Below are 56166 nucleotides of genomic sequence, written 5' to 3'. Positions count from 1 at the left end.
TGGCCGACCTTCAGCCCCAGATCCCACAGGATGTAGAGCATGTATTCGACCACCTGCTCCACCCGCGGCGTGCGCTTGTAGGGCAGCAGGAACAGCAGGTCGATGTCGGAGAAGGGCGCCAGCTCGCCGCGGCCATAGCCGCCGGTGGCCGCCACGTCGAACACCTCGCCGGAGGTCGGGTTGGCGGTGGGGAAGATGAAGCGGACGGTAAAGTCGGCCAGCGTGCCCACCACCCGGTCGGCGAGATAGCAGTTCTCCCGCACGCACTGCTCGCCCGACCCGCCGTCGTCGAAGCGCCGCCGCACCTCCGCCCGCCCCTCGGCCAGCGTCTTGCGCAGGCAGGCGATCAGCGCCGGGCGCAGCTTGTCGCCGGTGCCATGCTCGGCGACCAGATCCTCAAGCTCCCCCGACAGCTTGCGGCGGGAGATGATGGCGCGCTTGTTGGGGATGGCCGGCGCAGGCAGTTCGGGCGGAGTCGGCGTCTTGGAGCGGGCGGACAGCATCGGTCGGGGAAAACCTCGGCATTCTGGCGGCTTTCGGGCGATCCGGACTGGCCGCGGCAGTCGCACTATAGCGGTAAAGCCTTCAGGTAGCACGCCCGCACTGGAAAACCAGCCCCGCGGCCATGGGGGAGTGACGGCCGTCACAGCGATCCTCGGATTGCAGCGACAGACTGTCCCGCATGGATCGCAATGCAGGAGACGGACCATGACCGGCGGGAAGAGCACGGGTCGCACGGCGGGCGAAGCCTCGGCAAAGGCGCGGCGGGAGCTGGCGGCGCTGAACGATGCGCTGACGCTGGCCGAACGGGGCCTGGGCCGCCAGTCGACCGCGGCGCTGATGGCGCGGCTGCTGAGGGTGGCGGCGATGTATCCGCGGTCGGTGGACGACACGCTGATGTGGCAGGTCACCGACCTCGTCACCGGCGACGACGTGTCGGACACGGTGAAGCTGACGCTGATCCGCATGGGCTGGGCGTCCATCGTCCAGGCGCAGTTCCGGGTGCATGGGCTGCGGATGGTGGAACGGCGGGTGGCGGTGAGGGCGGCGGCGTGAGGTGACGACAGCCCTCTCCCGGGGCGGGAGAGGGAGTTTAGCGCCGTTGCCCACGGGCGACCGCCGCGCTTATGCTGGCCTCCCTTCCACGGCCATGGGCTTTGCGGTGCTGTCCTTCATCCTGTCGAAGCTGCTTTGGGGCGTGGTGGCGCCAGGCAACGCACTGGTTCTGACGGTGGCTATGGGGGCGCTGCTGCTGCGGACGCGGCGCTGGCAGCGGGCGGGCAAGCGGATGGTCACGCTGGCGGCGGTCCTGCTGCTGCTGGTCACCTACACCGGGCTGGGCGCGCTGGTGGCGCTGCCGCTGGAAAACCGCTTTCCGAAGGCCGAGCCGGAAGGGCGGATCGACGGCATCATCATGCTGGGCGGCGCCCTCAACCCGCCGATCACCGCCGACCGCGGCGATCCCTCCCTCAACGACGCGGCGGAGCGGATCCTGGGCTTCGCCGATCTCGTCCGCCGCCATCCGCAAGCCAAGGCGGTCTTCACCGGCGGGTCCGGCCGGCTGCTGGGGCAGGAATACAAGGAGGACGTGACCGCCCGCGCCGCATTGGCGCAGGCCGGCATCCCCGACGACCGCGTGATCTACGAGGCGCAATCCCGCAACACCTGGGAAAACGCCGTGTTCAGCAAGGACATGGTGAAGCCGGCGCCGGGAGAACGCTGGGTGCTCGTCACCTCCGCCATGCACATGCCGCGGTCGGTCGGCATCTTCCGTGCCGTCGGCTGGGAGGTGATCCCCTACCCCGTCGATTACCGCACCCGCACCGGCGCCAAACCCTATCTGCGCTTCGAGTTCGGCCAGAATCTGGTGATCCTGGACGACGCGGTGCGGGAATGGATCGGCCTGACCGCCTATTGGCTGATGGGCCGCACCGAGTCGCTGTTCCCGGCTCCCTGATCATCAGGATCATACTCCGCCTGTGTCATCGTGTTTCCCGGCCTTTCCGGGCATTGGCGCGGCCGTGCCACTCCGCTAGAGTGCCGCCGCCTTGGCGGTTCGAGGCGACCGGGAGATCGAGGGGTTTGGCGGATGCGTCGCTGGCGCGGGGTGGGCAGGATCGTCGTGCTGGTCGGCGTGGCAACGCTCGCCGCCTGTGCGCAGAAGCCGGCGGGCACCGGCTCGGGCCTGCCGACCAGCGGCATCTACAAGGTGGGCAAGCCCTATCAGATCGCCGGCGTCTGGTATTATCCCAAGGAAGACTACACCTATGACGAGACGGGCATCGCATCCTGGTACGGGCCCGGCTTCCATGAGAAGAATACGGCCAACGGCGAGATCTACGACCAGGACGAGCTGACCGCCGCGCACAGGACCCTGCCGATGCCGAGCCTGGTGCGCGTCACCAATCTGGACAACGGCCGGGCCATCGTGGTGCGGGTGAACGACCGCGGCCCCTACGCCAATGGCCGGATCATCGACATGTCGCGCCGCGGCGCCCAGCTGCTGGGCTTCGACGGTCCCGGCACGGCGAAGGTCCGCGTGCAGATTCTGGCGGAGGAAAGCCGGGCCATCGCCGCCGCCGCGCGCCAGGGAACCCCGGCGCCGCTGCTGGCGGAGATCGACGGCCCGCCGCCGAAGGCCGCCCCGCGCGGCAGGATCGAGGTAAGCGGGCCGTCCGGACCGGTCACGATGGTGTCGGCCTCGCTCCAGTCGGCCTCGACCCAGTCAGCTTCGACGGGCGCGCCGCGTCCGGCAGTGGTCGGCGCCCCGGTGCCGCCGCCCGCCACCGTCGCCGGCAGCATGTCGGAAGGCCGGTTCGTGCCGGCGCCGGTGGTGGCGCAGTTGCCGGTAAAGCCGCAGGAGGCGATCTATGTGCAGGTCGGCGCCTACGGCAGCGAAGAGAATGTGGCGAAGGCCCGCGCCCGGCTGTCCGCCATGGGCCAGCGCGCCAGCGTAAGCCTGACGCGGTCGGGCGGCATGTCCCTGCATCGCGTCAGGGTCGGGCCGCTGGACAGCGTCGATCGTGCCGACACCCTGCTCAACCAGATCATACAGGCCGGCCTTACGGAGGCCAAAATCGTGGTGGATTGAACCGGCCTGCCGATATCCACTGTGATCGCCCCCGACCGCTCTGCCGAGCGCCTGTGACCGAGTGCCCTTGGAGGATTGTTGCCATGAACGCTGTTGTCGTCCGCCTGTGCGCCGTTTTCGGCCGTTCCGTTGCCCTTTCGGTTGGAATGGCGGCCGGGATCGCGATGGCCGGGGCCACGATAGGCGCCGGCATGACCGCGGCCTCCGTCCAGGCCGCGACCATCGACACCATCGCCAAGCAGGCGATCCTGCTCGACCTGACTTCGAACACCGTGCTGTTCGAGAAGAACGCCGACGAGCGCATGGCGCCGTCGTCGATGAGCAAGATCATGACCGCCTATCTGACCTTCGAGGCGATCAAGGCCGGCCGCCTGACGCTGGAGAGCACGCTGCCGGTCAGCGAGCGGGCATGGCGGATGCAGGGCTCCAAGATGTTCGTGGAGCTTCACAACAACATCAAGGTCGACGACCTGATCAAGGGCATGATCGTCCAGTCCGGCAACGACGCCTGCATCGTGCTGGCCGAGGGTCTGGCCGGGTCGGAAGGCTCCTTCGCCGAGCAGGCCAACCGCAAGGCGCGCGAGCTGGGGCTGAAGAACACCAACCTCGTCAACTCCACCGGCTGGCCCGACCCCAACCACTACATGACCGCGCGCGATCTGGCGCTGCTGGCCGAGCATCTGATCAAGGACTATCCGGAATACTACCATTACTATTCGATCCGGGAGTTCAAGTACCACGGCATCAACCAGGGCAACCGCAACCCGCTGCTCTACCGCGGCATGGACGTGGACGGCATGAAGACCGGCCACACCGACGCCGGCGGATATGGCCTGACCGCGTCGGGCGAGCGCGAGGGGCGCCGACTGCTGCTGGTGGTCAACGGCCTGCCCAGCATGCAGGCGCGCGCCGACGAATCGGCCCGCCTGATCGAATGGGGCTTCCGTGAATTCGCCTCCTACACGCTCTACAAGGGCGGCGAGACGATCGACCAGGTGCCGGTCTGGCTCGGCGAGCAGGAGACCGTTCCCGTCACCGTGCCGCAGAACCTGAGCGTCACCATGGGCCGCGCCGATCGTCCCGGCATGAAGGTGTCGCTGGTCAGCAACGCCCCGGTCGCCGCACCGATCAAGAAGGGCGACACGGTGGGCAAGCTGGTGATCTCCGCCCCCGGCTTCCCGGGCAAGGAGGTGCCGGTGGTGGCCGCCCAGGACGTGCCGAAGGCCGGCATCTTCGGCCGCGCCTTCGCCGCCGCCAAGTATCTCGTCTTCGGCAACAGCCTGTGACCGTGACGACCATGCCGACCTCTCCACATCGCGGGCGCTTCATCACGCTGGAAGGCGGCGAAGGGGCCGGCAAGTCGACGCAACTGCGCCGGCTGGCCGAGACCCTGCGGGAGGCCCTGCGCGCCCGCGGCCTTGAGTTGGTGACGACGCGCGAGCCGGGCGGATCGCCGGGTGCCGAGGAGATCCGCGGCCTGCTGGTGACCGGCGAGACCGGCCGCTGGAGTCCGGTGACGGAGGCGCTGCTGCACACCGCCGCCCGCCGCGATCATCTGGAGCGCACGGTGTGGCCGGCGCTGGAGGCCGGCAACTGGGTGCTGTGCGACCGGTTCTTCGACAGCACCATGGCCTATCAGGGCTATGGGCTGGGGCTGGGGCGCGAGTTGGTGGAGACGCTGCAGACGGCGGCGCTGGGCGGCTTCCGCCCCGACCTGACGCTGATCCTCGACATCGAGGTGGAGACCGGCCTGCGCCGCGCGGTGGCGCGCCATGGCGGCGAGGACCGCTATGAGCGGATGGACATCGGCTTTCACCAGCGGCTGCGCGACGGCTTCCTCGACATCGCCCGGCGGGAGCCGGAGCGCTGCGCCGTGGTGGATGCCGACGCCGACCTCGACACCGTGCAGGCGCGCATTTGGGACGCGGTGTCCGGGCGTCTGGAGCTGGCGCCGTGAGCAAGGCCCGCACCCCGGCCCCGGCGGCTCCCGCCGCCGAAGAGGCTCTCGCCCCCCGGCGCAACCCGGATCTCGTCGGGCATGAGGAGGCGGAACGGCTGCTGCTGGAGGCCTGGAACTCCGGCCGGCTGCCGCATGCCTGGCTGATCGGCGGGACGCCGGGGATCGGCAAGGCGACGCTGGCCTTCCGCTTCGCCCGCTTCGTCCTGGCGCAGGAGCAGCAGGGCGACAGCCTGTTCGGCGGGGCCACGCCCGTTACCTCGCTGCATATCGGGCCGGACCATCCGGTGTTCCGGCGGGTGGCGTCGGGCGGGCATGCCGACCTGCTGACCATCGAGCGCCAGCGCGACGAGAAGAAGGGCCGGCTGAAGCGCGACATCGCGGTGGACGACGTGCGCAAGATCGGCCCCTTCCTGCGCCGCACCTCGGCGGAAGGCGGCTGGCGCGTCGCGGTGATCGACGGCGCCGACCGCATGAACCTGAGCGGCCTGAACGCCATCCTGAAAATCCTGGAGGAGCCGCCGCCCGGCGCCCTGCTGCTGCTGGTCAGCGACAATCCCGGCGGCATGCTGCCGACCATCCGCTCGCGCTGCCGCAAGCTGACGCTGAAGCCGCTGGACGAAGAGACGGTGATCGATCTGCTGGGGCAGCACCGGCCGGACATCGCCGCCGACGACCGTCCGGCACTGGCCCGTCTGTCGGAAGGCAGCGTCGGCCGCGCCATCGATCTGGCCGATGCGGGCGGGCTGGCGCTGTACCGCGAGATGATCGGGCTGCTGTCCGACCTGCCGCGCATCGACATCGTCGCGGCGCATGCCTTCGGCGACAAGCTGACCCGCAAGCAGGATGACGGGATGTTCGAGACGGCGACGGAGCTGCTGGTCTGGTGGCTAGCCCGCTTCGCCCGCTCGCTCGCCCGGGGGTCCTGGCCGGCGGAGGTGGTGCCGGGCGAAGCCGCCCTGATGACCCGGCTGGCCAACGCCCGCGGTCTTGAACGTTGGGTGGAGGTGTGGGAAAAGGTTCAGCGTCTTTTCGCGCGCGCGGAATCCGCAAACCTGGACCGCAAGCAGGTGGTCCTGAACGCCCTGTCGGCGCTGGAAACGGCAGCCGCCTAGGGTTGTTTCAGAACCTGCCGGTTGAACCTGACTTGAAAGAAAGTGCCGCAAATGGCCGGGCCGAAGACCTTCTACCTGACGACGCCGATCTATTACGTGAACGACGTGCCGCACATCGGCCACGCCTACACGACGCTTGCCTGCGACGTCCTCGCCCGGTTCATGCGGCTCGACGGCTATGACGTGAAGTTCCTGACCGGCACCGACGAGCATGGCCAGAAGGTGGAGAAGTCGGCGGAGAAGGCCGGCATCCCGCCGCAGGAGTTCACCGACCGGGTGTCGCAGAATTTCCGCGATCTCGTGTCGCTGATGAACTATTCCAACGACGATTTCATCCGCACCACCGAGCCGCGCCATGTCGCGTCGGTGCAGGCGCTGTGGACGGTGCTGAAGGAGAAGGGCGAGATTTACCTCGGCTCCTACGCCGGCTGGTATTCGGTTCGCGACGAGGCCTTCTATGGCGAGGACGAGCTGACCACCAATGCCGAGGGCAAGAAGATCGCCCCCACCGGCGCCGAGTGCGAGTGGGTGGAGGAGCCGTCATACTTCTTCAAGCTCTCGGCCTGGCAGGACCGGCTGATCGAGTTCTACGAGCAGAACCCGGACTTCATCGCGCCGGCCGGTAAGCGCAACGAGGTGATGTCCTTCGTCAAGTCGGGGCTGAAGGATCTGTCGGTCAGCCGCACCACCTTCAAGTGGGGCATCCCGGTGCCGGGCGACGACGCCCACATCATGTATGTCTGGCTCGACGCGCTGGCGAACTACATCACCGCCGTCGGCTATCCCGACACGACGGGCGAGTATGCCAAGTACTGGCCGGCCGACCTGCACATGGTCGGCAAGGACATCCTGCGCTTCCACGCCGTCTATTGGCCGGCCTTCCTGATGGCCGCCGGCCTGCAGCCGCCCAAGCGGGTTTTCGCCCATGGCTGGTGGACGATCGAAGGCCAGAAGATGTCGAAGTCGCTGGGCAACGTCATCGCGCCGGACGCGTTGGTCAACACCTACGGCCTCGACCAGACCCGTTACTTCCTGCTGCGCGAAGTGCCCTTCGGCAATGACGGCGACTTTTCGCACAAGCAGATGGTCAACCGGATCAACGGCAATCTCGCCAACGATTACGGCAATCTGGTGCAGCGCGTCCTGTCGATGATCGGCAAGAACTGCGGTGCCGCCGTGCCGACGCCGGGCGAGTTCACGGAAGCGGACAACGCGCTGCTGGGCTCCGCCTACGGCATCCTCGACATCGTCCGGGCGGAGATCAAGGCGCAGGCCTTCCACAAGGCGCTGGACGCCATCTGGGCCGTGGTCGGCGACGCCAACCGCTATGTCGACGAGCAGGCCCCCTGGGCGCTGAAGAAGACCGACCCGGCGCGCATGGCGACCGTGCTGTATGTGCTGGCCGAGACGATCCGCCATCTCGCCATCCTGACCCAGCCGGTGATGCCGGACAGCTCCGCCAAGATCCTCGACCTACTGGCGCTGGGGCCGGATGCGCGCGGCTTCGGCACGCTGGGGCCGTCGGGGGCGCTGGTCGCCGGCACGCCGCTGCCGACGCCGCAGGGCGTCTTCCCGCGCTATGTCGAAGAACCGAAGGCCTGAGTCCGCTTATGCTCGTCGACAGCCATTGCCATCTCGACTTTCCCGATTTCGCCGAAGAGCTGGACGCGGTCGTCGACCGCGCCCGGCAGGCCGGAATCGGGCGGATGGTCACCATCTGCACCTACATCAGCCGGTTCGACCGCATCCTGGCGGTGGCGGAACGCTATGACGACATCCTCTGCTCGGTCGGGGTCCATCCCCACCAGGCGGCGGAGGAGTTCGCCATCACCACGACCGAGACGCTGGTGGAGCTGTCGCGCCATCCCAAGGTGATCGGGCTGGGCGAGACCGGACTCGACTACTTCTATGACAAGAGCCCGCGCGACCAGCAGCAGGAGTGCTTCCGCCGGCACATCCGCGCCAGCCTGGAGACCGGCCTGCCGCTGATCATCCATACCCGCGACGCCGACGACGACACCATGCGCATCGTCAAGGAGGAAGCGGCCGGACAGAAGGTGAAGGGCCTGCTGCACTGCTTCAGCTCCGGCCGCGCGCTGGCGGAGGAGGCGGTGGAGTACGGTTTCAGCCTGTCGCTGTCGGGGATCGTCACCTTCAAGAAGTCGGAAGACCTGCGCGCCATCGTGAAGGACGTGCCGCTCGACCGCATCCTGGTGGAGACGGACGCGCCCTACCTCGCGCCCATTCCGTTCCGCGGCAAGCGCAACGAGCCGGCCTATGTCGCCCACACCGCGGCCTGCGTGGCCGAGGTGAAGGGGGTGTCGGCGGAGGAACTGGCCCGCGTCACCACCGACAACTTCTTCCGCCTGTTCGACAAGGCGGCTGCATGACGCTGGACGGCGCATCAACCGGCGCGATGCGCGTGACCGTCCTTGGCTGCGGCGGGTCGCGCGGCGTTCCGGTGATCGCCGGGGTGCCGGGCGGCCAGTGGGGCCGCTGCGATCCCGCCAACCCGAAGAACCGCCGCATGCGCCCGTCGGTGCTGGTGGAGAGCGGCGGCGTATCGGTCCTGATCGATACCTCGCCCGATCTGCGCCAGCAGTTCCTCGACAGCGGCTGCTCGCGACTGGACGCCGTGCTGTGGACGCACCAGCACGCCGACCACTGCCACGGCATCGACGAGCTGCGCGAGATCTGCCGGCAGATGCATGCGCCGATCGACGCCTATGGCTGGGACGAGCATCTGCGCGACATCGAGATCCGTTTCCCCTACTGCTTCGATCCGTTGCCGGAAGGCTATCCCTTCTACCGGCCGGTGCTGCGGTCGCACCGGATCGACGGCCCGTTCAGCGTGAAGGGGCTGAAGGTGACGCCGTTCGAGCAGGACCACGGCTATATGCGGACGGTGGGCTACCGGTTCGGCGGCTTCGCCTATTCGACCGACGTGGTGCGGCTGGACGAGCGGGCCTTCGCGGCGCTGGCGGGGGTGGACACCTGGGTGGTCGACTGCGGCCGGATCGAGCCGCCCCATCCCGTGCACGCGCATCTGGCGCTGACGCTGGAATGGATCGAGCGGGTCCAGCCGCGGCGGGCCTATCTGACCCACATGGACAACACCATGGACTATGACAGCCTGCGGCGGATCCTGCCGGAGGGGGTCGAGCCGGCGTTCGATGGGATGGTGATCGAGGTGTGAGAGTGGTTGGCTTCGATTGCCCCCACCTAACCTCCCCCGCTGAGCGGGGGAGGGACTGCCGTCACTCTCCCGCATAGGCGCTTGTCCCCTCCCCCACCCAGCGGGGGAGGGTTAGGGTGGGGGCAATCGAAGCCGACGCCCCACCCAAAAACTCCTTATTTCTTCTTCTCAAGCGGCGGAGCCGCGTAGACGAAGCGGTCGAAGCTGTATTCGGCGACGCGGAACCACAGATACTCCTCCTCGCGGAACTTCTTCCACGCCTCGTAGATCTTGCGGAACTTCTCGTTCTTCGCGGCCTCTTCCTCGTACACCTCGATGGCGGCCTGATAGCAGGCCTGCATCACCTCGTTGGGGAAGGGACGCAGCTGGGTGCCGGCAGCGACCAGACGCTTCAGCGCGGTCATGTTCTGGACGTCGTACTTGCCCAACATGTCCAGCGTCGCGTCGGAGCAGGCCGCGTGCAGCGCCGCCTTGTAGGCCGGCGGCAGCGATTCGAACTTCTCCTTGCCGAACATCATGGAGACCTGCGGGCCGCCTTCCCACCAGCCGGGATAGTAGTAGTACTTGGCGACCTTGTTGAAGCCGAGCTTCTCGTCATCGTAGGGGCCGACGAACTCGGCGCCGTCGATGGTGCCCTTTTCCAGCGCCGGATAGATGTCGCCGCCGCCGATCTGCTGCGGCACGACGCCCAGGCGGGCCATGATGGTGCCGGCATAGCCGCCGATGCGGAACTTCAGGCCCTTCAGGTCTTCGACCGACTTGATTTCCTTGCGGAACCAGCCGCCCATCTGGGTGCCGGTGTTGCCGGCGCCGATGGCGACGAGGTTGTGACCGGCGAAGAACTCCGCCATCAGCTCCTTGCCGCCGCCATGGGTCATCCAGGCGTTCTGCTGGCGCGCGTTCAGGCCGAACGGCATCGCCGCGTCGAAGGCGAAGGTCGGATCCTTGCCGACGTAATAGTAGGAAACGGTGTGGCCGCACTCGATGGTGCCGTCCTTGACCGCATCCAGAACCTGGAGCGCCGGGACGATTTCACCGGCCGCGAAGACGCGGATCTGGAACTTGCCGTCGGTCAGCTCGGCCACGCGCTTGGACACGAACTCTGCACCACCGTAGATGGTGTCGAGGCTCTTCGGGAAGCTGGAGGCGCAACGCCACTTGATCTCGGGCGAGGACTGCGCAATGGCGGGGGCGGCAAGCGTGCTGGCGGCGACGCCCACACCGGCCGAGGTCAGAAATGCACGACGTTTCATCCAGAAGCTCCCTTTGTCCGTTCTCTGTTATGCGTTCTTGTTGCCGGACCGGGTTCAGCCGGCCCGCAACCGGCCAAACCGGACCCTCGACGGGACCGCATGGCACCGGTTGAGCGGGAAAAGCGGGAGTGGTTGGAATGCAGCCCGGCCGGATGCACGGATGACCGGATGCATGCTCGGCCGGCCCGGACGGCGCATCCGGGACACCGTGAAAGCCCACGCGCCTGCACATGGGCGGCACGACCGTTCCCGGTCTCTGCTTGCGCTTCCTCCCATCCATCCGGGTTTGCGGCCGGCCTTCCGGCCGATCCGTCCCAGCTTTCTTTCGCTGATCGGATTATGCAGGAAGCGAATGGTCGGGATCAAGCGTGAAGCGGAATTGACGTCCTTATTTCAGAGGTTTAACGCTGCGGCGCGAAGCCAGGGGTTCCATTCAACCACTCCGGCCGGACGACGTCGACCGCGGGTCCGGCGGCATTGCTTCTCGACTCCGCCGCCGCTGCCCCCATCTGTTCAGGCACGGCCGACGACCCGGGGAAATGATCCCTGGAAAGGATGGCCGGCGGAGCTTAAGACCGCGCCGGCGTGTTGATGGGGGAGCGTGGGACCTTGCGGGTTGGATGGCCATGAGAGACGTGACTGTGGCGGAGCGTGGGGCGGAGACTGCCGCGGCGCGCGACCTGCGGCTGGACTTTTTCCGCGGGCTGGCGCTGTGGTTCATCTTCGTGAACCATATTCCGGCCAACCAGATTTCCTGGCTGACGCCGCGGAATTTCGGCCTGAGCGACGCCACGGAGATCTTCGTCTTCATCTCCGGCTACACCGCGGCGCTGGTCTATGGCCGGACGCTGGACCGGCAGGGCATGCCGATGGCGGCGGCACAGGTGCTGCACCGCTGCTGGACGCTGTACGCCACCTACATCATCCTGTTCTTCGCCTTCACCGCCCAGATCGCCTACACCGCCCGCGCCTTCGACAGCCCGCTGTTCGCGGAGGAGATGGGCATCGCCGGCTATTTCCAGGACCCCGTCACCGCCCTGACCCAGGCCCTGCTGCTGAAGTTCAGACCGGCGAACCTGGATGTGCTGCCGCTCTACATCGTGCTTCTGCTGGCCTTTCCCCTGCTGCTGCCGGCGTTGCGCCGCCGGCCGCTGGCGGTTCTGGCCGGTTCCGCCGCGGTCTATCTGGCGTCCAGGCATTGGGGGTGGAACCTGCCCACCCACCCGGACGGCGGCGTCTGGTACTTCAACCCCTTCACCTGGCAGTTGCTGTTCGTGGCGGGCGCGGCATTGCAGTTCCAGCCGGATGTGCGCGCCGTGCTGACCCGCTTCCGCCTGCCGGTGATGGTCGCGGCGGTCGCGATCCTGCTGGCCGGGCTGTACCTGACCCTGTCCTGGAAGTTCGCCCCGCTCCATGCGCTGATCCCCGACGCGGTGACGGAGTTCCTCTACCCCATCAGCAAGACCGACCTCGACCCGCTGCGCCTGCTGCATTTCTTCGCGCTGGCCTATGTCGTGCTCCGGGCGGTGCCGGCCGGGGCGTCCTGGCTGAACGGATCGCTGGCCGCGCCGGTGCTCGACTGCGGACGGCAATCGCTGCAGGTGTTCTGCCTGGGCGTGCTGCTGTCCTTCGCCGGGCAGACCGTGCTGGTCCATGTCAGCGGCTCGCTTTCCGCACAGTTCCTTGTTACCGTGCTGGGCATCGCCACGATGGTGCTGCTGGCCCGCTTCCTCGGCTGGTACCAGTCGGCCGAACGGGCGCGTCGCCACAGGGTCGCTGCCAGCAGGAATGTGGGTGCATGAGCGGACGGGGGTTGAGACGGTTGCTGACGGCCACGGCCATCGCGCTGGCGGCTCTCGCCCTTTCCGGACCGGCCCACGCGGCGAACGCCGCGGCGGTGGATCCCGCCTGTTCCGTGCCGGACACCGTGCTTGCTCCCGGTGAAGGGCTGCCGCGGGTGGCGGCTCGGCTGGCCGCCGGCCGGCCTCTGTCGGTCCTGATCGTCCATTCCGCCAAGCAGGCCTCCAAACCCGGCATCGTCGGCTATCCCGCCCGGCTGGAGGAGGAGTTGAAGCGCCGCCTGCCCGGCCGCGCCGTCCGGACCGCCGTGCTGAGCCTGCCCGGCGAGCCGGCGCCCGCCATGGTGGCACCGCTGGCCCAGGCGGTCGCCGACCAGCGCCCGGCGCTGGTGGTCTGGCAGACCGGCACGGTCGATGCCATGCGCAACCTGGATCCGGAAGGTTTCGGCATGGCGCTGGAGGCCGGCATCGCCGAAGTCCAACGCCGCGGCGCCGACATCGTCATCATGGACATGCAGTACAGCATGCACACGGCGCAGTTGATCGACTTCGCACCCTACGTGTCCTACATGTCCTGGCTGGCCCAGAGTTCCGACGTCTTCCACTTCCCCCGCTACGACATCATGCGGCATTGGGTTGAGGATGGCCGGGTCGATTTCGCCGACGAGGGTGACGAGGCGAAGCGGCGGTCTTATGAATTCGTTCACCGTTGCATCGGACAATTGCTGGCGGAAAGCATCGCCACGATGATCGCCCGGCCGGAGGCAGATCCCCCGGCGGCCATCCCCCCGGCAATAGCGCGAAGCAACGGAACGAGCCCTTGAACAAGCCCTTCAGCCTGCATCACGCCGCCCGCCTCCTGACGCTGATCGCCACAATCGCCATATCCGCTCCCGCATTGGCCGCCGATCCCGCGGCCTCGGCGCGATGCCAGCTTCCCCGTGGGGAGGCTGCGCTTTCGGCTCCCCTGCCGCAGCTGTCCCAGCGCATCGCGACCGGCGCGCCGATCCGCATCGTCGCCATCGGGTCCTCCTCCACCGCCGGGGCGGGGGCGAGCGCGCCCGACAAAGCCTATCCGGCCCGCCTCGCCCATTATCTGGCCGAGCGGTTCCGCAACGCGGACATCGCAGTATTGAATCGCGGCATCAACGGCGAGACCGACGACCAGACCGAAAAGCGGATCGACGCCGACGCGCTGGGCGCCAAGCCCGATCTGGTGATCTGGCAGGTCGGCGCCAACACCGTGCTGCGCGACGGCGACCAGGGCCTGAGCGAGCGTTCCGTCCGCCAAGGGGTGGAGCGGCTGCGCGCCGCCGGGGTGGACGTGGTGCTGATGGACCTGCAATACGCGCCGAGGATGCTGGAAAAGACCGGCGTCGCCCCGATGCTGTCCCGCATCGCCGGGATCGCCGCCGATCAGCGTGTCGGCCTGTTCCACCGGTTCGACGTGATGCGGTCGCTGGTGGAGACGCGCGGCATGGCCGTCACCGACCTGATCGGGCCGGATGGCGTGCACCAGAACGACGCCGGCTACGACTGTGTCGCGCGGATGCTGGCGATGGGGATCGAGGACGCGGTCCGCGTCCATGAGAGCGGGGTGAAGCGGTAGGGCGCCTCCGGAAGGGGCGCCCCCAATCCCTCACCGCTGCATCATCGCGCTTTCCTTGCCGCAGAGGAAAAACACCTTCGAATAGACCTTCAGCAGCGCGTCGGTCAGCGCCTGGACCTCCGGGCTGCCCATGGCGCGCGGCTTTGCGGGGTCGACATGCAGAACGCAGCTGTCCTTCACGTCGTTGAAGGCGGCCAGCGCGTGGATGCGGTCGGGGCGGAACTCGTCGGGGAAATTCTCGTCCATCAGCCAGAAGCACTGGAAGTTCCGGCAGGATTGCGGCCGCTCCTCGTAGATCGCGCAGCCCTTGCCCTGGTCGCAGGACGCGCACCACTTGGCCGAAGGCTTCTTCAGCTCCGGCACCCCCATCAGCTTGCAGCAGAGGGTGCATTCACCGCAGGTGCGGTCCGACATCGGGCAAACTCCAAATAACGACAGCTCGCAACGGCTTCAGGCCGATGCTGGCAGGGCGATGTGCTCGTCTTCGGCGGCCAGCAGCCGCTCCACCGCCTCCGGCGGGGCCGGGCGGGCGAAGTGATAGCCTTGGGCGTACTTGCACAGACCGCGCAGATACACCGCTTCGTCCGCCGTTTCCACCCCTTCCGCCACGGCGTCGAGCCGCAAAATGGTGGCAAGGCCGGCAATGACCTGGACGATGGCGGCGTTGCCCTCCCCGGTCGACACCGCGCGGACGAAGCTGCGGTCGATCTTCAGCACATCAACCGGCAGCTTATGCAGGTAGGCCAGCGAGGAATAGCCGGTGCCGAAATCGTCGATCGACAGCCGGACGTCCATGTCGCGGATGCTCTGCATCAGCATCCGGCATTCGTCCGGGTCCTGCATCAGCAGGCTTTCGGTCAACTCCAGCTTCAGGCTGGACGGCGGGATCGGCACGGCGTCCAGCAGGTCGCGAACCGCCCCGACCAGATCGTCGTCACGGAATTGGCGGGTGGAGACGTTGACGCTCATGAACAGCGGCACGGGCCTTGGGAAGCGCGCCTGCCAATGCGCCAACTGCCGCACCGCCTCGCCCAATGCCCAGCGGCCCATCGGTGCGATCAGGCCGGTCTCCTCGGCCAGCGGGATGAACTCCGCGGGCGGGACCAGGCCACGGTCGGGGTGGTTCCAGCGCATCAGCGCCTCGAAGCCGGCGATGGCCCCGGTTTCCAGCAGGACGATGGGCTGGTAATGCAGGCAGAGCTGGCCCTGTTCCAGAGCGGCGCGCAGGTCGGCCTCCATCCGCATGGCGGCCATCGCCTGCCGGCGGAGATTGGCGTCGAAGACGTCGATGCGCGCGCGCCCGCCGCTCTTGGCGCGGTACATGGACAGGCTGGCGTCGCGCAGCATGTCCTCCGCCCGGTCGTAGCCGGTCTGGCTCAGCGCCACGCCGATCGAGGCGGTCAGCACGAGGTCGCGCCCCTCCTCCAGCGTTATCGGGCGGGAAATGGCGCGGGCCATGCGCTCCGCCGCCTCCAGCGCGTCGCCGGCGTCGTCCAGTTCGTCCACCAGCACGGCGAATTCGTCGGCGGACAGCCGGGCCAGCGTATCGCCGACACGGCGGCTGGTGTCGAGCCGCTTGGCGATGATGCGCAGCACGCGGTCGCCGGCACTGCTGCCCAGCGCGTCGTTGATCGCCTTGAAGCGGTCCAGGTCGATGATGATCGCGGCGAAGGGCCGGGCGCCGGCCCGGCGGTTGCGGTCCAGCGCCTGCCCGATGCGGTCGAGCAGTAGCGTGCGGTTGGGCAGCCCGGTCATGGCGTCGTGGACGGCATCGAACAGGATCTGCTGTTCGGCCCTCTTGCGCGCGGTGATGTCGGTCATCGAACCGGCCATGCGGACGGCGCCGCCCTTTTCGATGCGCGCCTTCTCATTGCGCACCGCCAGACCGCGCACCAGCATCCACATCTCCTGCCCGGCCTTGTCGCGGATGCGGAATTCGTGCTGAAGGTGCGGACGCTCTCCGGCCAAATGCAGGTTGATCGCGGTCTGCAGCCCGTCCAGGTCGTCGGGCAGGACGCGCCGGAACCACTCGTCGATGGTGTCGCCGATCTCGGCGTCCTCATAGCCCAGCATCGCCTTCCAGCGCGGGGAGTAATAGACCTCGCCGCTGTCGATGTGCCAGTCCCACAGCCCGTCGGCGGCACCGGCGGCGGCGAGCGCATAGCGTTCCTCGCTCTGGCGCAGGCGCTGTTCGGCGAGCTTGCGGTCGGTGATGTCGGCGACGGAGCCGACCAGCCGGATCGGGTCGCCCGAGTCATCCATCACCGCCATGCCGCGGCAGACCAGCCAGCGCCATTGCGGTTTGCCGGTCGACTCGGCGTCCGCATCGGCACGGCGGACGCGGTGTTCGATCTGGAAGGGAACCGTCAGGCCGACCATCTGCGCCTCGAACGAGGCGTGCAGCCAGTCGATGTCTTCGGGATGGACCAGCGACAGCCAGTCGTTCGGCCGGTTGGTCTCGCGGCTGGGGTTGCCCGGGGGCAGACCGAGGAAATCCTTGAAGCGGGGGGAGAGATACAGCGTGTCGCTGCGCAGGTCCCAATCCCAGACGCCTTCGGAGCCGGCCTTTTCCGCCAGCAGATATCGGTCGATGTTGGTGTTCAAGACCCCTCGTCGGACCCGTTGGCGGCCTGCGATTGGTGGGGCCTCCCACCGTTGAGGTGACGATTGTGGGGGTGGTTTGGTGAAGAATCGGTGAATGCCCTCGATGCGGGCGGTTCCATTCGTCACGACCGGTTCCCTTGGGGAGATTTTTTCCTATATTAGGATAGCTCGCCATCTCCCCTGCCACCTCTTCTGCGAACGGCACCGATGGATTGGTCCGATCAGGGAATCGTTCTGTCCGCCCGCCCCCAGGGGGAAGGGTCCGCCGTCGCGACCCTGCTGACGCGTGAGCACGGCCGCCATGCCGGCATGGTGATGGGTGGCCGCTCGGCGCGCCAGCGCGGCACGCTGGAGCCGGGAACCCTGGTCCATGTCCGCTGGCGCGGGCGTCTGCCGGAGCATCTCGGCCATTTCACGCTGGAGCCGGTGAAGGGCTATGCCGCCAATTTCTTCGACGACGCCCAGGCGCTGGCCGCGCTGATCAGCGCCTGCGCACTGGTCGAAGCGGCATTGCCGGAGCGGGCGGCCCACCCCGCCCTGTTCGACGGGCTGCTCGCCCTGTTCGACCTGCTGGAAAGCCCGGCCTGGGCGGAGAGCTATGTGCGCTGGGAGATCGGGCTGCTGGCGGAGCTTGGATTCGGCCTCGACCTCGACCGCTGCGCCGTGTCGGGGGCCAACGACTATCTCGCCTATGTCAGCCCGCGCACCGGCCGCGCGGTGACCGCGTCGGTGGGCGAGCCCTATCGCGACCGGCTGCTTCCCCTGCCCGATTTCCTGGCCGGGCGCGGCGGCGGCGGGCCGGCTTCGGTGTCCGACGGGTTGCGGCTGACCGCGCATTTCCTGGAACGCCACGTGCTGAACGGGCCGCTGCCGCCCGCGCGTGAACGGTTGAGAGAACGTTACGCGAACGCGGTAGCGCGCTCATCCTGAAACTGATAGACCCCATCATCATGAAGCCGCAAAACCCCGCCTCCGAAATCCTGGAAAAGCCGCTGGCCGACGCGCTCGGCGAGCGGTATCTCAGCTACGCGCTGTCCACCATCATGTCCCGCTCGCTGCCCGACGTGCGCGACGGGCTGAAGCCGGTGCACCGACGCCTGTTGTTCGCCATGAGCCAGCTCCGTCTGGAACCGACGACCCCGCCCAAGAAGTCGGCGCGCGTCGTCGGCGACGTGATCGGCAAGTTCCACCCGCACGGCGACAGCTCGGTCTACGATGCGCTGGTGCGTCTGGCGCAGGATTTCTCCGTCCGCTATCCGCTGGTCGACGGCCAGGGCAATTTCGGCAACATCGACGGCGATAACGCCGCGGCGATGCGCTACACCGAAGCCCGCCTGACCGAGGTCGCCAAGGCCCTGCTGGAGGGCATCGACGAGGATGCGGTCGATTTCCGCCCGACCTACGACGGCGACGGCGACGAGCCGGCGGTCCTGCCCTCCAACTTTCCGAACCTGCTGGCCAACGGATCGAGCGGCATCGCGGTCGGCATGGCGACCAACATTCCGCCGCACAATGTCGGCGAGATCTGCGACGCGCTGCGCCACCTGATCAAGCAACGCGACGCCTCCATCGAGACGCTGGTCGGCTTCATGCCCGGTCCGGATTTCCCCACCGGCGGCGTGCTGGTCGAGTCGCGGGAGAACGTGATCGAGGCCTACCGCACCGGCCGCGGCGCCTTCCGCCTGCGCGCCCGCTGGGAGGTGGAGAAGCTCGGCCAGGGCACCTGGCAGATCGTCGTCACCGAAGTGCCTTATCAGGTGCAGAAGGCCCGGCTGGTCGAGAAGATCGCCGAGCTGCTGCTGGCCAAGAAGCTGATCCTGCTGGAGGACGTCCGCGACGAATCGGCGGAGGATGTCCGCCTCGTCCTGGTGCCAAAAAGCCGGAACGTGGATCCCGAGGTGCTGATGGCCTCGCTGTTCCAGGCGACCGACCTGGAAATCCGCTTCTCGATGAACATGAACGTGCTGGGGGCCGATCATGTGCCGCGGGTGATGAACCTGCGCGAGGTGCTGCAGGCCTTCCTCGACCACCGGCACGAGGTGCTGGTCCGCCGGTCCAATCACCGGTTGAAGCAGATCGACCACCGGCTGGAGGTTCTCGGCGGCTATCTCGCCGCGTATCTGAACCTGGACGAGGTCATCCGCATCATCCGCGAGGAGGACGAGCCGAAGCAGGAGTTGATCCGCGCCTTCACCCTGACCGACGTGCAGGCCGACGCCATCCTCAACATGCGGCTGCGCAACCTGCGCAAGCTGGAGGAGATGGAGATCCGGCGCGAGCACGACACGCTGACCACCGAGAAGAACGGCCTGCTGGAACTGCTGGGCGACGAGACCCTGCGCTGGAAGCGGATCGCCGAGAGCGTGGCCGAGATCAAGAAGAAGTTCGGCGGCGGCGCGCTCGGCAAGCGGCGCACCGACGTGGCCGACGCGCCGGCGGTGATCGAGGTGCCGCTGGACGCCCTGGTGGAGCGCGAGCCGGTGACCGTCATCTGCTCCGCCAAGGGCTGGATCCGCACGGTGCGCGGCCACCTGACCGACGCGGAAGCGGAGGATGTGAAGTACAAGGACGGCGACGCCCGCGGCTTCATCGAGCGGTGCGAGACGACCGACAAGCTGCTGGTCTTCGCCAGCAACGGCAAGTTCTTCACCATCGGCGTCGACAAGCTGCCGCGTGGCCGCGGATTCGGCGAGCCGGTGCGGCTGATGATCGACCTCGGCAACGACGTCGACATCGTCGACCTGTTCCGCCACCAGCCCGGCCGAACCCTGCTGGTGGTGTCGGAGGATGGCCGCGGCTTCCGCGTGGAAGAGGCGGAGGTGCTGGCCCAGACCCGCGCCGGCAAACAGGTGCTGAACCTGGAGGACGGCAAGTCCGCCCGCATCTGCCATCCGGTGACCGGCGACACCGTCGCCATCATCGGCAACAACCGCAAGATGCTGGTCTTCCCGCTGGAGCAGGTGCCGGTGATGACCCGCGGCAAGGGTGTCCAGCTTCAGAAGTACAAGGACGCCAGCGTCGCCGACGTGAAAACCTTCACGCTGGCCGAAGGGCTGGGCTGGAGGAACGGCGAGCGCAACTTCAACGTCACCGACCTGACCGGCTGGATGGGCGACCGCGCCGGCCAGGGCAAGATGCCGCCCAACGGGTTCCCGAAGAACAACCGGTTCATGTGAGGGGTTGGTCGTTGGGTGGGGAAGTTAGACCCCCACCTAACCTCCCCCGCTCTCAGCGGACCTATGGTCCGCCTGCCGCGTCAGCACAAAGCATAGCTTTGTGCGAGAGCTGGGCGGGGGAGGGACTGCCGTCGCTTTTTTTCCCGAGAGCACTCTCTCGCACAAGCACTTGTCCCCTCCCCCGCCCAGCGGGGGAGGGTTAGGGTGGGGGCCTGACCTCGCCGAATGGAACTTACTTCGGCGCCGTCACCGTCGCCGTCAGCGGCACGCGGCGTTCGACCAGGGCCGAGGTGACCTCCTTGGCCTTGACCGGATCCATTGCGGCCAGGATCGGCGCGGTCTTCTGTTCCTTCATCTTCTGGATAACGCCCAGCAGAACCGGCATGTCGAGTTCCTCGAAGATGCGGGCCGCTTCCTTTGGCTTCATCGTCTCGTAGATCTTCACCAGGCTTTCCAACTGGGCCGACTGTTTCTCGTCGCCCTGGGCCATCAGCTTCTGGATGTCGGCGCGGGTCTTTTCCATCTCCGCCACCTTCTGGTCGATCCGCTTCTCGGCGGCGGCCAGCAGGGCTTCGCGCTGCTCCATCTCCTTGGTGCGGCGCTCGATCTCGGCGCGACGGTCGGCGAAATGCTGAAGCAGTTCCTGGTTGTTGATCGGACCGAGCGGGGCCGGAGGGGTGGCCGGAGCGTTGGTGGCGGGGGCATTCGCGGCACCGCTCGACCCGCCGGGGGCCGGTGGGGCATCCTTGCTGGCCGGCTTGGTGGCGGCGGCGGGAGGCTGAGCGGAAGCTTGGGCCACGGTCAGGGCGGGCGGTGTCGCCGGGGTGGAGCTTTGCGGGCCCTGGGCGAGGCTGACCGGAAAGTCCGGCAGGCGGGCATCATGGGTGGCGAGGCGCCACAGGTCGCCGACCCGGACCCCCAGCATCATCACCGCGACGAAGATGGTCAGCGGCAACAGGCGGAAGCGGAAGCCGCGCAGCCGCGCCCGCAGCCGCTCGGTCAGCGGCACGCGCGGCGTCGCCGGCTTGCGCGGCTTGGCCTTCGCCTTGCCCTTCTTCGCCGGCACCTTGCCTGCGGCGGGACGCACCGCCGGCAATTGCGCCTGCTGGGCCGCCGCCAGCGTGGAAGAGGTGCGGATGCCGGTCGGCGCGGCACCGGCCGGGCGGATCACGACCTTCTGTTCCTGGGAAGCACCCGCCGCAGCGGGCTTGCCGTCACTGGTGGGCATGGTCATCCGAGCCCCTTACCGGCATTCTCGATCGCCTGCAGAAGTTCGCGTTCGGCCCGCGACAGGCTCTCGCCATCACGGGTGATGGGATCGCGCGCCTCGGCCGGCGGTTCGGCACGGGCGGCGGCGCGCCGCGGCGGCGCATCCAGCCGGGCCGGCGGCGGGGCGTGGTCGTCGTGGTCGTGATCATCCTCGACCGGCAGGCTGCGCAGGGCCGGGCGCGGAGCGACCAGCGGCGCCTTGGCCGGGATGCGCGAGGCGAGCGTCGGCGCCACGGCGTTGGAGCGCCCGCCATCACGTCCGCCATCGCGCCGGCCGCCATCACGTCCACCGTCACGGTCGCCGATGCCGCCCAGCCGGTTGGCCAGCGCGTCGGCCGCCTCGATCATGAATTCCAACTCGTCGCGCAGGGTTTGCGCCTTGTTCACCGTGCGCTGAAGATCCTCGCCGGTGTCGCTGGCCGCCTTCTTCAGCGTGCGCACGCCGGTCTCCGCCCGCGCCATCGCGTCGTTCAGGCCCTGGATCAGTTCGGCCATCTCGCCGCGGCTTTCGCGCAGCGCGATGATCTGCCGGTTGAGGATGATCGCATAGGCGATGGTCGCGGCCAGCAGGCCGACCATCACGACGTCGATGATGATGGAGACCAGCGGACTCATAACCTCATGACCTCCTGCTTGGGCAGTTCCTTTTCCAGGCGGACGGCGATGTGCCCGCCCTTGCGCCCCATCCGCCCCTGGAACATCGACACGTCGCCGCAGCGCAGCTCGATGGCGCCGTCGGGGGTCGCGTTCAGCAGGATGCGGGTGCCGACGCGCCAGTTCAGCACGTCGTGCAGGGTCATCGTCACCTCGTCCAGCACGGCCGACAGGTCGACGTCCGTCACCATCAGCTCGGACGCCAAGTGGGTTTCCCAGATCGAGTCACGGCCGAACTTTTCGCCCATGAACATCTGGAGCAGCAGCTCACGCACCGGCTCCAGCGTCGCGTAGGGGATCATCAGCTCCAGCCGGCCGCCGCGATCCTCCATGTCGATGCGCAGCTTGACCAGCACCGCCGCGTTGGCGGGCCGCGCGATGGTGGCGAAGCGCGGGTTGGTCTCCAGCCGGTCGAAGCGGAAGGTGACGGGCGACAGCGGATCGAAGGCGGCGGACAGGTCGGACAGCACCACATGGACCATGCGTTCCACGAGGTTGCGTTCGATGGTGGTGTAGGGACGCCCCTCGATGCGCATCGCCGCCGTGCCGCGCCGGCCGCCCAGCAGCACGTCGACGATGGAATAGATCAGCGCGGAATCGACGACCATCAGGCCGTAATTGTCCCACTCCTCCGCCTTGAAGACCGACAGCATCGCCGGCAGTGGAATGGAGTTCAGGTAATCGCCGAAACGGACCGAGGAAATCTGGTCGAGGCTGACCTCGACGTTGTCGGAGGTGAAGTTGCGCAAGGACGTGGACATCATGCGGACGAGGCGGTCGAAGACCACCTCCAGCATGGGCAGGCGTTCGTAGTTGACCAGCGCCGAGTTGACCAGCGCCATGATGCCGGAGTTGTCGCCGTCGCCGGCGCCGCCCTGGTCGAAGCCCAGCAGGCTGTCGATCTCGTCCTGGTTCAGGACGCGGGTCGACCCGCCGCCGCCCATGTCGCCGACATCGCCGCTGTCCTCGGCCAATGCCGCCCATTCGGCGGCAAGCCGTTCTTCCTCGCTCAGTTCACCGGTGTCGCTCATCGGTCCACATCCCCACCTGACCGGGCCCTCACTGGACCAGCATTTCCTTGAACAGCACGTCCTTCACCTTCACCGGATAGGCGGCGGCGGTGATGCGCAGCAGCAGTTCCTGGCGCAACCGGTACATGCCGGCCGAGCCGCGCAAATCCTCCAGCCGCAATTCGCGCAGATAGACCTGAAAGTTGTCGATGATGCGCGGCAGCACATGTTCGACCGCACCGACATCCTCCGGCTTCGACAGCTGGATGGAGATCTTGATCTTCAGGAAGGCCGGACGCTTGTTGCCGGTGTTCAGGTTCACCAGCATGTCCGGCAGGTCGTAGAAGACCGGGGCCGCATGCGGATCGGGCTTGCCGGGCTCGGCAGCGTGTTCGCCTTCCGCCGCGGCATGCTCGCCCTCGGCCGCCTGTTCCTCCTTGCCCAGCAGGCCGTCGAGCAGGCCGGAGAAATAGACGCCGGCACCGGCGCCGATCAGCAGGACCAGGGGAAGGACGACGAACAGAACCAGCTTCTTGCCGCTGAACTTCTTCCGCGGCAGGCCATCGGTCGAAAGTTCGCCTGCGTCGGTTTCGGCAGCCATGACATCCTGGATCGTTCGAGGTGCGCAACAGGCACAGGCATCCGCCTGCCCTACCGTCTGTCCATGCCAAAGCTACTTTTGGGATAGTTAATAACTCCTTTCGAGTGGCTGATGGGACACCCCGGACGAGCAGGTTTCACCCTGTTGTGGCGGTTTCGGCACGGTTCTTGATTGGGCCTGCCCGGCAGTCCGCCACCGCCCGGCCGCGCAAGGCCAGTCCGCGCAAGGCCAGACCACGTCCGGACTCCGCCCCCGGCCGCCCGCCGTCCCCCTCGGGGTCGCGGGGCTGCCGTCCATCGCCCTGCCGCACCAGCCGTGCGGCGGGAACGGGAGAGTCTTGCCCGGCAGAACCCGGCAAGGAACGCCCATACCCCGGCAGATTCTGCCCGGCATCCCCTGCCCCATCCGGCGGGACCGCCACCGCCTTGCCCGGATTCAGCAGCTCCAGGGGTTCGGCGAAGTTGGCACGGCGCCTGCAACACCCCTTTCGCCGGTCGGACGCAGTCGCCCGATCCGTTCGCAAGGTGAAGAGGCCGCAAGATGGAAAATTCGATCTACGTCGCCCTGTCGCATCAGATGGCCCTGCGGCGCCAGTTGGACGTGACGTCGAACAACATCGCGAACGTCAACACGACCGGCTACAAGAACCAGCGGATGCTGTTCACCGAATTCCTGGAAAAGCCCGGCCTGCATGAGAAGGTCAGCTTCGTCCAGGACCGCGCCGTGGTGCGCGACCTGTCCAACGGCGCCATGACCCAGACCGGCAATCCGCTGGATCTGGCGCTGACCGGCCAGGGTTACTTCACCGTCGATACCGCAAGCGGCCCCCGCTACACCCGCGCCGGCAATTTCCGCCTGAACGACCAGCGCCAGCTGGTGGATGCCGGCGGCCTGCCTGTCCTGGCCAACAACGGCCAGCCCATCACCATCCCGGCCGGCACCAGCGACGTGAAGGTCAGCGGCGACGGCACCGTCGCCACCGAGTTGGGCCCGGTGGGCAAGCTGAACATCGTCACCTTCAAGAACGAGCAGCTGATGACCGAAGTCGGCAGCGGCCTGTACGTCAGCGACGAGCAGCCCGAGCCCGCCCCGGTCGAGACCAAAGTGGCACAGGGATTGCTAGAAGGTTCGAACGTGAAGCCAGTGGTCGAGATGACGCAGATGATCGAGCTCCAGCGCCAGTACATGTCCGCACAGAAGCTGATGGACAACGAACACGAGCGCATCCGCACGATGCTTCAGCGGCTGGGCCGCAGCGTCTGAACCAGACCGACGACGAGAGGAGAAGACCACCATGCGCAGCCTCGCCATCGGCGCCACCGGCATGATCGCCCAGCAGCTCAACGTCGAGACGATCTCCAACAACATCGCCAACTCGACCACCACCGGCTACAAGAAGCAGCGGGCAGAATTCCAGGACCTGCTGTACCAGAACTTCCGCCGCATCGGCTCGACCTCGTCGGATGCCGGCACCATCGTGCCGACCGGCGTGCAGGTGGGTGCCGGCGTGCGCGTCGCCGCGGTGGCCCGCGTGCTGGAACAGGGCAACCTGAACATCACCGACAACAAGCTGGACGTGGCGATCAACGGGTCGGGCTACTTCCAGGTGACGCTGCCCAGCGGCGACACGGCCTACACCCGCGCCGGCAACTTCAAGCTGTCGCCCGAGGGCATGATCGTCACCGCCGACGGCTATCCGATCCAGCCGAACATCACCATCCCGACCAACGCGGTGGACATCTCCATCAACTCGTCGGGCGAGGTGCTGATCAAGCTGGACGGCCAGACCGCCACGCAGAATGTCGGGCAGCTCCAGCTCGCCACCTTCGCCAACGCCGCCGGTCTGGAAGCCACCGGCGACAACCTGTTCATGGAATCCGGCGCCTCCGGCCAGGCCGTGACCGGCAACCCCGGCGCCCCCGGCTTCGGCCGCGTCACCCAGGGTGCCCTGGAGACCTCCAACGTCAACGTCGTGCAGGAGATCACCACCCTGATCACCGCGCAGCGCGCGTACGAGATGAACTCCAAGGTCATCAAGACCACCGACGAGATGATGCAGCAGGCCAGCCAGATGAGGTAACGGCGGCACCGCCGGCGCCTCGCCTCAGCCTCGAATTCGGGAACCACCGCCATGATCCGCCACCTCGCCACCCGCCGCCTGCCCGCCCTGATCCTCGGCGCCGCCCTGCTGACCGCCCCGGTCGCGGCGATGGCCGCCACGGCTCCGGCCGCGGGTGCGACGGCACCGGTTCCGGACGTCGTCTACGGCATGCCGCATGTCGAGGCGGTGCTGTCGGACGCGCTGTCGCGGGTGGTCACGGTCGGCCGGCTCCAGATGGAGCTGGACAGCCGCGCGGTGGAACTGCGGGCGCCGCAGGGCGCCGGCGGGCTGGCGGTGGAGAACCTCTATTACAGCCCGGTCCAGGGCCGCTTCGCCGCCGAGATCGTGGTGACGGGCAGCCAAATCCGCCTGCCGGTGTCGGGCCGCGCCTTCGGCGTGGTGCAGATCCCGGTGCTGTCGCGCCGCGTCATTCCCGGCGACGTCATCGGCCCGGGCGACATCGACTGGCAGGACGTGCGCGCCGACCAGACCACCAGCGACACCGCCGCCACCGATGCCCAGCTGATCGGGATGACGCCCCGGCGCGGCGTGTCCACCAACCAGCCCGTCCGCCTGCGCGACCTGCAATCGCCGCGCATGATCGACAAGGGATCCCTGGTCACCATCACCCTGTCGACGCCGTCCATGACGCTGACCACCCAGGGCAAGGCCCTGCAGGACGGCGGCAAGGGCGAGGTCATCCGCGTCGTGAACACCCAATCCAACCGCATCGTCGAAGCGACGGTCGCAGGCCCCAACGTCGTCGCCGTGGCAAAGCCCGGCACCATCGCGCAGTGAGGAGAAAGCTCCAATGTCCGCCACCAAGACCGCCCGCCTGATCCGCTTCGCGATGATCGCCGCCGCCGCCACCTCGCTGACCGCCTGCGGCGCCGCCTCGCGCATCGCCGACATCGGCAAGGCGCCGGAAATGTCGAGCATCCAGGACCCGCAGGCCAAGCCCGGCTACCAGCCGGTCAGCCTGCCGATGCCGACCCCGCTGCCGACGGAGCGCAACCCGAACTCGCTGTGGCGGAACGGTTCGAAGGCCTTCTTCAAGGACCAGCGCGCCAACAAGGTCGGCGACATCCTGACCATCAACATCTCGATCGACGACAGCGCCAAGGTCGCCAACTCCAGCAAACGGTCGCGCGCCAATTCCGAGGATGCCGGCATGCCGAGCCTGTTCGGGCTGGAAGGCGCCACCCTCAGCCGCGTCCTGCCGGCCGGCGCCTCGGCCGCCAACCTGGTGGACCTGACCAGCAACAGCTCGAACGACGGCAAGGGCTCGGTCGACCGCAACGAGCAGATCGACCTGAAGGTCGCGGCTCTGGTGACGCAATCCCTGCCCAACGGCAACCTCGTCATCCAGGGCCGCCAGGAAGTCCGGGTGAATTTCGAGGTCCGCGACCTGCAGATCCACGGCGTGATCCGTCCCGAGGACATCACCGCCCAGAACACCATCAGCTACGAGAAGATTGCGGAGGCCCGCATCTCCTACGGCGGCCGCGGCCAGATCACCGACGTCCAGCAGCCGCGCTACGGCCAGCAGCTGTACGACATCATCATGCCGTTCTGAGGACGTTTCGCGAACTGAACGGTAGAAAACGTTGCAGAAACAATGCCATAGCGGGAGAAATCCCCTTATGGCCGTGTTGCATCGCGTTTCATGGCGAAACCCAGCAAATCCGCCGTTTTCCGACCATTCCCGAAAACTCCATGCAACACGGATGCAACACGGGCGCCTCGAATGTTCGCGCCCTGTTCGCATGGGAAATTACTGCCGGTCGGTGGGTTGTGCCGGGCCGTTGTTGCCGGGCCGCCCCGTCTCCAAGGAAGCGCCGATCAGCACCGACAATCCGGCTCCATACCGCTTCCGGTCAGCCGATTCAGGCAACTCGCCGCACCACCTTCCGTGAAGGATATGCGAGGCGAGCATGGACAAGCTTCTGACCCTCCCCGAATGGGCCGAGAGGGTGTATGGCGACAACCCACCTTCGCTCGCCACACTCAGACGCTGGGCACGTGATTGCAGGATCTATCCGGCACCCGAACGCCACGGCCGCTCCTACTACCTGCCCGCAAGCGCTCGATTTCGGGCTGAAGCCTCCCCCACCGAGACCTCAGATCATCTCGCCCGATTCGAACAGCCTAGGACGGAAGCGATCGCAGCAGGCCGTCCGCGGAGCCCGAGGAACAAAAGCCTGCCCGCGAACCTGTACGAGCGCTCCGGCTATTACTCGTGGCGCGACCCGCAGACCGGCAGGGAACATGGTCTCGGTCGCGACCGGCGCAGCGCCGTCGAGCAGGCCATCGAGGCCAACCTCGTGGTGGAGGGGCTGCAGAACAAGCGCCGGCTAGTCGATCGCCTCACCACCGGCCCCAACAACAGCGTCGGCGCGTTCTGCGACCTCTACTCCGGCATCATCGACAGCCGCAAGGAAGCTGGCCGGATCAAGAAGGCCACCCACGAGCATGTGTCGCAGAGGAGCCGCCATTTACGGACGGCGCTGGGCGAACGGCGCATCGATAGCATCACCACCCGCGACGTCGCCGATTATCTGACCGCCTGGGAAGAGCGCGGCAAGCTGCGGATGGCGCAGTCGGTCCGCGCATTCCTGCTCGACCTGTTCACCGTCGCCAAGTCGAAGGGGTGGGTGACGCTCAACCCTGTCACCGACACGAAGGTGGCGCCGGCGGAGGTGCAGCGCGCCCGTCTGACCCTGGACGACTTCCGCGCCATCCATGCCGTCGCGGTGAAGGACTATGCGCCGTGGCTCGCTAGGGTGATGGAGTTGGCGCTCGTCACCGGCCAGCGGCGAGAGGACCTGATCGCGATGGGGCCGCGCGATGTGCGCGACGGCAAGCTCTGGATCGTGCCGAAGAAGACCGAACGACATAGCGTCCGCATCTGCATCCCGCTGGAGCTGCGGCTGCAGGCGGTCGGCTGGTCGGTTGGCGAGGTGATCGCGCGGTGTCGGGACAACATCCTCTCCCGCCATTTCATCCACCACAACGCCCACGCCGGCCGCGCCAAACCCGGAGACCCGATCCGGCGCCACACCGTGAGCGCGTGGTTTGCCGAGGCCAGGGACAAGAGCGGCCGCAGTTGGCCTGCTGGCAACACGCCGCCCAGCTTCCACGAGATCCGCTCGCTGGCCGCCCGGCTCTATCACGAGCAGGGCATCAATGCGCAGATGCTGCTCGGCCACAAATCCCCAGCGATGACGGCGCGCTACTGCGATTCTCGAGGTTCGGAATGGATGGAGGTCAAGCCGACTTGAGGAATGAGGTGAGTATAAGGAAGCCCGCCGGCCGGGTGGCGGGCGGCCTACGCAATCTTCTTGATCTTTCCGGGGCCAATCGAGTAAGCGGCACCACCGGAACGGGCGAGATATATCTTTCGAAGCTCGGGGATCAGAGCAAGTATAACCGCGGAACGCGCCGGAAATGTGCAGGCGCAAAATTTTGCAGTTGGAAAGAAAACGACGAGATGAGACTCAAGCCAAGCTGAAAGGCGCTGTGGATGTTTTTCGATATCTCGAAAATTGGTTAAAACCATCCAGCCGCGCTCAGCCGCTTTGACTTGCCACGGCAAATTATTTCCCCCATCATCAGCACGTAAATCGAAGGCATGCCCGACATGATAATTGTCATGACTGAGTTGGATGATCGTGTTCAGTCCTTCCGACAACGCTGGGGGAAGATCATCGCTCAACAACAGCTTCACGCCGCAATCCTCCGCGCGGCAAGATCGCTTTCAAACAGCATAGCTGCCCGTACCTGATCGACGGATATCCGGTACCAACGCGCAACTCGATCTGCCGATTCTTCTACGGCAAATGCCTGAACTATCGCAGCTGTTGGAACGCGGCTATCAGCCAGAACTGGATCGCCAAATGACTGAGTCGGATCGAGCACAATAAGCCCGTCTTTTCCCTTCGGCCACCAACGATACGGCAAATCATTATCACCAATATCTACCGCCTCAAGGGTCGGGGCAACAACAGCCTCGAACACAAACTGCCATTTGTTCAAATTTAGCAGCGGCTTTCCGTTTTCGTCGACCGCTCCATTATAAAGGTATGTTCCGTCAGTAAATAGCTTCTTGTTCAGCAGCGGATGATCGCCGCCGCTAACCTTTCGGTAATTAGAGAGCGCTTCTCGAATACGAGGAAGTCCCATTCCTTTCTCATGATCCAGAAGGCGCTTTACAAGCCTGATTTCCATCAGATCGAGGAATGTCAGAGCGCAACGACCATTTACTTCCGGGATATGCGGTGCCCACAAAGGTGGCTGGCGCTTCGGCCCGGACTTGGTGCGGACCGTAGAACCCACCATCCAAGAACGAAGCCGCGCATCAGATACCCCGACAAGTCGCGCTGCTTGGGGGATGCTGTAGATGCCGACATTCAGGAAGGTGGTATCGATAGCCATGGTTATCCGCCTGAATAGTTCGGATAACCTATAGCCGCCCAGGGTAAAGATTCAATTTCCAGAGCGACACGTTGTCGCTTCCTCATACGCTCCAGGATCAGCTGCTCAACCAGCACTTCCAGGGCGGCGACGCGGGAGGGCAAATTGGTCATCGGGAGGTTGCCTGCCACCAGGGAGGATCAGCGTTTGAATGGTACAGAGCCCATCACCTGCTTGGAGCCGGCATCGTAGACGATGGCGCACTCCGGGGTAAATTTCAGGGCCTCAACCTTCGTGGCCGATTCGATTGGGAGGCTGATGGTCGCCCCCTGATAAGCCTCCCCGGTAACAACGAATGGCGGCTGAAGGCGCCCGGCCATCATCACGTACATGCTGTTCTTGGCAACCATTGCCTCTCGCGGGGCCATGGCCTTCGTTATCGCTGAAAATTCAGACGGCCAGCCGCTCAGGGCCTTGCCGGGGATGAAGACGCCCGTGTCCATTGTGGCAACCTTGATCACGTTCTTCTTCACGCCGAACGCATTGGAACCGACATAGGTTGAGGAGCCGACGCGCTTCGAGGAAGTCGGGATATACCCCTCCGCCCCGAGCGCCCACTTCGAAGGCAACAGCCCTATGTATCGGGAGACGGTTGAACCGATCGTGATCTGCCCCTTGTCAGCATCGTATGACATGCTGCTGGGCCGGATCGGGAAGGCGAGGATCACGCGGTCCTGGTCGGTTGTTGCTCTCGCCTTTGCGGCGATCTTCTCCAGAGCGGGCGTGAATTTCCCCTCATACTCGGCTGTCGTTTCGAACTCACCCTTCTTCCGAGCGAGCGGCCGCAAGGATGCCAACAGGTCATCAACTTTCATCGCCTTTGCCGGGCCCAGAGCCGCCGCCTCTTCACAAGACAAGCCGCGCTGAGGCTGAGCGGCGGTTGGCGTGGCCAACGGCGGAGTTGCTGCCGACGTGGTCGCAATCGGAGAGTCAGCAGCTCCCTGCGGTACCGGCGTATCGCCGTTGGAGCAGTTGGCACCATGGACCGTATAAATGATTCCTGTTAGGCCAGAACGGCATGTTGCGGCCCCGCCGACATTGGAAGCGGCTGCTCCTGAATAGAATGCCGGGTTCGCTGCGCCACGCGGCGATTGGCAAGCGCTCAGCGCCACCGCCGTTAGGCCTAATCCAACCATCCAGGCACGCCACATCCCCGCCCCCTATCCCATGGCGCGAGCCGGATCGGCTCAGCGCAACCGAGATTATGAACGGGCTATAGCCGGGAGTCGATATCGGGAATGAACTGTGGCGACAGGGCGCAGGCTGGACCGGAGGTGAGTGTAGTCCATTCGTTCTCCACCAAGCTCATTCGGATGTGGCCCCGGCGGCCGGAATGACTTGGCGAAGACGGACGCCTGGACCGCCCTCCCCACGATAAGAACCGGCGGGAATGAACTCGACGCCTGCCGTTTCCATGACGGTTCGAGGCTTGCTAATTGTGCCAGTCAGTGCCCCTGCTCTTGCCGTCCTATCGCTACAGCGTCACATTGGATTCGCCTTCGGAGATCAAGGGATCAACGGTGCCGGCCTCGGTCGGCTATGCGCTGGGCCCAACGCGATCCTCCGCAGGCGCGATCTGGCTCGCAGCGCTTCCATCAGTCCGGTCGGGTTCTGTAACGGACTGAAGGGGAAAACAGGCCGGCTCCCCGAATGCCGGTGAGGCGTCGCCGCGCGGCGCCTCCCAGATCAACCTCTTTTCAAGGCACGTCCGATTGGCCGGCCGCGCCGAGATGACGGAATAGAACATTCCGTCCGGCGACGGCGCCAGTTCCACCACCGCGATGTTCTTCGCGCCGTTGACGTAGGCCAGCACCCAGCGCCCGCCGCCATCGCGGATAGGGTTGAAGTGCCCGGCGATGGAAGCGATGTAGTCCGCGTCCCCTGGAAGCCCTGCTACGCGATCTCGCGGCTGTGGCGCTGCTCGATGTGAATGGCGCCGAACCGGTCATTGCCGCGTAAGGGACAGATGGGCGCCGCAGCCCAGCCAATGTTGCTGCCGCCGTCGGACCAATGACGATCGAACTTCACGGCGGGAGTGAATTCTAGAAATCAGCTCCGTCGATGATCATCGCGAAGACGGCAGCCTTCATGATGCCACTTCACCAGTAACCGCCCGCAGGCGCACGCCCGGCGCTCCATGGTTTAATAGCTCCAGGCCCGCGTCCATCAGTGCGCGCTCGACCTTCCGCAACGTCTCCGCATTTGCCTTAATCGGGCCGTCACCGGCTTCCATCCGTCGAATGGTATTGATTGCAACCCCTGCTGCATCCGCGAGCTGTTGCTGCTCCCATCCGATCAATGCCCGCGCCGCCTTCATTTGGCGGCTCAACGTGAGCGACATCCCGAACCCTCAGAAATTAGTTATGAGAACCCACTTTCGGGTTGCAAGCACCCTTTAGATGGGGTTATGGTAACCCATTAGAGAGTTACGGCAACTGATAAATGGTTGGGAGCGAGTAGATGTCGTGCCGCACCATCGGCTGACCGGCACCTGACGCTACCCAGCGCCGCCTTCGCCAACAGCCAGCCACCGCACAACGCGCCACCCGGCACGAACGCCCCCGCCTTGCCTGGAGGATCCTGCATGAGCCGCCTCGCCCTATTCGCCACCGCCGCGGCTGTTGCCGCCACCATTGCCGCTGGCGCCGCCTCCTTCGCCAGCCAGCAGCCGGAGCCGGCCCCGGTGCTGCGCATTGCCACCGAGGGCGCCTTCGCCCCGTGGAACGCCACCACCGCCGACGGCAAGCTGGTCGGGTTCGAGGTCGACCTGGCCAACGACCTGTGCCGCCGGATGCGGGTCCGCTGCGCCATCGTGGCCCAGGACTGGACCGGCATCCTGCCCGGCCTGCAGCAGGGCCGGTACGACGCCGTGATGGCGGGCGTCACCGCCACCGCCGAACGCGCCGCCGTGATCGATTTCAGCGCCGCCTATGCCGCCGATCCCGCCGTGTTCGCTGTGCGGCCGGGCTCCGAACTGGTCGACGCTCTGCCCGATGCGCAGCGCGCGGACCTGTCCACCCCGGCCGGCCAGCGCATCGTCAGCAGTGCCGCCCGCGCTTTGGATGGGAAGGTGATCGCCGTGCAGGTATCGACCAACCATGCGGCCATGCTGGAGACGCTGTTCCCCCGCGTCCGGCTGCGCTTCTACGAGACGGTGGACGCTGCGGCCCTGGACCTTGCCGCCGGCCGCGTCGACGCGATGCTGACCGCCCGGACGTCGGTGGAGGCCTTGCGTGCCGTCGGCGGGAACCTGATCCCGGCCGGCCCTGCCTTCAGCGGTGGCGTATTGGGTGGCGGCGTGGCGGTTGCCGTTCGGAAGGGCGACCAGTTGTCCGCCCGCTTCACCCAGGCCATCGCCAGCGCCGCCGAGGACGGCACCACCGCGCGCCTGTCCGGCCGCTGGTTCGGCACCGACCTGTCGGCAAAATAGGTGCTGTCCGCCGCTCCCCCACTCTTCGATGGAATGGGCGAGTGCGAGTGCCAATCCATCAGGCGGTGGGCAAGTTCTCAACTGGCATCAGGGAGAAATCCTTTCAGTAAACGTACTATTTAGGATCTCAACGCACCTCTGTATTCAGCGGTTTTATTCGGCAAGCGCACCGGCATCTACCCCCGGCCAAGCGCTTTCCTGCATCGCTTATTCACGGAGGCAGCTATGCCCGACACCCATCTCGTCATGCCCCGCACCCTGTCGGCTCCCTACGCCGAGTTGCTGGAGGCAGAGACGCCCAAAACCATGAAGGCGAGCGATGCACCTCCGAACGGCACGGCTGCGGCAGCAGCTGCGTTCGCACGGCTGCTCGCGTCCGGAGATCACGCAATGCAGCAGGAACCCTCCCCCATCACCGAAACCCCCGCGGCCAATGCGCCCGCGTGCGACACCACCCAACACTCGCATGACCTGCGAGCGATGCTGCTGGGAAGCACCTCCCTCCCCCACCTGGGAATGACGATCGCCGAGGCCAGCCGGAAGACCGCCGATCTGCTGGCCGAGCACGATGGTTCCGGCCCGTTGACCGACGAACAGGCCGACGCCTTCGCCGCCCAATGGAGCATGTTGGAGAACACCGTCATCGCCGCCGTGCCCAGCACGATCTTGGACGCTGCGTCGATCCTGGACCGCATCTTTCCGGACGACGCCACCCACATTCCCCAGCGCGATGTTCCCGCTGTTCGCCGCGTCGCCGCCTTTCTGCATCAGGTCGCCGAGACTGCCCGGATTGCCTCCCCCATGGAGACCAGTATCATCCCCAGCATCGGCATGACCTTCCGGCAAGCCGCCGACCGCGAGCCCTATGCTGGTGAGCCCGTGACGGAACGCGACCGCGCCATCATCGCGGACATGCTGACGCTCAAGGATCTCAACCCCGAGAAGTACGACGAAACGGTCGCCGTCATACGCGCCGCGGCGGCGCTCTGCCGGGCCGTACGGCAGATGCTCAGTGTGACCAACGACGCCGAGGTGCTCGGGATGTTCGTTCTGTCCCTCCGTCGCCACGCGCAGATGCTTCAGGCGAACATGAAGCGGTCTCAGTCGTTGATCGTCGGGCCTGACCTTTCCGTTCCTGAAGCTGGAGAAGAGGCGCCACAGGACACCCTTGCCAGCCTCTATGTACGGTGGGTCCAAGCGCGCGCTCGTTACCTTGATGAAGGGCTGTCCGAAGAAGACCACCAAGCCGCGGAAGCGGCTCTCGACGAAATCGAAGACTGGCTGGAACTGGAACCGGTGCAGCATCTTAGTGGCGCCATTGTAAAGCTGGGCTATTTTCTCAAGAGATCGAACGATCTGCTTGATGATGAGCTTCTGCCGAATATCGACGAGAGCAGCTCGCGTCCATGGCCGCGCCTGCTGTTCCTGATCGAGGACGGCGCCGAACAACTGGCCGCCGATATCCGGGAACCGTTTCTGGCAATGGTGGCGGGGCTGCGGCAGCTGATGCAGCGGCATGTGAAGCTGGCGGAGGAGGCTGAGCGCCGGGCAGACGCCTACCAACTCCCCGAGGAGGTTTCCCGGGCTATGCAGGGGGCATGCGCGCGCAACAGCGCTGCGAGTGCGGTGGAGGATGCTCGGGCGCCTGATCAGGCGCAGGGACAGCGCGAAGAGGCACTCAGCCTTTTCCGTGCGCTGGAGCCGGAATGCCGCAAGGCCTTCCTGTCGTTCATGCGCTTCTTGCCCGTTTCGTCCCATCTGCACAGCGCCATGCTGGACTTTGCTCACGAGCATGGAATGACGCGGGAATACCGCCAGTGGCTGGAAGATCGCCTCGCCGATCTGGCGTGTGAACAGGGCGGTGCCATAGCCATTGACCAATGTCAGAAAGCCGATGACGCCGATCTGCTGAATGCATTCGACGAGTGGTTGGACGCCGCTCGATCTGTCGATGCCCTTCCGCAAGAGGCGACGGAGGAGGAGCGTGCCCCACTGGAGCAGCGCGACGACGATGCAGTGAGCCGTCTGCTGGACTTCACCCCGCAAACCTCGCGCGGCGTAGCAGCCATCCTGCGCTATCTCTTCCTGCGCAGTGTCGGCACGCTCGAGGCGGAGCGCACCATCCTCTACGGAGCTCAGCCGAGCGACGAAGACCTCAGCAACTTCCATCCCAGGATCCTTTGGCAGGCGATCAAGGTGCTGGAGGGAATGGCGACTCCCGCCAACGAGCAGCGCCAGGACGCCGACGCCTTCGCCGACACGGTCGCCGCTTTCGAGGCCGAAGCGCCCGCCACGCTGGCCCTGCCGCAGGAGCCGACCGGCCGCATGGTCGACGCCGGCGCCAGCGCCGCCGGCATCACCCCGGCGCAGTTCCTGGCGGCCTACGCCGCCGCGGTGGAGGCTCTGAAGCTGGAGCGCGCGGCATGACCATCATCGCCTTCCCCGCCCAGGACCGGGGCGCTCTGCGCCCCGCCGTCCAGCCGGAGACCACCATCGTCCGGCTGACGCTGAGCGAGGCCACGGACTGGCAGCGAACCATCGTGGCGGAGTGCCGGCGCCAGCGTGTGCTGACCCCGTCCTTGCCCGCCTTCCTGAAGCGCGCCGGCCTGATGGACCGCTGCACCTTCCTGTCCAGCACCGGGCCGGCCGAGCCGCTGTGCTTCCGGCATCTGGGGGTGCCGACCCTGTCGGTGCTGGGACGCGCCTGGGGCCGGGCCGTCATCAACCAGCCCGACGAAGCGGATCCCCACGTCGAGTTTGCGCACAGCATCGGGGCGCAGTATGCCGAGAGCATCGGCGCCGGCGAGGCGGTCTTCAACCGGGTGACCGTCTCGGGTGTCGGCAGGCCCTTCGTCTACACGCACGCCCTCTATGGGTGGGAGGACCGGGGCCGCCGCGCCGTGCTGTCCGCTGTCGATGTCCAGACCCTGCACTGACCGCGCCCGCGCCGCGTCCTGCAGGTCGAGCAACACCGCCGGCCGGCTCCACCGCATGAAGTGGAGCGGCAGCCGCCCGACGCCCGCTTGCTGGTAGAGCACCGCGGGCAGGGGCTCCAACAGCGCCCGGCCGGCGCAGCGGCGCACCCACACCGGCACCGTCTCCGGATCGACCAGCCCAACCACCCAGCGCGGCGACCAGCGATCCAGCGCCACCAGACGCGCCACGGCGCCCAGCAGGTGGAACAGCCCGCGTCCGCGCCAGTCCGGCCGGTTCCAGCCGGCGACGATCCAGGCCACGGCCCCGTGCGTCTCATGAGCCGACGGCGAGGCGCAGAACCCGAACTCCCCGACCGGAGCAGCACCAGGATCATGAAACGCCGTCAGGTCCCCGACCCGCGCGCCGAAGCTGGCCGCCGAGCAGTCGAGCAGCAGCACGCCATGGGTAGCGACGAACTCGCCCTCAGCATCGACCGCGGCCACCCAGAAGGACGGCGCTGCCACCGGCCGGGGCAGGAGGGGAAACCAGTCGCCGAGGTGCTGGGCGTTCAGCCGCGCCAGCGCCTCCCATTCCTCGACCAGCACCAGCGTGACGCCGGTCGCGAGCCCGGCCGCGCACAGCGCGTCTCGCGCCGCACGCAGTACTGGCCCGTGCGGGCTGCCCTTCAGGGGCATGGTCTCTATCAGTCGCCGCATCACCGCGCCACCCCCTTCACCTTCTCGAAGGTCCGGTACGCTCCCAGGCCGAGCATCGGCACCAGCAGCCCCATGAGCGTGTCGGTGTCGATCTGCGGCATCGGCGTGCCCGGCGACCAGATCGACAGCCCCCACCCCATCAGGGGATAGCCGACGGTCTGGACCAGCAGGCCGAGGACGCAGACCCACCCGACGGCCGGCCTCCAGCCGGAGACAAACTGCGACGGGTTGCTGGCCTCCGCCGCGTTGACGCCGAGCTGCGCCGAGTCGCCGGCCTGGAGCATCGCGACGAGCTGCGCATTCGCCGCCGCGGTGGCCTTCGCCTTCGCGTCGGGGTCAGGAATCTTGTCGATCAGGTCGGCGATAACGGGCGTCAGGGCGGAGATGAACGGGATGGCTACGGCCATGAGTGCCTCCTGTTGGGCGCAAAAAAGCCCGCGGCCGGAATGGCGCGGGCGGTCGGTGGTTGCGTCTTCTCGAATCGTCGATTTTTCAGACCAAGAACGTGGTCAATTAAATCGACGCGGGCACAGATCACTCTGTCGCGCCGGTTACCGATGCTGGAGCCGGGCCAGCGGCTCGCACGCGGTGCATCTGTTCCTGTCAATGCCGTGGCGGCAGATCTCGGCACGCGATTGTCTGGCCGGCGCAGAAGTGGTCGGATCGGATTCGGCAGCCGTCACGCTCACGCCTTCCTTGGCCGGGAGCGCAGCGCTGTGTGCTCGGCCCTGCTGATACCCGCTGACGAACTGGAGGCTCGCCTCTCCGCCGCAGCGGGTGCAGCGATAGCGCGCGGGCATGGGGTGCCGATCCTCGCGCTGGAAGTCGTGATCCGGGCAGGACTCCAGCGCCCGATGGTTGGCCTGCACCTGTGCGAGCAGGCTTTTGGGGTCGATGACCATGGTCACAGCCCCACTGCGGCGGCGGTCATGGCCCCGACCACACCGTCGACCTTCAGGCCGCGCGCCACCTGGACCAGTTCCACCGTGCTTCGCGTCATGCGGCCGAAGTCGCCGTCGGTGGAGACCTTGTAGCCGAGCGCGACCAGGGCACGCTGAAGGCTCGCCACCTCCGGGCCGAAATCACCGATCGACAGGGTGCCGTCGTCCGGAGTGCCGCCGATAATGCGGGCATAGGCCGCCGCCAGCTTCTGGTCGTAGGCGTTCGCAGCATAGGCCGTGCCGTTGTAGCCGCGGGCGAAGGCCGCCCAATCCTTGCGGCGCAGCGGGTCGACCAGCCGACGGGCGCGGATGAAGGCCGTCACCGCGCCGAGCTGCTGTTCCTCGCCGTCGCCCATGGCCCGGACGAAGGACTGGACGCTGGAGAAGCCGCACAGGTCGTGGTTGGTCCCCAGCACCTGCCCGACGCCCCAGGACGCGGCCTTGAGGGCTACATCCTCCCCCAGCGCGTCGACTGCGCGGAGCAGGCGGTCCCACTCGCCGGCGCCGGTGGTGGCGTAGAGGGTGCGGTCCCACGCCTGGACGGACAGGCCCGGCACCGGGCGCCCACACAGCCGGTGGGCGATATGGGCCTCGTAGAGGATGCGGGGGCGGCTGTCGGGCGCCTGCAGGAACCCGCACCGCATGCCGGTCTCCACCACCAGCACCGCGGACAGGGCGGCCGGCTCGCAGCCGAGATCGCGAGCGGCACGGTCGACGGCGCCGAGGGGGAGGGGCCGGGCGGAGCCGGCATAGGGGAGGGCGCGCGGGTTCGCCGCGCTGGAGAGCGTGGTGGGCATGGTGGTCTCCAAGGCTGGGGAATTATGCGTTACAGGTCGGCTGTAACGCCTTATTGCCGGTCGGCAGGCGGGAGGCGCAGCAGCCCGGCGGACAGTCCGCGCTGGGCGTTGACGAACAGGTGGGCGAGCAGCAGGAGGGCGGCGTCGCGGTTGCCGCCACAGGCATCCAGCGCCTGTTGCACCTCCTGCTCGGCAGGAGTGGGATTGTCGGGCATGGCGTGCTCCGGACATGAAAAAGGCCGCACGAGGCGGCCGGGTGGGTGGAGTCTTGTCGCGGGCTACTCTGGCTTGTCCGGCCACTCACCCGTCTCGGGGTAGTCCCGCAGTCCCTGCAGGTAGATCGCCCACTCCACCGCCTGATCGTCGGTCAGCGTCGTGGGAAGGCCGTAGTCCTTCTGGTTCCGGTGGCGGGACAGGACGTTGAGCGGCTCCGCCATGGCCGCGTCACGCTCGGCCCGGCGCTTGGCTGCTTCTGCCGCGGCGATTTCCTCCGGCGGGATCGGCTCCACGTCTCTGACACGCTTGATCCGGCCGTATTCGGGCTCCTCTGTGTCGGTATAGGTGGTAGCCGGGCGCTCTGTGCGGGCATCGAACTCGCGCGCCATGGTCTCAAAAATCGGCAGGTCCATATGGCACCTATCAAGGCAGGGGGGCGAAGCCGCTCACAGGCGGGTACGGCAGTTCGGCGGCGGAGGTCAGCAGGGTCATGGTCGTGCCGCTGCCGGGGCCGCATGCCACATAGAACGTACCGCTTAGGCCGCTGAATGCGGGGCTGGTGTCTGCCGCCGGGTCGCCTGATGCCTGAACAACGCCGTTCTTGGCAAACCAGAGCTTGCCGGTTGTTGTGTTGAGATAGACGTACAGAATATCACCAACCCCAAGAGACGCCCCCATCGCGGTTGCCGACCCGCCATTTACTTTGTTCCCGAAGGTGTCGTACGCCCATCCATTGACATCCTGCCCAAGGTATTGAGACAGGCTCGCTGTACTCTTGGCTATGCCCGCGCCACCAGCGCTGGTGAGAGCATCCACCCGAAAGCCGACTACCCACTTGCCGGCCGGGATTGCGGGCGTGCCGCGGACGACGCCGATACCGCTGCCCGTCGCCTGCTTGTTGCCGCTGGCCAGCGAGACATTCAGGCTTTTGTCGGCCGCATTGAATGTGGTGGACGAAATGAATGACGCGAGGCTCACGCCATTGAGCAACAGCCGACCGGAAGACGGGCGCAAATCAAGGTCTCCAGGACCGGCCAAAACGAACTTGGTCACAATGGTTGAAGTTGACGTGGAGGTTGGGGCGGTAGAGCACACGAGCCACGACGCCCACTGAGCGCCCATTGTTCCATCAGCAATGGAGTCGCCCCCGAGCAAGTACGGCTGCATCTTCACGGTCGCCGCATTCGACAGGCGGCGACGAAGGGCATGCTGGCCATAATTCCAGTTTGCATCGCTGATCTGCTCATTGGCTCCGATCAATGACGCCATGGTGTCGCTGGCACCGCCCGGAGCCTTCAGCCCGGTAACGGCAAGCGCACCGGCACTATCCCGCTGCGCCAGGGTGTTGGGCGTGGCTGCCGTCACGCCGGTTCCAGCATCGCCTTGCGGACCGGCCGCCCCGGAAATGCCGATGGTCCAAGACGACGGCGTGCCGCTGCCAGTCGTGCCGCCGGTCGGTACGGAGATGACCAGGGCGCCCGTGCCGGTGTTGTAGCTGGTCACGCGGCCAGTCATGGCGTTGGCGCTGTTGGAGCCATCCACCGCGACCACGTACATGCCGGCGGAAAAGCCCTTGGTGGACGGGCTGGCGACCGTCAGGGTCTTGGTGCCGGTGCCGATGGCAACGTCACTGGTGGACGACGTGGCGACGAGCGCCGAGCCCAAGTCATTGCGGCGCGCGTCCATTTCCGCGATCACGTCATCAAAGAAATCGTCCCAATTCTCCACGTACTTGAACGGCAGCATATCGGCCACCGTCCAGTCTCTCCCGTTGAAATTCGCCATTAGATCAACTCCTCCGCATTCATAGACCAGCCATAGCGCTGGTGCGACGTGGTGGTGATGCCGGCGGTGTCGACCAGCGCGGCGTAGATGGTTCGGCGGAACTGGATGGAGGGATCGTCGTTCTGGTCGTAGACCAGCAGGAAATCCCCATCCTTGCCGAGTTGGTTTTCGATCTCGAAGCCCGTGGCGAAGGCGTCCCGCTCGGTCATCGCCTCGAACGTCATCGTCATGGTCCGGTAGCGCGGACGCCGTCTAACCAGGCGCCGGCCGCCGCGGGTGCGGCGCGTCTCGCTCGGGTCCACCGTCCGGACCTGGAACCCGTACTTCACCCGGTGGGACCAAGCCTCACCCGCCATGAAGCGGCCGGCCTGGAAATAGCCGGCCGGGTTGTCGACGTCGCTTACATAGGTGAAGAGATATCGGCCGTAGACGGTGGAGGGGGCGAAATGCAGGTCGATGGTGCCGCCTGGATAAGCCGCCGTGTCGATGCCGTCGAAAGCGAAAGCGCCGAACGGGCGGGCGCCCCAAATCTCGGTGGCCACCCGCATCCGCTCCATGCCGGTGTCGTAGACCGGGGTTCCGCTGTTGGTCGGGCTGTTGGTGACGACATGCCGGCGCTTGGCCTGGACCGTCCCGTTGTGGTTGAGGATGGCGAAGCAACTCAGCGGCACCAGCCGGCCGAAGTCGATCCGCCAGCAGGTTGAGGCCTCCGCCGTGTCGGTCGACCGGGCAAGCTCCATTACGTCCTGTGTCTTGAGATTGTTCAGCGACAGCCCGCCCGTGCCGATCCATGACCCTTCGGAATAGGTCCCGTCATCGGTTGGCTTCTTCCATAGCGCGTGCATCAGCCCATCACCTTCATGGTCAGGGTTTCATCGTTGGCGTTCCGCTCGATCTCCAGGGCGACGCCGCGCCAACCCGCATGCAGTCCAAAGCGGTCGTCCGTCAGTTTGACCGTGTGGCCGACGGTCAGCCCTGGAGTGATCGGAACCGTGACGGAAAAGCCTTTCCGCTTGGCGGCATAGAGCGAGAGGCGCCGGTCCCGTTCGGCCACGGCGTCCGCTTCCGCGTCGAAAAGGGTCTGCGCCTCTTCTTCGGTGGCCAGCAGCGAGGCGGCGGCGGCGGCGGCATTGGTGGCCACGGCGGTCCACCGGTATTCATTTTGGAACGCTTCCCGGTTGGCCGCGGTGACGTTGACTTGGTCCAGTTCGTCGGCGGTGAACACGACTCCGAAGGGTCGATAGCCCAGCTTGAGGGACTTCATGCGCCGCTCAACCGCTTCCGGGGTCAGGTCGATGATGTCCCGCGCGTCAAACTCATAGTCGGCGGTTGCCGCCGGCCCCTCGTAGCGGCCGAGCGACAAGAGGCGGTCATCCCCGAACCCCCAATAGGCCCCGACGGTCGCGGACAACTGGTCGATGACGTCGCGCACCTTCGGCACGCTGGAGCCGTCGCACCAGTGGCCCAGCACCGCCGGTTGCTTGAGGTTGAAGGCGGTGAAGGAGTCGCCGTCCAGGTCGTCGTCGGACAGGGTCGTCATGGTGGCAATCAGATGGCGCACCAGATCGGCATAGCGGTAAATCCAGGCGCCGGAGACAGTCACCCCCTCCGCGTCGATGGTGAAGCGCCCGGACGGCTTTTGCCCGAGACGGATCAACCCGGCGGCCTTCGCCGTGGCCACGTTGTTGCCGGTGATCGACGCGGCAACCAGGGTGTCATAGGAGCCATAGTCCCCGACCGCCGCCGGATAGTCGACGCCCTTGTCACGGGCCGCCAGCAAGGCCGAGAACCCGGACGGATCGACCATATAGACGTTGTTCGCCGCGTCGATCAAAACCGGCTCGATCTGCCGCCGCCGGCCGACCAACCAAGGCTTTTCCCGCCCCTTCAGTTCAGCCGTGCCGTCGATGCCGCCGGCCCCGCCGAACTGCCCGCGGCTGGCGGGGGTGTCCAGCAACACCAGCAGGTCGCGAAGCTGGATTTCGATGGCGTCGCCCAACACCAGCTGTTCGGCGGCGCCGGAGAACAGCACGCCGAAATCGGCCAGGGCCGGCCGCTCCTTCGGCGTATACAGGATCTCCACCAGCCGGCCGTCCCAATCGAGATCCGCCAGCCAGTCGTCGGCACCGTCGTCGTTGCCGAGCGTGACGGCGCCGAAGCTGGTCTCCGAATAGCCCCCGATGGCGGTCCCATTGAAAAGGCTCCGCTTGACGGTCAACGGGGTGTCGATCCGGCGCACGAAGTAGGTGTTTGAGGGGCTGTCTCCCGGCTCCGTCGTAAACCCGACGTCGGAACGGTAGACGGGCCGCACAGCGCCTAGATCGGCGTCGTACGGCTCCGCGCGCATCAGGTAGGGCATGGATTACCTCGCACCTGTCACTCGCCGCCCGAGTGGTTCGGGCGACCGGGCGGCTTGTCTCGCCAGCGTCTTGAGCGCCGGGACCGCCTCCTCATTGCCGGCGTCGATGGCCTCCACCACCCGCTCCAGGACGGCAACGGCCCGGTCCAACCGCTGCTCTATGCCGCGGGTGCTGATGGCGGAGGAGCCGGCCGACCGGAGCGGGGTGACGTTGCCGGACCAGCGGTCATTGGCCGCTTCGAAGGCCCGCGCGATGCGCAAGCTATCGACGGAGGAGGCGACCGCAGCGGCCCCACCCTGCCACAGCAATTCCGGCCCCTGTTCGCCCACCCATACCGCGCCCGGCGGGGTGGAGAGGGTGCCGGTGGCGAAACAGGGTATCCGACGAGAGCCGTTCAGCACCTCGTTGATGCCGAAGTCCCGGAACCATGCGGCCAAGTTGAACGAGCGGTCATCCGCCCGCGCTTGCTGAATGTCGCTGAACCCGCCGAAAGCGGCTTCGATGTCGGCATTCGTGAAGGCCTGGAGGCGCGACCGCTTGGCCTCCATCGACCTGTCCACATAGGTGGATGGCGACGTGCTGGAGGTGGCGCCGGTGCCGGCCTGCAGGGCAGTAAGCTGCGTCTGCCACAGGGTGTAAGACTGCGCCATGATGCTGTTGAGGCTGGTCAGCGCGCCGTACTGCTTCTGACCGATGGCCGCGGCCTCTGCCCGCTGACGCTGCATCTCCTTCAGCGTGTCGTTCGCGGTCTTGAGCTGCTGTTCGGCCGTGTCCACGCCAAGGGCGGTGGTGTTGCCCAACTCCGAGAACACGGAGCGGACGCGGTCATAATCCGTGGTGGAGGTGGAGCCGAGAAATCCCTTGGCCAGTTGGACCAGCGAGGGGCCGAGCGACAGCAGGGTTTGCTTGGCCGCGTCCCGCTGCTCGGTCGTGGCCGCGACGTCACGGTACGTGGTGAGCGCGGTCCCGAATTGCCGGCGCGCCTCCTCCAACCGATCCTTGGCGTTCAGGGGCGAATTGTCGTTGAGCGCCAGAGCGTCGTAGGCGGACCGGAACTCACGGGCCGACTGTGCCAGTTTTACCGCACCGTCGGTGAGCGAGGCAACATAGTCCTGCTGTGCCGTAATTTGCTTGTCATATGCCGCCAGTACGTCAGCCTGCGCCAGTTTGAAGGCCTGCGCCGCCCGTTCGGTCGCCTGGACCCGCTGCAGCGTGGTGGTGTCGTATCCGCTGGCACGGGCGGTGGCGAGCGCCGCCGCCTGTTGCGCGTCCAGGGCAAGGAGCGACGCTCCCCGATCATTGCCAAGCGCCGTCTGCACCCGGCCGGCAACGTCAGTGGCGAACGACACCGCCGCATCGCTGGTGTTCCGGATGGCCGTGGCCAGCTTGGCGATATCGCCCGTGAAGGTCTGTGTGACCACGGACAGCGACGCATCGTCCAGCCCCTTCAACAGGCTGGTCAGCGAGGCGTTGAAGATGTCGCCCGCCGTCGAGACGTCCAACCCCACCACAGCCAGATTGCGGGCGTTGACGCCGCGCGCCTCCTCCAGCGCTTTGATCTGGTTCAGGTAGCCCCGCCCCATCGCCTCGTTCAGCATGGCAGCGGCTTCCTGCGCGGTCTGCGCCTTGATCCGCGCGCGGGTCTCCGCCTCGATCTGGTCCACATAGGTGGCCATCGTCGGGTTGAGTTGCGCCACCGCCTCCCGGATTGCCGCGAACTGCCCGGTCAGCGACGCCATTTCCTGTTCGCGCTGCGTGTAGTCGACCGGGTTGCGAAGCTGGTCCAGGTAGGCTTTGAGTTGGTCTGTGGCGAGGTTGACATACGCCGTCCCGATGCCGAGCTTTTTGGCCCTTTCGAACTCCTCCAGCATCGGCTTCATCGCCTCCGCCGTGGTCTCCTTGGCGGACTTGGTGAAGCTGTTCAGCGACTTGTCCAGAGCGGCCAAAGCGGTGGTGCCGGCGTCGATGCTGGCGCCCAGCGCAATGTCCTTGGTCACCTCCTCCCAATCTTTCCCCTTGGTGTTCTTCAGAGCGGCGATGGTGTTCACCCCGCCGTCCTTCAGGCCGCCTTGCTCAAGCAGCGTGTACCGGAGGAGGCCGGCGATATCGTCGCCGAACTCCTTGTAGGGGACGCTGCCGGCGACGTAGAGGCCCTTGGCCGCGGTCTGGCCGATGCCAAAGTCCTTGGTCAGCTTGCCGCCGCCCATGGCAGCAATCGAGAAGATGCCAGAAAGCGCCGTGCCGAGCGCCCGGCCGGCTTCCGGGTCGCCTTCGTTGTCGGTCTGGATATTCCCGTAGGCTGCCGATTTGCCGCCGGCATTGATCGTCACATCAGCCGACGCCGTCTTGCCGACGGTGGCTTTCTGCGTACCAAGCATGCCCATGATCGCGCCGACAACAGCGCCGATGGCGATACCCCACGGGCCGCCAAGGGCGCCTAGTTCCATTGCCGATGCCAGATAGGCCGCGCCGGCACCGGCCGCAGCGCCGGAGAGACCGCCGACAGCCTTGGAGTTGGTGGCCGTGCCGAGATAGCCGCCGACCAGACCGCCACCCATAGCCCCCGCTCCAGCAGCCCCCAGCACGCCCCCCAGCGTGACGCCGCTCCCCGACGCGCCCGACGCGGTGCCCGAATAGGCGATGTTCGCGCCCGCCGTTTTGCCGGCATTGATGACGCCCGTTGCGGCGTTGAGACTGCCCGCCTGCGCCGTGAAGGGGGCGGATGCCAAGGCCGAGTTGCTGACGACATATGCGCCCGTCGATGGAGCCAAGGACGACGCGGCCCACCCGCCGGCATTGCCGATCAGGGTCGTATTCATCAACTGGTTCATGCCGCCGGTCAGGCCCAGCTTATCCATGGCCCATCCGCCGGCCTTCGACAGGGCGGTGTTGGTCAGACTGCCGGTCAGGCTGTTGGTGGCGCCACCCGCCGCCCCTGCCGCACCGGCGGGCGCCTGGATACCGAACAGGGACGGCATGGAGCCGACGATCTGCATGGTGATCGGGAGGACGAAGTTTTGGTTCAGCATCTCCACCGCGAGACGCTTCGCCCAATTCTTGAAGAACTGCAGCGCGTCCCCGGCCTTGGCGTTGCCGGTGATCTGGTCCCACAGGTTTTCAGAGATATCCTTGCCGATATCGGTCGCAACGCGGGTGACGTCCTGCTGATACTTCTCCAGCGCGCGGACGGACTCCTCCTCTGCCTTGGCCTTGGCCTTGCGCGCCTCCGTGCTGTCGTAGAGCGCGCCGGCCTCCTCCTTCACCTTGGCCAAGTAGGCGTCCATTTCAGCGCCGGACAGCTTGCCCCGGTTCTGAAGCTCAAATTCCATCGCCTTGTTGGCGACAAAGCGCTCCCGCTCGGACATGGCGAGTGCATCAGCTTCGCCTTTCAGCCGATCAATGTACTTGTCGGCCTGCTCCAGGGTCTTTTGGTGCTGCTGTGACTTCCGTTCAGCCTCTTTCGCGGCCTGCTCGCCCGCACGAGCGGCGCCCTCCTCCGCCTTCTTTTGCTTCTCCAGTTTGTCGATCTGCTCTTGTTGCGCGACCGCCTGATTGATGAGGGACTGAGTGCCTTCGTCAATCGTCTGCCGCCCGGCCGCCTGCGCCTTGGTGAGCGCTTCAAGCTGGAGCTTGGCCCGCAACTTCTCGGCACTCGACTTGTCGAAGGTCGATACCTCAACGCCAAGTTCTGCAATGGTTTTGCGGACTTCCTCGCGATGCGTAGCCACTGCATCGCGAGCGGTACGCAGTCCGCCGCCGACCATGTCGGTGGCCAAGCGGGCTTCACGGGCGCCGTCATTGTACTCGCCTAGAGCCGCGCGAAGTGTAAGCACTTCAAGGCGCAACTTCTTTACATCGTCCGCCTTCCAGAGGTACGTCAGCGCTGCGCCGGCATTTTGGCTAAGGTCACCCGAGACGTTCGACGTCATGGCGACTTCAAGGGATTTCAGTTGAGCTTCCGCAAGGGTAAGCCGCTGTTTCGCCGCGTCGTTCGCCGCGCGACCTTCGGCCAAAAGCGCGTTTTTCGTCCCTTCGGAGGCGGTCTTCATCGCCTCCGATGCCTTTTTCGCGAACTCCATCGCCGCGGTGTAGGAGGTGAAGGAGGTCTCCGCAGTGTCCGCGCTTCGGCCAAGACCAAACACCGCGCCCGCGGCCACGGAGGCAATGGCAATCACAGCACCGATTGCGGCCCCGGCGGGGCCAAAGCTGCTGGCGATCTGCGGCCCCTGCTGCGCCATGATGACGAAAGCGTTCGTCCCCATCTGCGCCTGTACGGTAACGTCCTGTATTTGGTTGCCAAGGTTGCCCATGACGCCGCTCAGCCGGCCGGTGCTTTCATGCGCCGCATCCTGCGCCGCCGCCGCCGCCCGAGTGGCCGCAGTCCCCGCCTGCAGGTCCGCCCCGGCTTGGCGCGCGGCCTGTCCGGTCCGGGTATAGGCGGCGGCAAGCTGCGGCTGCAGCCGGGCCGCCTCCTCCATCGACCGCCAGCCGTTCTTTACCTGGACGTCCAGCGTCTCAAGCGCGCCCTCCAGGGTCTTGTAGGTGCGGCGGAGCTTGTCGACCTGTTGCGCGTCCTGTTCTCGCTGCTGGTATAGCCGGCGCTGGTCCTCCGACAGAGCGGTATATCCGGCCGCCAACTTCGACGTGGCGGAGTTCAGTTGCTCCAATTCCTGCCGGGCGCCGTCGACGCGGGTTTTGCCGAGCTGGTCGATTTGCTGCGTCACCGCCTCAAGGTCGCGCTTCGCCTGCGCGACGTCGGCCTCTACAGCAAAGCGAGCGGTGACGTTGCGGCCAGCCATGGGCATGCTCCGGTTTCGATGGGAAAGGCGGTTTTGACCCAGGTCAAAACCAGGACGTAACTACGTGCGTACGTAGACCGCCGGCATGGGGACCGGCGGCCTTCGCATCAGCGTTCCATTGCGAGGAGTTCGGCTTCCGCCCCGCTCATGATCTCGAAAGCGTCGAGCATGATCGCGGCTTGGTCGCCGTAGCCGCCGGACTCCGGAAGGTGACCGGTGGCGGGGATGATGCCGGCGGCCATGCCGCCGATGCGTCCGGGATGGGGCCGATAGGCGCGCCAGTAGCGCACCATTTCCAAGTCCCCGTCGGACAGGGTCAGGCGGGGGTTGCGGTCGTACCGTTCGCCGAAGATTTCCCACGCCGAGCCGTCGGGCGCTTCTTCTTCGCCGTCGGGGAAAGCGTCCGGCTGGAGGCTGACCGCGACGGCGATACGGAGTTTTTTTCCATGGCCTTGGTCGGCTGCATCAGGTTCAGGATTTTGAACCCGATCTCCCGCACCTCGTTTTCGCCCAGATGACCAAGCGTCTCTTCCGTGGTCAGATTGCCACGGCGGATGAACGGCGCATCGGTGCCGGCGGCGTCCTTGACGCCTTCCCACCCCATCAGGAAGTGACGGCAGGCGATGAAGGGAGCGACCGACAGGTAAAACTCAAAGTCGCCCTCCACCCCGGCATAGCGCCCGCCAAGCCCGCGGGCGATGCGGGCAATTTCCGTGAAGCGGTCACGCAGTTCCGCGTCCGCGTCGGCCGGGTTGCCGGCCGCTTCCACGGCGTCGATGATCTCCAGCGCCTCGTCCAGATTTGCAGGGCCGATGGCCTCAATGTCAGCGCGTAAGGCGGCATAGAGCGCCTTGTATCCGGAAAAAATGGCACCAGCAGCCAGAACGTCGCGGCGGAAGGCTGCGCGCTGCAGATGGCTTGGCACGGCGAGGCGATAGACCGGCTGCGGGGCCGCGTCGATCTCGGTTTGGACGAGGTCGATAGCTGCTTGCAACTCGTTCCGTGTTTTGGCGTCATGCGCGCCCGCATGCAGGTCGCGCAGATGGGCCAAGAGGTCCCGCCGCGGGGTGAAGTGGACGACGTCCTTGGACGAAATGGGGAGCATGAAAGGGGTCCTCTGCCGGGAAGGGGGCGGGTGGTGCCGGCAACACCACCCGCGTTAGGCGCACGAAAGCGCCCCGTCGGCCGTCGCCGACTGGTTGCCCGGTTGCCGCCGGGGTCTCAGGTCAGAAAATGCAGATGAAGCCGCCCGCGTCCTGACCGGTGCAGGCGAACTGATGGGTGAGGGTCATCAGCCCGTTGCGGTCGCCCGGCTGCAGGTTGGTGTACTGCGCCGCCGGCAGGGTCAGGCCGATCCGGTTCCCCGCCACCACGCCATAGCTGGCGTGGACGATCTGCGCCGTACCGGCACGGAAGGCGGCCATGCTGTCGCGGGTGGCGACCAGCACCTCCAGGGGGTCACACGAACCCGTCATGTTGCGGGCGGTGATGATGGAGGGGTCGTAGCCTTCGGCCGAGTTCGGGTTGTCCGGGTTGGTCAGGCTGTTGCCGAACTCCACCGACAGTGAGGACATGGCCGACGGAATGCGATTGACCAGCGCCTTACCGCCTTTCCAGATCGGCGGGCGGGTGGCGTCGTAGACTAGGCCGGTCGGAACGCTGGCATCCGTCTTGCTGACGAACATACCGGTGAAGGTGAAGCTGAACCGGCCGGCGTTGCCGCTGGTCAGCCGCATGGTCGCGTTGCCGCGGGCGCCCACCACCTTGTAGAGCAATCCGTCCATGTAGAGGTACAGGGTCAGCGACGGAATGGAGGTGGAGGCGGGCTTGTAAAGCACGTTCACCGGAACCTGATAGCTGGTCCCGGTCGACAGCGCCGTCCCGAACTGGTCGGCCAGCGTCGCCACCTTGCCGGCGGTGTAATCCGACACGAAGGACGTGGCGCCCGCCGCCGGGTTGCCGGTCAGCAGCAACGGCATCCCGCGATAGGTCTGCGCCGTGCCGCTGGCACCGGCCCCCAGGGTCAGGCTGGTGGTGGTGCCGGCCGTGGCGGCTTCAGCCGACGCGGGAACGGCGGTGCTGGTGATGGTCTCGGCCCAGCCGGAGGCCTTCAGCAGCTTGCCCCACTCCGGGGCAGTGCCGGGGGCGCCGGAACCCTTCAGATAGACGTCACAGGTGATCTGTACCGTCATGCCGCCGGTGATCGGGCCGCGCCCGTCCAGGCTGCCCGTGGCCTCGTTGGTCTGGACGATGTTGGGGTTGAAGCTGATTTGCGGGTTTTCGACCAGCACGGCATCGGTGCCGGCCACCGGGGAGGCGTCGACGCCTTCCGTGGTCTCGATCTTCGCCAGCAGAGCGGCGTTACGGGTGCGCAGTGCCATGGGGGCAGTTCCTTACTGGTCGGCCGACGGGACGGCCCCGGCGGGTGCGTCGCTGGCGGGGCGGCGGGGCTTGGCGACCGGCGCCGGAGTGGTCTCGGGCGCTTCAGCGGCCTTGCGCGCGGCCTCTTCCGCCTCCGTCAGGTTGATGAGTTCGCCCGCGCGAAGCTCAAAGGTGTGGGCAGGCGTCGGCACCTCCGCCGCCGCCCGGTGGGACGGGATGGTCATGGGGATGGTCTCCAGGTTGAAGGGTCAGGGGGCGAAGGCGTAGGGGTCGCCCGGCCGGGTCCAATACTCGACGTCATAGGCGGCGAAGACGTCGCCCACCCCGCCGATGCCGTCGCCGTCGGCCGCGCTCTGGTCGGCATCGGCAAGGTTCACGTCCACCGCAACGCCCCCTAGCGTCGGATCGGCTTCGACGGCGCGCTGCAGGGCGGCCCACATATCGGCAAGGGCTTGGTCCAGCCCTTCGTCGGTGTCGGCCTTCAGCACGGCGGTGACGGTGATCCGTTCGATGTTGCGGGTCACCGCGGCGCTTGTCTGGTCCGCTCCGGCCGGGCCGGACCGCATCACCAGGGCCGGCAACTGGTCTGCGTCGTCATCGTCGGACAACGGCTTGCGGCGCGCCCGATAGACCTTGATCATGCCGGGGACGTTCTCCGCCGCGACGGTGCCGAGCATCGCCGCGAATGTGGACAAGACCTGTTCACGGACGGAGGTGGGCATTACCGCAACTCCAGGCGCCAGAGGGTGCGATCGGTGTTCGGCCGGCTGGCCGACTGGATCGTGTAGGACTTCCCGTCAACGGCGAGGGTCCCGCCCTCCTTCATCATCGGGACTTCAGCAACCCGCACCTCTGCAATCCGGCCAGGAGTGGACACCTCTACGTCGTTCCCACGCCAATCCATATCGGTCTGGCGGAAAATGGCGCGGCAAGGGGTGGGTACGCCACCGAGGCCGGGGGCGGTATAGGTAGCGTCCGACGCCATGTTCGGATCAGCGAACAGGACGCCGAACATGGCGTCGAAGACGCTCACGGTCAGACCGTGCCGTTGAGGCGAACGGTGCCGGTGGCCGACGGATTGGCGGCGGCCTCCAGGGCGCAGCCGATCAGCGTGTTGCTGGTCGCCGTCGTGGTGGCCACCTTGTTGGTGTCATCCCAATAGACCTTCGCACCGACGGTCCAGGCCTGCGCGCTGGTCTTGGCCAGGGTGAAGACGCCTTCGGTGCAGATGTCCACGCTGGCGCCGCTGGTGGCGGTCATGGTGGCGACGCCGAACAGGGAGCCGACCAGACAGCCGGCGCCGCTGGCCACGTCATAGGGGGCGGCGACGGTCACCGTCTTGCCTGGCTGAACGAAGTTCTTCATCTCGGGATCTCCAGAAACGGCGAAGGCGCCACAGCGGGCGCCATCATGCCGTCGTTATCGGGGTGGTGGATCAGTTGCCGGGGTTGCGGTAGCCGCCGCGGTAATCGACCGCGCCGCAGCCGAAATCCAGGGTGACGCGCAGGGCCACGCCGTCGGTCCGGAAGCCCTCCTCGGTCATGAAGCGGGGGCCGGGGTTGCCCGCCAGATAGCCGTAGACGAACACTTCAGCGACCGCCGGATCAGCGAACAGCCACCACTGGTTTCCGCTGATGTTGGCGTCCGCCACGGTGGACAGCCGGCCCGAGAACGGGTTGACGTTGCCGGCCTGCTGCGGCTGGATTGTCGCCAACAGCTGCTCGGCCTCCGTCTCCTTGTCCGGGCCGCAGACGATCATCGACGGGGTGACGTTGATCTTCAGCCCGTCCAGGCTGGTCTGCTTGCGCATCGCCGCGCGCCCATCGCTCACGCTCGAAACGCCGATGGCGCTGCCCGACGCGGCGAGGTTGCCGTGCCCCGTGTGGAACACCGCCTTGTTGTCGGACAGGGTCGGGCCGGCACCGCTGTTCTTCAGCATCATGGCGTAGAAGGTCGCGTTTTCGAAATCGGCCACGCGGCGCGACGCCATGTTCACCAAATCGTTGAACGCGCCCAGGTCATCATTGATGAAGACCCGGCGGCTGATGTTCACGATGCGGCCGAAGCTGGACAGCGTCACCGTCTCGCGGCCCTCCGAAACCGTGCCGTCCTTGATCTCGCCCGTCTCGCCATATTCCAGCAGCTGCGGGAAGTCGCCGGCCTGCAGGAACTTGGTCGGCTTGAAGTCGTTGAAGTCGCGCCGGCGGGCGATGCGCCGATAGGTCGGCTGCGCGGCCTCATAGGTGCGGCGGAGGACCTTGTTCGCGGCGGCTTCGAGCAGCAGCGGGAAGTCCGACGTGCTGTGCATGGCGCGGCGCAGGATTTCGTCCGGATTGCGCGAGCGGATGCCGCAGAGGTCGGCCGCCATCTCCAGCATGCTCACGTCCATGTACCCACGCGCCCGCTCGTTCTCGGGGGCCGAGTAGGTGGCACGGGCGACGATGGCGTCCGCCATGGCCGAGCGGACCGCCGCCGGGTCATCGTGGGAGATGCCCACGCGGATGGAGGAGGTGGGCGACTGTTCCGAGCGGGCCGCCAGGGCAGCCAGAGCGGCAGTGTTGACCGCTTCAGCCGTGGAGCCGCCATCGACGTGGGTGCGGACGAAGTCGGCGCCCAGGGCGTGACGCTGCGCCACGTCGTTGACGTGGGCGATACGGGCGCGCTCGGCCGCGATCGCGGCGCTCACCGCGCCGGCATCGGTGCCGACGGCGCGGGTGTTGTCAACGGGCAGTTCGGTGCCCGGCTCGTGCTGGACGGTGTCCGGCATAGTGCTCTCCTGGGTGGCGGGCTTTGCCCGGTTGATGAACTCGCAAGGGGTGGAAGACAGATCGGCGGAGCGGGTGCCCGCCCCGGCATCGGCGCCGATCGGCACCATGGACAGCTCCATCGGCTGCCAATCGATTGCGCGGTAGGTCGGCAAGGCGCCTTCCTCCTGCGTCACCTCGAACTTCCGCACGGCGTAGCCGACGGAGACGTTCCGGATGATCCCGGTTCGAACGTCGTTCCAGAACGGCTCCACGTCGGGGCGCTCCGAAAAGCGGACCAGGGCCGTACCCTGGGAACCGTCGACCGCGGCCCGCTCCACCACGCCAATGACTTGGCTAAGGTCGTACTGGCCATGGGCGTTCAGCAGCGGCGCACCGTTGTTGAGGCGGGTCAGGTCGCAGTGCTCCGGGTCGAGCGAGAGCACTTCCATGAAGCGCTCGCCCGTCCGGTAGTTGACGCGCGGCACCCCGGCGCCCGTCGACCAGACCAGTTCCACGGTGCGCGCGCTTTCGTCGACGGTTCGGACCGCCGCAGCGCGCGTCTGCATCGGCAGGTCATGGATCAGGCTATCAGGCATTCGAAGGATCTCCCTGCTGCGCTCCGCCGGCCTTCGTCACCTTGCGGGGGTCGGTGTCCAGAACGACGCCCGCGTCATCCATGGCGGCGTTGATCCGGGCGATGTCGGCAAGCTGCTGTTTGGGGTCGTAGCCCCACCGGGCGACGAACTGGTCCCAGGTGTAGCGGCCCGTGCGGACGGCCAGGATGTCGGCGGTCATGTCCTTGACCGGGTCGATCGGCTCATGAGCCGGCGGGCTCCACTCGACCGGGTATTCGCCGGCCGGCAGATCGCCGGACAGGATCGCCGTCTCGATGAACCGGCGCCAAACGGGCGCGCAGAACATCGGGATGAGCATCTGCCACTGCGCCTGCTCGACCAGCCGGCGGAACTCCACCTTCCCCGCCCGCAGGCTGGAGTAGTTGGCCTGCCGCAGGTCCCCGGTCATCTGGTCGTAGGTCACCCCGGTGCCGACTGCCATGGCCATCAGCGTGTGGAGCGTGAACGGGTCGAAGCTGGGCGATGCCGTCGGGTTCAGGAACTCGATGCTCTCACCAGGCCGGAGATACGGGACCATGCCCGGCTCCATGCCCTCCACCCGCCTGCCGTCCTCTGTCTCGCTGGTGACGCCGATCGGGTTTTGCCCCCCGTCGTCAGCCTGCGTGACGACCATCCCGATGCAGGCTTCCATCCGGGCCCGGACGATCGCGGCTTCGTGGAAGTCGTCCAGGTCGCGCGCCTTCATCAGCACGGGCGCGAACCATGGCACGCCGCGCACTTGTCCAGGCCGCAGTTTGCGATAGACGTGCATCACCTCAGATTGCTGCACCAGGGCGCTGGTCAGCCCCTCCGCAGTCATGCTGTAGGGGTCGCCGGGGTGGGTGCGGAACAGCCAATAGCCGGTTCGCCGGTCCAGCGCGTCAAACTCCACGCCCTGGATCGTGCGGCGCCCGGTCAACGTGCTGTCGCGGGAGGAGTCCAGAAAGTCGCCCTCCAGGACTTGAACCTGATAGGGGACCGGCAACCCGTCTTCCGGCCGGCGGTTGCGATGACGGGGGAGCGCTTCGCCGCCCTCCACCACCGTCCGCAGGATCAGGGTCTGCAGGCCGGCGAAGTCCAGCTGCCCTTCGGCGTCGCATTGCTCCGACCATCGCCGGAACAGGGCGTTGACTCGCTTGTCCAGATCCTCATTGCCGGTGCGGCTCTGTGGCATGATGCCGGTGCCGACCACGTTCGCAGCCCATATGTCGACCACGCGAGCGGCATAGGGGTTGTTGCGCACCAGATCGCGGGAGCGGGCGCGCAGCCGGGCCAAGGCCGGGCCGATTTCGGCATTCGCCGACGTGCCGCTGGTGTTCCAGCCGTCGGTGCGGCGGCCGGTGCTGGCGCCGTCGTAGCTGCGCGCCATCAGCGACATGGCGACACGCGCCCGCGCCCGCTTGGCGCCGGTCTGCGGAGCAAACCAGCCGATGGCCTTGTCCAGAATGTTCATGGGTTCAGCCCCGCGAAAACTTGGTGACGCTGGTCCGGGAGGCGGACCGCGTCGCGTGAAGGGGGTTCGGGACGCCAAGCGCCGCCGCGGTGGTGGCGATGGCCGTCGTCAGGTCCCGCATGGAGCGGTAGTCCACCCGCTTGCCGTCGATGGTGACGCTGGTCGTGCCGGCGGCCCATGCTGCAACCAGGGTGTTAAGGTGCGTCTGCGTCAGTGCCATGCTCTACCGCCTTCCCCATCCGCCGCCGCGCCCGCCAAGCCAACCGCCGCCGGACGGGCGCCGTTCTTCCTGCCGGGGCTGTTCAGTTTCGGCCGCCGGTGCCGGCGCCTCTGTCGCTTTTGCCCGCGGCTGCCCGGCCTTCACCGGCACCGCGAACGTCTTCCGCAGCTCCGCCCATCGCGCGGCGGTCCAGCGCTCCATCCCCATGGCGACGGTGCAGGCGCGGGCATATTTCCAGCCGTCCAGCGCCTCCGTGGCGTGGACCTGTTTCCATTCGCCGCGATCCTCAACCCATTGGTCGCCGACAAGCTGTTTACACACCTCTTCGGTGGCCACCTTGTTGAGGTGGACATAGCCGGCCGGGAACCCGGCGCCGTCGGCCGCCTCTTCGTCGGTGGGAGGCTGCAGGCTCAGCTTGCCGTACAGCTCCAGGGTCAGGACATGGCCGCCGACCATGCCGAGCTGCAGGCCGCGCTTGCGCTTGCCGCCCTTGGCGTTGGCCTCCCGCACGCTGGACCATGCGAAGGACGGCGCGCCGATGGTGGTGGCGCCCTTCACCGGAATGACCAAGCCCGGATGCCGCTTCGCCCAGGCCTCCACCTGGGTGGTGGCGAAGCCGGTGTCCGCCCCGACCTTCGACAGGCGCAGATCGACGCCCGACGGATGCCGCCATGCGCCCTGGACGACGCGCGACGCCTCGTCCCACACTGCGGCGTCGTAGGGGTTGCCGGGGATCACGACGTGATCGACCAGCCAGCATTGGAAATCGCGGCCCCAGGCCCAGACGAACAGCTCGATGCGGCCGGGGCTTTTCTGGACGTCGAGCCCGCCGGTCAGCACCAGCCCGTCGGCCGGGACGCCCTGATACTCCTCCCGGCGGTC

General features: G+C 66.7%; 55 protein-coding genes (2 of these 55 only partly in view). 22 read left to right on the top strand and 33 right to left on the bottom strand.

The genetic code is table 11. The annotated features are described in order from the left end of the window. Positions 1 to 503: the 5' portion of a [protein-PII] uridylyltransferase gene (locus J2Y49_RS05750; protein ID WP_310113130.1), read on the bottom strand. The gene continues 2344 nt to the left of window position 1, outside the view; the window shows 503 of its 2847 coding nt (coding positions 1-503); its start codon is at positions 501 to 503; its stop codon lies beyond the left edge, outside the window. A gap of 205 nt (positions 504 to 708) precedes the next feature. Here J2Y49_RS05750 and J2Y49_RS05745 point away from each other — a divergent pair, with 205 nt between their 5' ends. The 9 genes from J2Y49_RS05745 to J2Y49_RS05705 all read left to right on the top strand — a co-directional run bounded on the left by J2Y49_RS05745 (position 709) and on the right by J2Y49_RS05705 (position 9359). Next, entirely contained in the window at positions 709 to 1056 is a 348-nt protein-coding gene (locus tag J2Y49_RS05745) for a hypothetical protein (protein WP_310113128.1), read from the top strand. A 46-nt stretch (positions 1057 to 1102) separates the two neighbouring features. After that, on the top strand, positions 1103 to 1957 hold the full coding sequence (locus tag J2Y49_RS05740; protein WP_310113126.1) for a YdcF family protein: 855 nt from the start codon (positions 1103 to 1105) through the stop codon (positions 1955 to 1957). Between the two features lie 132 nt (positions 1958 to 2089). Further along, a complete protein-coding gene (locus J2Y49_RS05735) occupies positions 2090 to 3091 on the top strand; it encodes a septal ring lytic transglycosylase RlpA family protein (RefSeq protein WP_310113124.1) in 1002 nt (333 codons plus the stop codon). Positions 3092 to 3174: 83 nt separating this feature from the next. Continuing rightward, complete coding sequence (locus J2Y49_RS05730; RefSeq protein WP_310113122.1) at positions 3175 to 4377, top strand: D-alanyl-D-alanine carboxypeptidase family protein; 1203 nt, start codon at positions 3175 to 3177, stop codon at positions 4375 to 4377. 11 nt (positions 4378 to 4388) lie between these two features. Further along, complete coding sequence (tmk, locus tag J2Y49_RS05725; RefSeq protein WP_310113121.1) at positions 4389 to 5048, top strand: dTMP kinase; 660 nt, start codon at positions 4389 to 4391, stop codon at positions 5046 to 5048. Then, complete coding sequence (locus J2Y49_RS05720; RefSeq protein WP_310113120.1) at positions 5045 to 6163, top strand: DNA polymerase III subunit delta'; 1119 nt, start codon at positions 5045 to 5047, stop codon at positions 6161 to 6163. The genes tmk and J2Y49_RS05720 overlap by 4 nt, the downstream gene beginning before the upstream one ends. 51 nt (positions 6164 to 6214) lie before the next feature. Next, entirely contained in the window at positions 6215 to 7765 is a 1551-nt protein-coding gene (gene metG, locus J2Y49_RS05715) for a methionine--tRNA ligase (protein ID WP_310113119.1), read from the top strand. Between the two features lie 8 nt (positions 7766 to 7773). Further along, positions 7774 to 8553: a TatD family hydrolase gene (locus J2Y49_RS05710; RefSeq protein ID WP_310113118.1), complete on the top strand. Its 780-nt coding sequence runs from the start codon at positions 7774 to 7776 to the stop codon at positions 8551 to 8553. Next, on the top strand, positions 8550 to 9359 hold the full coding sequence (locus J2Y49_RS05705; RefSeq protein ID WP_310113116.1) for an MBL fold metallo-hydrolase: 810 nt from the start codon (positions 8550 to 8552) through the stop codon (positions 9357 to 9359). The genes J2Y49_RS05710 and J2Y49_RS05705 overlap by 4 nt, the downstream gene beginning before the upstream one ends. Before the next feature lie 155 nt (positions 9360 to 9514). On the opposite strand, the gene J2Y49_RS05700 is transcribed toward J2Y49_RS05705, so the two are convergent. Then, on the bottom strand, positions 9515 to 10612 hold the full coding sequence (locus J2Y49_RS05700) for a TRAP transporter substrate-binding protein (protein ID WP_310113114.1): 1098 nt from the start codon (positions 10610 to 10612) through the stop codon (positions 9515 to 9517). 626 nt (positions 10613 to 11238) lie between these two features. On the opposite strand from J2Y49_RS05700, the gene J2Y49_RS05695 reads away from it, so the two are divergent. The 3 genes from J2Y49_RS05695 to J2Y49_RS05685 are packed head-to-tail and all read left to right on the top strand — an operon-like array spanning position 11239 to position 14020. After that, complete coding sequence (locus J2Y49_RS05695; protein WP_310113112.1) at positions 11239 to 12414, top strand: OpgC domain-containing protein; 1176 nt, start codon at positions 11239 to 11241, stop codon at positions 12412 to 12414. Then, the gene (locus J2Y49_RS05690; protein ID WP_310113111.1) at positions 12411 to 13235 is read left to right on the top strand and encodes a hypothetical protein; all 825 of its coding nucleotides are present in this window, start codon (positions 12411 to 12413) and stop codon (positions 13233 to 13235) included. Before J2Y49_RS05695 ends, J2Y49_RS05690 begins: the two co-directional genes overlap by 4 nt. Further along, positions 13232 to 14020 (top strand): SGNH/GDSL hydrolase family protein, encoded by a 789-nt coding sequence (locus tag J2Y49_RS05685; protein ID WP_310113109.1) that lies wholly within the window; start codon positions 13232 to 13234, stop codon positions 14018 to 14020. The genes J2Y49_RS05690 and J2Y49_RS05685 overlap by 4 nt, the downstream gene beginning before the upstream one ends. Before the next feature lie 30 nt (positions 14021 to 14050). Here the strand turns inward: J2Y49_RS05685 and J2Y49_RS05680 are convergent, their stop codons facing one another. After that, a complete protein-coding gene (locus tag J2Y49_RS05680; RefSeq protein ID WP_310113107.1) occupies positions 14051 to 14434 on the bottom strand; it encodes a hypothetical protein in 384 nt (127 codons plus the stop codon). A gap of 36 nt (positions 14435 to 14470) precedes the next feature. Further along, positions 14471 to 16624: an EAL domain-containing protein gene (locus J2Y49_RS05675; protein WP_310113105.1), complete on the bottom strand. Its 2154-nt coding sequence runs from the start codon at positions 16622 to 16624 to the stop codon at positions 14471 to 14473. 207 nt (positions 16625 to 16831) lie between these two features. On the opposite strand from J2Y49_RS05675, the gene recO reads away from it, so the two are divergent. Both recO and parC read left to right on the top strand, forming a co-directional pair. Further along, on the top strand, positions 16832 to 17554 hold the full coding sequence (gene recO, locus J2Y49_RS05670) for a DNA repair protein RecO (RefSeq protein WP_310113103.1): 723 nt from the start codon (positions 16832 to 16834) through the stop codon (positions 17552 to 17554). Positions 17555 to 17574: 20 nt separating this feature from the next. Then, positions 17575 to 19800: a DNA topoisomerase IV subunit A gene (parC, locus tag J2Y49_RS05665; RefSeq protein WP_310113101.1), complete on the top strand. Its 2226-nt coding sequence runs from the start codon at positions 17575 to 17577 to the stop codon at positions 19798 to 19800. A gap of 232 nt (positions 19801 to 20032) precedes the next feature. Here parC and J2Y49_RS05660 read toward each other — a convergent pair whose 3' ends face one another. From J2Y49_RS05660 to J2Y49_RS05645, 4 genes are read right to left on the bottom strand one after another with little or no spacing between them, the layout of a single operon-like run. Continuing rightward, positions 20033 to 21034 (bottom strand): magnesium transporter MgtE N-terminal domain-containing protein, encoded by a 1002-nt coding sequence (locus J2Y49_RS05660; RefSeq protein ID WP_310113100.1) that lies wholly within the window; start codon positions 21032 to 21034, stop codon positions 20033 to 20035. Then, on the bottom strand, positions 21031 to 21684 hold the full coding sequence (locus J2Y49_RS05655) for a DUF6468 domain-containing protein (RefSeq protein WP_310113098.1): 654 nt from the start codon (positions 21682 to 21684) through the stop codon (positions 21031 to 21033). The genes J2Y49_RS05660 and J2Y49_RS05655 overlap by 4 nt, the downstream gene beginning before the upstream one ends. Further along, positions 21681 to 22754 carry a flagellar motor switch protein FliM gene (gene fliM / locus J2Y49_RS05650; RefSeq protein WP_085089732.1) on the bottom strand — a complete coding sequence of 358 codons (1074 nt, stop codon included), beginning with the start codon at positions 22752 to 22754 and terminating at the stop codon, positions 21681 to 21683. Before fliM ends, J2Y49_RS05655 begins: the two co-directional genes overlap by 4 nt. A 28-nt stretch (positions 22755 to 22782) precedes the next feature. Next, entirely contained in the window at positions 22783 to 23334 is a 552-nt protein-coding gene (locus J2Y49_RS05645; RefSeq protein ID WP_310113095.1) for a flagellar basal body-associated FliL family protein, read from the bottom strand. Between the two features lie 540 nt (positions 23335 to 23874). On the opposite strand from J2Y49_RS05645, the gene flgF reads away from it, so the two are divergent. From flgF to J2Y49_RS05620, 5 genes are all read left to right on the top strand, one after another. Beyond that, positions 23875 to 24597, top strand: coding sequence for a flagellar basal-body rod protein FlgF (gene flgF, locus J2Y49_RS05640; protein ID WP_310113094.1), 723 nt, complete (start codon positions 23875 to 23877; stop codon positions 24595 to 24597). A gap of 31 nt (positions 24598 to 24628) precedes the next feature. Beyond that, the gene (flgG, locus tag J2Y49_RS05635) at positions 24629 to 25414 is read left to right on the top strand and encodes a flagellar basal-body rod protein FlgG (protein WP_310113093.1); all 786 of its coding nucleotides are present in this window, start codon (positions 24629 to 24631) and stop codon (positions 25412 to 25414) included. Positions 25415 to 25465: 51 nt separating this feature from the next. Continuing rightward, a complete protein-coding gene (gene flgA / locus J2Y49_RS05630; RefSeq protein ID WP_310113092.1) occupies positions 25466 to 26233 on the top strand; it encodes a flagellar basal body P-ring formation chaperone FlgA in 768 nt (255 codons plus the stop codon). A 13-nt stretch (positions 26234 to 26246) separates the two neighbouring features. After that, positions 26247 to 27011: a flagellar basal body L-ring protein FlgH gene (flgH, locus tag J2Y49_RS05625; RefSeq protein WP_310113090.1), complete on the top strand. Its 765-nt coding sequence runs from the start codon at positions 26247 to 26249 to the stop codon at positions 27009 to 27011. A gap of 358 nt (positions 27012 to 27369) precedes the next feature. After that, positions 27370 to 28716 carry an excisionase gene (locus J2Y49_RS05620; RefSeq protein WP_310113089.1) on the top strand — a complete coding sequence of 449 codons (1347 nt, stop codon included), beginning with the start codon at positions 27370 to 27372 and terminating at the stop codon, positions 28714 to 28716. A 47-nt stretch (positions 28717 to 28763) separates the two neighbouring features. Here J2Y49_RS05620 and J2Y49_RS05615 read toward each other — a convergent pair whose 3' ends face one another. The 5 genes from J2Y49_RS05615 to J2Y49_RS05595 all read right to left on the bottom strand — a co-directional run bounded on the left by J2Y49_RS05615 (position 28764) and on the right by J2Y49_RS05595 (position 32249). Beyond that, positions 28764 to 29162, bottom strand: a complete 399-nt coding sequence (locus J2Y49_RS05615) for a hypothetical protein (RefSeq protein ID WP_310113088.1) — start codon at positions 29160 to 29162, stop codon at positions 28764 to 28766. Beyond that, on the bottom strand, positions 29159 to 29869 hold the full coding sequence (locus J2Y49_RS05610) for a DUF433 domain-containing protein (protein ID WP_310113087.1): 711 nt from the start codon (positions 29867 to 29869) through the stop codon (positions 29159 to 29161). Before J2Y49_RS05610 ends, J2Y49_RS05615 begins: the two co-directional genes overlap by 4 nt. A gap of 179 nt (positions 29870 to 30048) precedes the next feature. Next, positions 30049 to 30801 (bottom strand): hypothetical protein, encoded by a 753-nt coding sequence (locus J2Y49_RS05605; protein ID WP_310113086.1) that lies wholly within the window; start codon positions 30799 to 30801, stop codon positions 30049 to 30051. Positions 30802 to 31445: 644 nt separating this feature from the next. Next, the gene (locus tag J2Y49_RS05600; RefSeq protein WP_310113084.1) at positions 31446 to 31721 is read right to left on the bottom strand and encodes a hypothetical protein; all 276 of its coding nucleotides are present in this window, start codon (positions 31719 to 31721) and stop codon (positions 31446 to 31448) included. Between the two features lie 273 nt (positions 31722 to 31994). After that, positions 31995 to 32249, bottom strand: a complete 255-nt coding sequence (locus J2Y49_RS05595; protein WP_310113082.1) for a helix-turn-helix domain-containing protein — start codon at positions 32247 to 32249, stop codon at positions 31995 to 31997. A gap of 243 nt (positions 32250 to 32492) precedes the next feature. Between J2Y49_RS05595 and J2Y49_RS05590 the strand changes: the two genes are divergently transcribed. The 3 genes from J2Y49_RS05590 to J2Y49_RS05580 all read left to right on the top strand — a co-directional run bounded on the left by J2Y49_RS05590 (position 32493) and on the right by J2Y49_RS05580 (position 36274). Then, on the top strand, positions 32493 to 33338 hold the full coding sequence (locus J2Y49_RS05590) for a transporter substrate-binding domain-containing protein (RefSeq protein WP_310113081.1): 846 nt from the start codon (positions 32493 to 32495) through the stop codon (positions 33336 to 33338). A gap of 225 nt (positions 33339 to 33563) precedes the next feature. Beyond that, entirely contained in the window at positions 33564 to 35765 is a 2202-nt protein-coding gene (locus J2Y49_RS05585) for a hypothetical protein (protein WP_310113080.1), read from the top strand. Further along, positions 35762 to 36274 carry a hypothetical protein gene (locus tag J2Y49_RS05580; protein WP_310113078.1) on the top strand — a complete coding sequence of 171 codons (513 nt, stop codon included), beginning with the start codon at positions 35762 to 35764 and terminating at the stop codon, positions 36272 to 36274. The genes J2Y49_RS05585 and J2Y49_RS05580 overlap by 4 nt, the downstream gene beginning before the upstream one ends. 695 nt (positions 36275 to 36969) lie before the next feature. On the opposite strand, the gene J2Y49_RS05575 is transcribed toward J2Y49_RS05580, so the two are convergent. From J2Y49_RS05575 to J2Y49_RS05480, 20 genes are all read right to left on the bottom strand, one after another. Next, the gene (locus J2Y49_RS05575) at positions 36970 to 37377 is read right to left on the bottom strand and encodes a 3TM-type holin (RefSeq protein ID WP_310113077.1); all 408 of its coding nucleotides are present in this window, start codon (positions 37375 to 37377) and stop codon (positions 36970 to 36972) included. A gap of 144 nt (positions 37378 to 37521) precedes the next feature. Further along, complete coding sequence (locus tag J2Y49_RS05570; RefSeq protein ID WP_310113076.1) at positions 37522 to 37872, bottom strand: hypothetical protein; 351 nt, start codon at positions 37870 to 37872, stop codon at positions 37522 to 37524. Positions 37873 to 37874: 2 nt separating this feature from the next. After that, positions 37875 to 38708, bottom strand: a complete 834-nt coding sequence (locus tag J2Y49_RS05565) for an N-acetylmuramidase domain-containing protein (RefSeq protein ID WP_310113074.1) — start codon at positions 38706 to 38708, stop codon at positions 37875 to 37877. A 50-nt stretch (positions 38709 to 38758) separates the two neighbouring features. Next, positions 38759 to 38923 carry a hypothetical protein gene (locus J2Y49_RS05560; RefSeq protein WP_310113072.1) on the bottom strand — a complete coding sequence of 55 codons (165 nt, stop codon included), beginning with the start codon at positions 38921 to 38923 and terminating at the stop codon, positions 38759 to 38761. A gap of 63 nt (positions 38924 to 38986) precedes the next feature. Further along, entirely contained in the window at positions 38987 to 39337 is a 351-nt protein-coding gene (locus J2Y49_RS05555) for a hypothetical protein (protein WP_310113070.1), read from the bottom strand. Between the two features lie 10 nt (positions 39338 to 39347). Then, complete coding sequence (locus J2Y49_RS05550) at positions 39348 to 40709, bottom strand: SPRY domain-containing protein (RefSeq protein WP_310113069.1); 1362 nt, start codon at positions 40707 to 40709, stop codon at positions 39348 to 39350. Next, positions 40709 to 41554, bottom strand: a complete 846-nt coding sequence (locus J2Y49_RS05545) for a hypothetical protein (RefSeq protein WP_310113068.1) — start codon at positions 41552 to 41554, stop codon at positions 40709 to 40711. The genes J2Y49_RS05550 and J2Y49_RS05545 overlap by 1 nt, the downstream gene beginning before the upstream one ends. Continuing rightward, positions 41554 to 43068, bottom strand: coding sequence for a hypothetical protein (locus J2Y49_RS05540; protein ID WP_310113066.1), 1515 nt, complete (start codon positions 43066 to 43068; stop codon positions 41554 to 41556). The genes J2Y49_RS05545 and J2Y49_RS05540 overlap by 1 nt, the downstream gene beginning before the upstream one ends. 3 nt (positions 43069 to 43071) lie before the next feature. After that, positions 43072 to 47868, bottom strand: coding sequence for a hypothetical protein (locus tag J2Y49_RS05535; RefSeq protein WP_310113064.1), 4797 nt, complete (start codon positions 47866 to 47868; stop codon positions 43072 to 43074). Between the two features lie 107 nt (positions 47869 to 47975). Beyond that, positions 47976 to 48161: a hypothetical protein gene (locus J2Y49_RS05530; RefSeq protein WP_085091837.1), complete on the bottom strand. Its 186-nt coding sequence runs from the start codon at positions 48159 to 48161 to the stop codon at positions 47976 to 47978. Positions 48162 to 48184: 23 nt separating this feature from the next. Beyond that, positions 48185 to 48973, bottom strand: coding sequence for a hypothetical protein (locus J2Y49_RS05525; RefSeq protein ID WP_310113061.1), 789 nt, complete (start codon positions 48971 to 48973; stop codon positions 48185 to 48187). Positions 48974 to 49094: 121 nt separating this feature from the next. Then, the gene (locus J2Y49_RS05520) at positions 49095 to 50249 is read right to left on the bottom strand and encodes a hypothetical protein (protein WP_310113059.1); all 1155 of its coding nucleotides are present in this window, start codon (positions 50247 to 50249) and stop codon (positions 49095 to 49097) included. Between the two features lie 12 nt (positions 50250 to 50261). Next, positions 50262 to 50474: a hypothetical protein gene (locus J2Y49_RS05515; protein ID WP_310113057.1), complete on the bottom strand. Its 213-nt coding sequence runs from the start codon at positions 50472 to 50474 to the stop codon at positions 50262 to 50264. Positions 50475 to 50498: 24 nt separating this feature from the next. Then, positions 50499 to 50972, bottom strand: coding sequence for a hypothetical protein (locus J2Y49_RS05510; protein WP_310113056.1), 474 nt, complete (start codon positions 50970 to 50972; stop codon positions 50499 to 50501). Beyond that, positions 50972 to 51283, bottom strand: a complete 312-nt coding sequence (locus J2Y49_RS05505) for a hypothetical protein (protein ID WP_310113054.1) — start codon at positions 51281 to 51283, stop codon at positions 50972 to 50974. Before J2Y49_RS05505 ends, J2Y49_RS05510 begins: the two co-directional genes overlap by 1 nt. A 2-nt stretch (positions 51284 to 51285) precedes the next feature. Continuing rightward, positions 51286 to 51615: a capsid cement protein gene (locus J2Y49_RS05500; protein ID WP_310113052.1), complete on the bottom strand. Its 330-nt coding sequence runs from the start codon at positions 51613 to 51615 to the stop codon at positions 51286 to 51288. Between the two features lie 70 nt (positions 51616 to 51685). Then, on the bottom strand, positions 51686 to 53593 hold the full coding sequence (locus tag J2Y49_RS05495) for a prohead protease/major capsid protein fusion protein (RefSeq protein ID WP_310113050.1): 1908 nt from the start codon (positions 53591 to 53593) through the stop codon (positions 51686 to 51688). Next, positions 53586 to 55064, bottom strand: coding sequence for a phage portal protein (locus tag J2Y49_RS05490; protein WP_310113048.1), 1479 nt, complete (start codon positions 55062 to 55064; stop codon positions 53586 to 53588). The genes J2Y49_RS05495 and J2Y49_RS05490 overlap by 8 nt, the downstream gene beginning before the upstream one ends. Before the next feature lie 4 nt (positions 55065 to 55068). Continuing rightward, on the bottom strand, positions 55069 to 55284 hold the full coding sequence (locus tag J2Y49_RS05485; RefSeq protein WP_310113046.1) for a phage head-tail joining protein: 216 nt from the start codon (positions 55282 to 55284) through the stop codon (positions 55069 to 55071). A 3-nt stretch (positions 55285 to 55287) separates the two neighbouring features. Continuing rightward, positions 55288 to 56166: the final stretch of a terminase gpA endonuclease subunit gene (locus J2Y49_RS05480; RefSeq protein WP_310113044.1), read on the bottom strand. 1068 nt of this gene lie beyond the right edge of the window; the window shows 879 of its 1947 coding nt (coding positions 1069-1947); its start codon lies beyond the right edge, outside the window — the gene reads right to left on this strand; it ends in the stop codon at positions 55288 to 55290.

The organism is Azospirillum sp. BE72, from assembly GCF_031455875.1.
Lineage (GTDB): Bacteria > Pseudomonadota > Alphaproteobacteria > Azospirillales > Azospirillaceae > Azospirillum.
This window is presented reverse-complemented; position numbering and strand designations above follow the sequence as displayed.

Coding starts and splice junctions, on each gene's coding strand:
- flgG (WP_310113093.1), top strand. CDS start 24,629: ATGCGCAGCCTCGCCATCGGCGCCACCGGCATGATCGCCCAGCAGCTC.
- J2Y49_RS05595 (WP_310113082.1), bottom strand. CDS start 32,249: ATGTCGCTCACGTTGAGCCGCCAAATGAAGGCGGCGCGGGCATTGATC.
- J2Y49_RS05575 (WP_310113077.1), bottom strand. CDS start 37,377: ATGGCCGTAGCCATCCCGTTCATCTCCGCCCTGACGCCCGTTATCGCC.
- J2Y49_RS05500 (WP_310113052.1), bottom strand. CDS start 51,615: ATGAAGAACTTCGTTCAGCCAGGCAAGACGGTGACCGTCGCCGCCCCC.
- J2Y49_RS05690 (WP_310113111.1), top strand. CDS start 12,411: ATGAGCGGACGGGGGTTGAGACGGTTGCTGACGGCCACGGCCATCGCG.
- flgF (WP_310113094.1), top strand. CDS start 23,875: ATGGAAAATTCGATCTACGTCGCCCTGTCGCATCAGATGGCCCTGCGG.
- J2Y49_RS05520 (WP_310113059.1), bottom strand. CDS start 50,249: ATGGCACTGCGCACCCGTAACGCCGCTCTGCTGGCGAAGATCGAGACC.
- flgA (WP_310113092.1), top strand. CDS start 25,466: ATGATCCGCCACCTCGCCACCCGCCGCCTGCCCGCCCTGATCCTCGGC.
- J2Y49_RS05620 (WP_310113089.1), top strand. CDS start 27,370: ATGGACAAGCTTCTGACCCTCCCCGAATGGGCCGAGAGGGTGTATGGC.
- J2Y49_RS05585 (WP_310113080.1), top strand. CDS start 33,564: ATGCCCGACACCCATCTCGTCATGCCCCGCACCCTGTCGGCTCCCTAC.
- J2Y49_RS05580 (WP_310113078.1), top strand. CDS start 35,762: ATGACCATCATCGCCTTCCCCGCCCAGGACCGGGGCGCTCTGCGCCCC.
- J2Y49_RS05610 (WP_310113087.1), bottom strand. CDS start 29,869: ATGGCTATCGATACCACCTTCCTGAATGTCGGCATCTACAGCATCCCC.
- J2Y49_RS05545 (WP_310113068.1), bottom strand. CDS start 41,554: ATGCACGCGCTATGGAAGAAGCCAACCGATGACGGGACCTATTCCGAA.
- J2Y49_RS05540 (WP_310113066.1), bottom strand. CDS start 43,068: ATGCCCTACCTGATGCGCGCGGAGCCGTACGACGCCGATCTAGGCGCT.
- J2Y49_RS05560 (WP_310113072.1), bottom strand. CDS start 38,923: ATGCCCGACAATCCCACTCCTGCCGAGCAGGAGGTGCAACAGGCGCTG.
- J2Y49_RS05710 (WP_310113118.1), top strand. CDS start 7,774: ATGCTCGTCGACAGCCATTGCCATCTCGACTTTCCCGATTTCGCCGAA.
- flgH (WP_310113090.1), top strand. CDS start 26,247: ATGTCCGCCACCAAGACCGCCCGCCTGATCCGCTTCGCGATGATCGCC.
- J2Y49_RS05555 (WP_310113070.1), bottom strand. CDS start 39,337: ATGGACCTGCCGATTTTTGAGACCATGGCGCGCGAGTTCGATGCCCGC.
- J2Y49_RS05530 (WP_085091837.1), bottom strand. CDS start 48,161: ATGGTGCGCTACTGGCGCGCCTATCGGCCCCATCCCGGACGCATCGGC.
- J2Y49_RS05705 (WP_310113116.1), top strand. CDS start 8,550: ATGACGCTGGACGGCGCATCAACCGGCGCGATGCGCGTGACCGTCCTT.
- recO (WP_310113103.1), top strand. CDS start 16,832: ATGGATTGGTCCGATCAGGGAATCGTTCTGTCCGCCCGCCCCCAGGGG.
- metG (WP_310113119.1), top strand. CDS start 6,215: ATGGCCGGGCCGAAGACCTTCTACCTGACGACGCCGATCTATTACGTG.
- J2Y49_RS05525 (WP_310113061.1), bottom strand. CDS start 48,973: ATGCTCCCCATTTCGTCCAAGGACGTCGTCCACTTCACCCCGCGGCGG.
- J2Y49_RS05655 (WP_310113098.1), bottom strand. CDS start 21,684: ATGAGTCCGCTGGTCTCCATCATCATCGACGTCGTGATGGTCGGCCTG.
- J2Y49_RS05570 (WP_310113076.1), bottom strand. CDS start 37,872: ATGGTCATCGACCCCAAAAGCCTGCTCGCACAGGTGCAGGCCAACCAT.
- J2Y49_RS05745 (WP_310113128.1), top strand. CDS start 709: ATGACCGGCGGGAAGAGCACGGGTCGCACGGCGGGCGAAGCCTCGGCA.
- J2Y49_RS05515 (WP_310113057.1), bottom strand. CDS start 50,474: ATGACCATCCCGTCCCACCGGGCGGCGGCGGAGGTGCCGACGCCTGCC.
- parC (WP_310113101.1), top strand. CDS start 17,575: ATGAAGCCGCAAAACCCCGCCTCCGAAATCCTGGAAAAGCCGCTGGCC.
- J2Y49_RS05700 (WP_310113114.1), bottom strand. CDS start 10,612: ATGAAACGTCGTGCATTTCTGACCTCGGCCGGTGTGGGCGTCGCCGCC.
- J2Y49_RS05565 (WP_310113074.1), bottom strand. CDS start 38,708: ATGCCCACCACGCTCTCCAGCGCGGCGAACCCGCGCGCCCTCCCCTAT.
- J2Y49_RS05730 (WP_310113122.1), top strand. CDS start 3,175: ATGAACGCTGTTGTCGTCCGCCTGTGCGCCGTTTTCGGCCGTTCCGTT.
- J2Y49_RS05535 (WP_310113064.1), bottom strand. CDS start 47,868: ATGGCTGGCCGCAACGTCACCGCTCGCTTTGCTGTAGAGGCCGACGTC.
- J2Y49_RS05490 (WP_310113048.1), bottom strand. CDS start 55,064: ATGAACATTCTGGACAAGGCCATCGGCTGGTTTGCTCCGCAGACCGGC.
- J2Y49_RS05735 (WP_310113124.1), top strand. CDS start 2,090: ATGCGTCGCTGGCGCGGGGTGGGCAGGATCGTCGTGCTGGTCGGCGTG.
- J2Y49_RS05510 (WP_310113056.1), bottom strand. CDS start 50,972: ATGCCCACCTCCGTCCGTGAACAGGTCTTGTCCACATTCGCGGCGATG.
- J2Y49_RS05590 (WP_310113081.1), top strand. CDS start 32,493: ATGAGCCGCCTCGCCCTATTCGCCACCGCCGCGGCTGTTGCCGCCACC.
- J2Y49_RS05695 (WP_310113112.1), top strand. CDS start 11,239: ATGAGAGACGTGACTGTGGCGGAGCGTGGGGCGGAGACTGCCGCGGCG.
- fliM (WP_085089732.1), bottom strand. CDS start 22,754: ATGAGCGACACCGGTGAACTGAGCGAGGAAGAACGGCTTGCCGCCGAA.
- J2Y49_RS05680 (WP_310113107.1), bottom strand. CDS start 14,434: ATGTCGGACCGCACCTGCGGTGAATGCACCCTCTGCTGCAAGCTGATG.
- J2Y49_RS05550 (WP_310113069.1), bottom strand. CDS start 40,709: ATGGCGAATTTCAACGGGAGAGACTGGACGGTGGCCGATATGCTGCCG.
- J2Y49_RS05495 (WP_310113050.1), bottom strand. CDS start 53,593: ATGCCTGATAGCCTGATCCATGACCTGCCGATGCAGACGCGCGCTGCG.
- tmk (WP_310113121.1), top strand. CDS start 4,389: ATGCCGACCTCTCCACATCGCGGGCGCTTCATCACGCTGGAAGGCGGC.
- J2Y49_RS05645 (WP_310113095.1), bottom strand. CDS start 23,334: ATGGCTGCCGAAACCGACGCAGGCGAACTTTCGACCGATGGCCTGCCG.
- J2Y49_RS05660 (WP_310113100.1), bottom strand. CDS start 21,034: ATGACCATGCCCACCAGTGACGGCAAGCCCGCTGCGGCGGGTGCTTCC.
- J2Y49_RS05485 (WP_310113046.1), bottom strand. CDS start 55,284: ATGGCACTGACGCAGACGCACCTTAACACCCTGGTTGCAGCATGGGCC.